This is a genomic window from Methylomarinovum caldicuralii (assembly GCF_033126985.1).
In the GTDB taxonomy this organism is placed as follows: Bacteria; Pseudomonadota; Gammaproteobacteria; order Methylococcales; family Methylothermaceae; genus Methylohalobius; species Methylohalobius caldicuralii.
The window spans coordinates 1,790,108-1,845,159 of the sequence record NZ_AP024714.1 but is presented as its reverse complement, the minus strand read 5'-3'; the positions used below and the strand labels follow the sequence as shown (position 1 = coordinate 1,845,159).

53 protein-coding genes and 1 pseudogene (2 of these 54 running past the window's edge) are annotated in these 55,052 nt (G+C 65.8%); 30 read left to right on the top strand and 24 right to left on the bottom strand.

Annotated features, from left to right (window positions below; all coding sequences use genetic code 11):
- The 4 genes in view from MCIT9_RS09350 to MCIT9_RS09335 are tightly spaced (each overlapping or abutting the next) and all read right to left on the bottom strand, a layout consistent with a single transcriptional unit that may run on beyond the window.
- Window positions 1–1,460, bottom strand: the 5' portion of a protein-coding gene (locus tag MCIT9_RS09350) for a heme lyase CcmF/NrfE family subunit (RefSeq protein ID WP_317704627.1). Its footprint begins 505 nt before the window's first position; the window shows 1,460 of its 1,965 coding nt (coding positions 1–1,460); its start codon is at window positions 1,458–1,460; its stop codon lies off the left edge, out of view.
- Window positions 1,457–1,918: a cytochrome c maturation protein CcmE gene (gene ccmE, locus MCIT9_RS09345; RefSeq protein WP_317704626.1), complete on the bottom strand. Its 462-nt coding sequence runs from the start codon at window positions 1,916–1,918 to the stop codon at window positions 1,457–1,459. The genes MCIT9_RS09350 and ccmE overlap by 4 nt, the downstream gene beginning before the upstream one ends.
- Complete coding sequence (gene ccmD / locus MCIT9_RS09340) at window positions 1,915–2,082, bottom strand: heme exporter protein CcmD (protein ID WP_317704625.1); 168 nt, start codon at window positions 2,080–2,082, stop codon at window positions 1,915–1,917. Before ccmD ends, ccmE begins: the two co-directional genes overlap by 4 nt.
- Window positions 2,079–2,855, bottom strand: coding sequence for a heme ABC transporter permease (locus MCIT9_RS09335; protein ID WP_317704624.1), 777 nt, complete (start codon window positions 2,853–2,855; stop codon window positions 2,079–2,081). The genes ccmD and MCIT9_RS09335 overlap by 4 nt, the downstream gene beginning before the upstream one ends.
- A 195-nt stretch (window positions 2,856–3,050) precedes the next feature.
- On the opposite strand from MCIT9_RS09335, the gene MCIT9_RS09330 reads away from it, so the two are divergent.
- A complete protein-coding gene (locus tag MCIT9_RS09330) occupies window positions 3,051–4,172 on the top strand; it encodes an ISAs1 family transposase (RefSeq protein WP_317704623.1) in 1,122 nt (373 codons plus the stop codon).
- Between the two features lie 415 nt (window positions 4,173–4,587).
- On the opposite strand, the gene MCIT9_RS09325 is transcribed toward MCIT9_RS09330, so the two are convergent.
- Both MCIT9_RS09325 and MCIT9_RS09320 read right to left on the bottom strand, forming a co-directional pair.
- Complete coding sequence (locus MCIT9_RS09325) at window positions 4,588–5,004, bottom strand: hypothetical protein (protein WP_317704622.1); 417 nt, start codon at window positions 5,002–5,004, stop codon at window positions 4,588–4,590.
- Window positions 5,005–5,016: 12 nt separating this feature from the next.
- The gene (locus MCIT9_RS09320) at window positions 5,017–8,181 is read right to left on the bottom strand and encodes a VanZ family protein (RefSeq protein WP_317704621.1); all 3,165 of its coding nucleotides are present in this window, start codon (window positions 8,179–8,181) and stop codon (window positions 5,017–5,019) included.
- A gap of 23 nt (window positions 8,182–8,204) precedes the next feature.
- Here MCIT9_RS09320 and MCIT9_RS09315 point away from each other — a divergent pair, with 23 nt between their 5' ends.
- The 5 genes from MCIT9_RS09315 to MCIT9_RS09295 are packed head-to-tail and all read left to right on the top strand — an operon-like array spanning window position 8,205 to window position 15,234.
- On the top strand, window positions 8,205–10,280 hold the full coding sequence (locus MCIT9_RS09315; protein WP_317704620.1) for a DUF4962 domain-containing protein: 2,076 nt from the start codon (window positions 8,205–8,207) through the stop codon (window positions 10,278–10,280).
- A 48-nt stretch (window positions 10,281–10,328) separates the two neighbouring features.
- Entirely contained in the window at window positions 10,329–11,279 is a 951-nt protein-coding gene (gene ribF / locus MCIT9_RS09310) for a bifunctional riboflavin kinase/FAD synthetase (protein WP_317704619.1), read from the top strand.
- Entirely contained in the window at window positions 11,258–14,086 is a 2,829-nt protein-coding gene (gene ileS / locus MCIT9_RS09305; RefSeq protein ID WP_317704618.1) for an isoleucine--tRNA ligase, read from the top strand. Before ribF ends, ileS begins: the two co-directional genes overlap by 22 nt.
- On the top strand, window positions 14,079–14,579 hold the full coding sequence (gene lspA, locus MCIT9_RS09300; protein ID WP_317704617.1) for a signal peptidase II: 501 nt from the start codon (window positions 14,079–14,081) through the stop codon (window positions 14,577–14,579). Before ileS ends, lspA begins: the two co-directional genes overlap by 8 nt.
- Entirely contained in the window at window positions 14,569–15,234 is a 666-nt protein-coding gene (locus tag MCIT9_RS09295) for a hypothetical protein (protein WP_317704616.1), read from the top strand. Before lspA ends, MCIT9_RS09295 begins: the two co-directional genes overlap by 11 nt.
- On the opposite strand, the gene MCIT9_RS09290 is transcribed toward MCIT9_RS09295, so the two are convergent.
- Together MCIT9_RS09290 and ampD are read right to left on the bottom strand one after the other, a co-directional pair.
- A complete protein-coding gene (locus MCIT9_RS09290; protein WP_317704615.1) occupies window positions 15,235–15,996 on the bottom strand; it encodes a YdcF family protein in 762 nt (253 codons plus the stop codon).
- On the bottom strand, window positions 15,978–16,544 hold the full coding sequence (ampD, locus tag MCIT9_RS09285) for a 1,6-anhydro-N-acetylmuramyl-L-alanine amidase AmpD (RefSeq protein WP_317704614.1): 567 nt from the start codon (window positions 16,542–16,544) through the stop codon (window positions 15,978–15,980). Before ampD ends, MCIT9_RS09290 begins: the two co-directional genes overlap by 19 nt.
- Before the next feature lie 143 nt (window positions 16,545–16,687).
- Between ampD and MCIT9_RS09280 the strand changes: the two genes are divergently transcribed.
- The gene (locus MCIT9_RS09280; protein WP_317704613.1) at window positions 16,688–18,994 is read left to right on the top strand and encodes a DUF1631 family protein; all 2,307 of its coding nucleotides are present in this window, start codon (window positions 16,688–16,690) and stop codon (window positions 18,992–18,994) included.
- On the opposite strand, the gene MCIT9_RS09275 is transcribed toward MCIT9_RS09280, so the two are convergent.
- The gene (locus MCIT9_RS09275) at window positions 18,989–21,004 is read right to left on the bottom strand and encodes a sodium-translocating pyrophosphatase (protein WP_317704612.1); all 2,016 of its coding nucleotides are present in this window, start codon (window positions 21,002–21,004) and stop codon (window positions 18,989–18,991) included. The genes MCIT9_RS09280 and MCIT9_RS09275 overlap by 6 nt on opposite strands.
- Before the next feature lie 134 nt (window positions 21,005–21,138).
- On the opposite strand from MCIT9_RS09275, the gene MCIT9_RS09270 reads away from it, so the two are divergent.
- The gene (locus MCIT9_RS09270) at window positions 21,139–22,650 is read left to right on the top strand and encodes a R3H domain-containing nucleic acid-binding protein (protein WP_317704611.1); all 1,512 of its coding nucleotides are present in this window, start codon (window positions 21,139–21,141) and stop codon (window positions 22,648–22,650) included.
- Window positions 22,651–22,695: 45 nt separating this feature from the next.
- Here the strand turns inward: MCIT9_RS09270 and MCIT9_RS09265 are convergent, their stop codons facing one another.
- Window positions 22,696–23,385: a 2,3-bisphosphoglycerate-dependent phosphoglycerate mutase gene (locus MCIT9_RS09265; protein ID WP_317704610.1), complete on the bottom strand. Its 690-nt coding sequence runs from the start codon at window positions 23,383–23,385 to the stop codon at window positions 22,696–22,698.
- A gap of 103 nt (window positions 23,386–23,488) precedes the next feature.
- Here MCIT9_RS09265 and MCIT9_RS09260 point away from each other — a divergent pair, with 103 nt between their 5' ends.
- The 3 genes and pseudogenes from MCIT9_RS09260 to MCIT9_RS09250 form a co-directional block, all read left to right on the top strand.
- Window positions 23,489–24,466, top strand: a complete 978-nt coding sequence (locus MCIT9_RS09260) for an LOG family protein (protein ID WP_317704609.1) — start codon at window positions 23,489–23,491, stop codon at window positions 24,464–24,466.
- Window positions 24,467–25,867 (top strand): MBL fold metallo-hydrolase, encoded by a 1,401-nt coding sequence (locus MCIT9_RS09255; protein WP_317704608.1) that lies wholly within the window; start codon window positions 24,467–24,469, stop codon window positions 25,865–25,867.
- 78 nt (window positions 25,868–25,945) lie between these two features.
- Window positions 25,946–26,194 (top strand): annotated as a pseudogene (locus tag MCIT9_RS09250) (hydantoinase B/oxoprolinase family protein); the annotation flags it as partial.
- A 13-nt stretch (window positions 26,195–26,207) separates the two neighbouring features.
- On the opposite strand, the gene MCIT9_RS09245 reads toward MCIT9_RS09250, so the two are convergent.
- From MCIT9_RS09245 to MCIT9_RS09235, 3 genes are read right to left on the bottom strand one after another with little or no spacing between them, the layout of a single operon-like run.
- Window positions 26,208–27,077, bottom strand: a complete 870-nt coding sequence (locus MCIT9_RS09245) for an alpha/beta fold hydrolase (RefSeq protein WP_317704607.1) — start codon at window positions 27,075–27,077, stop codon at window positions 26,208–26,210.
- A complete protein-coding gene (locus tag MCIT9_RS09240; RefSeq protein ID WP_479724320.1) occupies window positions 27,074–29,074 on the bottom strand; it encodes a UvrD-helicase domain-containing protein in 2,001 nt (666 codons plus the stop codon). Before MCIT9_RS09240 ends, MCIT9_RS09245 begins: the two co-directional genes overlap by 4 nt.
- A complete protein-coding gene (locus tag MCIT9_RS09235; protein ID WP_317704606.1) occupies window positions 29,061–30,467 on the bottom strand; it encodes a M20/M25/M40 family metallo-hydrolase in 1,407 nt (468 codons plus the stop codon). Before MCIT9_RS09235 ends, MCIT9_RS09240 begins: the two co-directional genes overlap by 14 nt.
- 123 nt (window positions 30,468–30,590) lie before the next feature.
- On the opposite strand from MCIT9_RS09235, the gene MCIT9_RS09230 reads away from it, so the two are divergent.
- Complete coding sequence (locus MCIT9_RS09230; RefSeq protein WP_317704605.1) at window positions 30,591–32,600, top strand: sodium-translocating pyrophosphatase; 2,010 nt, start codon at window positions 30,591–30,593, stop codon at window positions 32,598–32,600.
- A gap of 48 nt (window positions 32,601–32,648) precedes the next feature.
- Here MCIT9_RS09230 and MCIT9_RS09225 read toward each other — a convergent pair whose 3' ends face one another.
- Entirely contained in the window at window positions 32,649–33,266 is a 618-nt protein-coding gene (locus MCIT9_RS09225) for a MarC family protein (protein ID WP_317704604.1), read from the bottom strand.
- Between the two features lies 1 nt (window position 33,267).
- Window positions 33,268–33,912, bottom strand: a complete 645-nt coding sequence (ccmA, locus tag MCIT9_RS09220) for a cytochrome c biogenesis heme-transporting ATPase CcmA (protein WP_317704603.1) — start codon at window positions 33,910–33,912, stop codon at window positions 33,268–33,270.
- A gap of 46 nt (window positions 33,913–33,958) precedes the next feature.
- Here ccmA and MCIT9_RS09215 point away from each other — a divergent pair, with 46 nt between their 5' ends.
- Window positions 33,959–36,658 (top strand): EAL domain-containing protein, encoded by a 2,700-nt coding sequence (locus tag MCIT9_RS09215; RefSeq protein ID WP_317704602.1) that lies wholly within the window; start codon window positions 33,959–33,961, stop codon window positions 36,656–36,658.
- On the opposite strand, the gene MCIT9_RS09210 is transcribed toward MCIT9_RS09215, so the two are convergent.
- From MCIT9_RS09210 to MCIT9_RS09195, 4 genes are read right to left on the bottom strand one after another with little or no spacing between them, the layout of a single operon-like run.
- Window positions 36,636–37,664, bottom strand: a complete 1,029-nt coding sequence (locus MCIT9_RS09210; protein ID WP_317706727.1) for a quinone-dependent dihydroorotate dehydrogenase — start codon at window positions 37,662–37,664, stop codon at window positions 36,636–36,638. The two genes, MCIT9_RS09215 and MCIT9_RS09210, sit on opposite strands and share 23 nt — an antisense overlap.
- On the bottom strand, window positions 37,664–38,341 hold the full coding sequence (locus tag MCIT9_RS09205; RefSeq protein WP_317704601.1) for a (5-formylfuran-3-yl)methyl phosphate synthase: 678 nt from the start codon (window positions 38,339–38,341) through the stop codon (window positions 37,664–37,666). The genes MCIT9_RS09210 and MCIT9_RS09205 overlap by 1 nt, the downstream gene beginning before the upstream one ends.
- Window positions 38,338–38,901, bottom strand: a complete 564-nt coding sequence (locus tag MCIT9_RS09200) for a DUF447 domain-containing protein (RefSeq protein ID WP_317704600.1) — start codon at window positions 38,899–38,901, stop codon at window positions 38,338–38,340. Before MCIT9_RS09200 ends, MCIT9_RS09205 begins: the two co-directional genes overlap by 4 nt.
- A complete protein-coding gene (locus MCIT9_RS09195; protein ID WP_317704599.1) occupies window positions 38,898–40,298 on the bottom strand; it encodes a DUF6513 domain-containing protein in 1,401 nt (466 codons plus the stop codon). Before MCIT9_RS09195 ends, MCIT9_RS09200 begins: the two co-directional genes overlap by 4 nt.
- Window positions 40,299–40,340: 42 nt before the next feature.
- Between MCIT9_RS09195 and MCIT9_RS09190 the strand changes: the two genes are divergently transcribed.
- The 4 genes from MCIT9_RS09190 (at window position 40,341) to MCIT9_RS09175 (ending at window position 42,269) form a co-directional block, all read left to right on the top strand.
- Window positions 40,341–40,766 carry a putative toxin-antitoxin system toxin component, PIN family gene (locus MCIT9_RS09190; protein ID WP_317704598.1) on the top strand — a complete coding sequence of 142 codons (426 nt, stop codon included), beginning with the start codon at window positions 40,341–40,343 and terminating at the stop codon, window positions 40,764–40,766.
- A gap of 4 nt (window positions 40,767–40,770) precedes the next feature.
- On the top strand, window positions 40,771–40,992 hold the full coding sequence (locus MCIT9_RS09185; RefSeq protein ID WP_317704597.1) for a toxin-antitoxin system HicB family antitoxin: 222 nt from the start codon (window positions 40,771–40,773) through the stop codon (window positions 40,990–40,992).
- The gene (gene folP / locus MCIT9_RS09180; protein WP_317704596.1) at window positions 40,989–41,822 is read left to right on the top strand and encodes a dihydropteroate synthase; all 834 of its coding nucleotides are present in this window, start codon (window positions 40,989–40,991) and stop codon (window positions 41,820–41,822) included. Before MCIT9_RS09185 ends, folP begins: the two co-directional genes overlap by 4 nt.
- A 66-nt stretch (window positions 41,823–41,888) precedes the next feature.
- On the top strand, window positions 41,889–42,269 hold the full coding sequence (locus MCIT9_RS09175; protein ID WP_317704595.1) for a 4a-hydroxytetrahydrobiopterin dehydratase: 381 nt from the start codon (window positions 41,889–41,891) through the stop codon (window positions 42,267–42,269).
- Window positions 42,270–42,300: 31 nt separating this feature from the next.
- On the opposite strand, the gene MCIT9_RS09170 is transcribed toward MCIT9_RS09175, so the two are convergent.
- Complete coding sequence (locus tag MCIT9_RS09170) at window positions 42,301–42,861, bottom strand: formaldehyde-activating enzyme (RefSeq protein WP_317704594.1); 561 nt, start codon at window positions 42,859–42,861, stop codon at window positions 42,301–42,303.
- A gap of 117 nt (window positions 42,862–42,978) precedes the next feature.
- On the opposite strand from MCIT9_RS09170, the gene folE reads away from it, so the two are divergent.
- From folE to MCIT9_RS09155, 3 genes are read left to right on the top strand one after another with little or no spacing between them, the layout of a single operon-like run.
- Window positions 42,979–43,539: a GTP cyclohydrolase I FolE gene (folE, locus tag MCIT9_RS09165; RefSeq protein WP_422880176.1), complete on the top strand. Its 561-nt coding sequence runs from the start codon at window positions 42,979–42,981 to the stop codon at window positions 43,537–43,539.
- A complete protein-coding gene (gene hemH / locus MCIT9_RS09160) occupies window positions 43,536–44,498 on the top strand; it encodes a ferrochelatase (RefSeq protein ID WP_317704593.1) in 963 nt (320 codons plus the stop codon). The genes folE and hemH overlap by 4 nt, the downstream gene beginning before the upstream one ends.
- Entirely contained in the window at window positions 44,482–44,676 is a 195-nt protein-coding gene (locus MCIT9_RS09155; RefSeq protein WP_317704592.1) for a hypothetical protein, read from the top strand. The genes hemH and MCIT9_RS09155 overlap by 17 nt, the downstream gene beginning before the upstream one ends.
- Here MCIT9_RS09155 and mrcB read toward each other — a convergent pair.
- Complete coding sequence (gene mrcB / locus MCIT9_RS09150) at window positions 44,673–47,006, bottom strand: penicillin-binding protein 1B (protein WP_317704591.1); 2,334 nt, start codon at window positions 47,004–47,006, stop codon at window positions 44,673–44,675. The genes MCIT9_RS09155 and mrcB overlap by 4 nt on opposite strands.
- Window positions 47,007–47,009: 3 nt before the next feature.
- Window positions 47,010–48,845: an EAL domain-containing response regulator gene (locus MCIT9_RS09145; protein WP_317704590.1), complete on the bottom strand. Its 1,836-nt coding sequence runs from the start codon at window positions 48,843–48,845 to the stop codon at window positions 47,010–47,012.
- Window positions 48,846–48,948: 103 nt separating this feature from the next.
- Here MCIT9_RS09145 and MCIT9_RS09140 point away from each other — a divergent pair, with 103 nt between their 5' ends.
- From MCIT9_RS09140 to MCIT9_RS09115, 6 genes are all read left to right on the top strand, one after another.
- Window positions 48,949–49,827: an HDOD domain-containing protein gene (locus tag MCIT9_RS09140; protein ID WP_317704589.1), complete on the top strand. Its 879-nt coding sequence runs from the start codon at window positions 48,949–48,951 to the stop codon at window positions 49,825–49,827.
- An 82-nt stretch (window positions 49,828–49,909) separates the two neighbouring features.
- A complete protein-coding gene (locus tag MCIT9_RS09135; protein ID WP_317704588.1) occupies window positions 49,910–50,581 on the top strand; it encodes a class I SAM-dependent methyltransferase in 672 nt (223 codons plus the stop codon).
- Window positions 50,581–51,042: an NUDIX domain-containing protein gene (locus tag MCIT9_RS09130; RefSeq protein ID WP_317704587.1), complete on the top strand. Its 462-nt coding sequence runs from the start codon at window positions 50,581–50,583 to the stop codon at window positions 51,040–51,042. The genes MCIT9_RS09135 and MCIT9_RS09130 overlap by 1 nt, the downstream gene beginning before the upstream one ends.
- Window positions 51,030–51,425: a MerR family transcriptional regulator gene (locus MCIT9_RS09125; protein WP_317704586.1), complete on the top strand. Its 396-nt coding sequence runs from the start codon at window positions 51,030–51,032 to the stop codon at window positions 51,423–51,425. Before MCIT9_RS09130 ends, MCIT9_RS09125 begins: the two co-directional genes overlap by 13 nt.
- Before the next feature lie 53 nt (window positions 51,426–51,478).
- Complete coding sequence (locus tag MCIT9_RS09120; RefSeq protein WP_340681276.1) at window positions 51,479–51,859, top strand: mercuric transporter MerT family protein; 381 nt, start codon at window positions 51,479–51,481, stop codon at window positions 51,857–51,859.
- A 16-nt stretch (window positions 51,860–51,875) separates the two neighbouring features.
- Window positions 51,876–52,178 carry a heavy-metal-associated domain-containing protein gene (locus tag MCIT9_RS09115; RefSeq protein WP_317704585.1) on the top strand — a complete coding sequence of 101 codons (303 nt, stop codon included), beginning with the start codon at window positions 51,876–51,878 and terminating at the stop codon, window positions 52,176–52,178.
- A 57-nt stretch (window positions 52,179–52,235) separates the two neighbouring features.
- Here the strand turns inward: MCIT9_RS09115 and smpB are convergent, their stop codons facing one another.
- On the bottom strand, window positions 52,236–52,715 hold the full coding sequence (smpB, locus tag MCIT9_RS09110) for an SsrA-binding protein SmpB (RefSeq protein WP_317704584.1): 480 nt from the start codon (window positions 52,713–52,715) through the stop codon (window positions 52,236–52,238).
- Window positions 52,716–52,774: 59 nt separating this feature from the next.
- Between smpB and MCIT9_RS09105 the strand changes: the two genes are divergently transcribed.
- The gene (locus tag MCIT9_RS09105; RefSeq protein ID WP_317704583.1) at window positions 52,775–53,206 is read left to right on the top strand and encodes a type II toxin-antitoxin system RatA family toxin; all 432 of its coding nucleotides are present in this window, start codon (window positions 52,775–52,777) and stop codon (window positions 53,204–53,206) included.
- Window positions 53,199–53,501 (top strand): RnfH family protein, encoded by a 303-nt coding sequence (locus MCIT9_RS09100; protein WP_317704582.1) that lies wholly within the window; start codon window positions 53,199–53,201, stop codon window positions 53,499–53,501. Before MCIT9_RS09105 ends, MCIT9_RS09100 begins: the two co-directional genes overlap by 8 nt.
- Here MCIT9_RS09100 and MCIT9_RS09095 read toward each other — a convergent pair.
- A complete protein-coding gene (locus MCIT9_RS09095; protein WP_317704581.1) occupies window positions 53,470–53,889 on the bottom strand; it encodes an outer membrane protein assembly factor BamE in 420 nt (139 codons plus the stop codon). The two genes, MCIT9_RS09100 and MCIT9_RS09095, sit on opposite strands and share 32 nt — an antisense overlap.
- 81 nt (window positions 53,890–53,970) lie before the next feature.
- On the opposite strand from MCIT9_RS09095, the gene fur reads away from it, so the two are divergent.
- Together fur and MCIT9_RS09085 are read left to right on the top strand one after the other, a co-directional pair.
- Window positions 53,971–54,390: a ferric iron uptake transcriptional regulator gene (gene fur / locus MCIT9_RS09090; RefSeq protein WP_479724319.1), complete on the top strand. Its 420-nt coding sequence runs from the start codon at window positions 53,971–53,973 to the stop codon at window positions 54,388–54,390.
- Window positions 54,390–55,052, top strand: partial view of a lipoprotein-releasing ABC transporter permease subunit gene (locus MCIT9_RS09085; RefSeq protein WP_317704579.1) — the 5' portion only. It continues 585 nt past the right edge of the window; 663 of the gene's 1,248 nt are visible here — the first part of the coding sequence; the start codon lies at window positions 54,390–54,392; the stop codon falls past the right edge of the window. Before fur ends, MCIT9_RS09085 begins: the two co-directional genes overlap by 1 nt.

Below are 55,052 nucleotides of genomic sequence, written 5' to 3'. Positions count from 1 at the left end.
CCGGCAGGCTGGCGCAGCCCCCGCAGCCCCTCACGGCGACGCAGCCGCTGCCACAGAGGCAGCAGCGAGGTGGCGCCGAGCCAGAAGGCGGTGGCGAGGAAGGCGAGCGTGACGATGTCCTTGGGGTTGAACCACAGGGCGCTGATGACGACGGCTGCGATCAGGCTGACCGGGATCAGCCAGCGCACCTGCCGCCACAGCTTGCCGGGATCGCCCCGGCGCCAGGCCACCAGGGGACCGATGCCGGCGAGCAGGAACAGCGGCGCGGTCACCGGCGTGAACACGCTGCTGAAATAAGGGGGGCCGACGGAAATCTTGCCCAGCCCCAGGGCGTCGAGCACCAGGGGATAGAGCGTGCCCAGCAGCACGCTGGCGGCGGCCACCACCAGTAGCACGTTGTTGACCAGCAGCAGGGCCTCGCGTGAGAACCAGTGGAAGCGGGCGTGGTCCTTCACCGCCGGGGCCCTGAGGGCGTAAAGCAGCAGGGAGCTGCCGATCACCAGCCCAAGGAACACCAGGATAAACAGGCCGCGCTCGGGATCGTTGGCGAAGGCGTGCACCGACACCAGCACCCCGGAGCGCACCAGGAACATCCCCAGGAGGCTCAGGGAAAAGGCGAAGATCGCCAGCAGCACGGTCCAGGCCTTGAAGGCCCCGCGTTTTTCCGTCACCGCCAGGGAATGGATCAGGGCGGTGGCCATGAGCCAGGGCATGAAGGAGGCGTTTTCCACCGGATCCCAGAACCACCAGCCGCCCCAGCCCAGCTCGTAGTAGGCCCACCACGAGCCCAGGGTGATGCCCAGGGTCAGGAAGGCCCAGGCCACCAGGGTCCAGGGACGGGACCAGCGGGCCCAGGCAATGTCCAGGGAGCCGGACAGCAGGGCGGCGATGGCGAAGGCGAACGGCACCGCCAGGCCGACGTAGCCCATGTACAGCATCGGCGGATGGACCGCGAGGCCGAAGTCCTGCAGCAGCGGGTTGAGGTCGTTGCCGTCCAGGGGTGCCGGGGTCAGCCGTTCGAAGGGATTGGAGGTGAACAGGATGAAGGCCAGGATGCCGACGCTGATCAGCCCCAGGACGCCGAGGACCCGGGCCACGAACAGATCCGACAGGCCGCGGTTGAAAATGCTGACCGCGAAAGTCCACAGCCCCAGAATCAGGGCCAACAGCAGCACCGAGCCTTCGTGGGCGCCCCAGGCGGCGGCGATGCGGTAGAACAGCGGCAGGGCGGAGTTGGAATGCTCGGCCACGTAGCGGACCGAGAAGTCATTGACCACGAAGCTCTGCTCCAGACAATAGAACGACACCGCCAGAAACAGCGCCTGGGCGCGGGCAGCCGGTTTGGCCACCGCCACCCAGGCCGGCAGCCGCAGAGCGGTTCCAGCGAGGGGGAAGGCCGCCTGCACGGCGGCCATCAGCAGGGCGAAGATCAGGGCCAGTTGACCCAATTCTGCAGTCATCGGCTCGCTCCCTTGAAATCGTCCACCGGCGGCAGTTTGCCGGATTTCTTCAGGGCATCGGCCACCTCCGGGGGCATGTAGTTCTCGTCATGCTTGGCCAGCACCTGGGTGGCCTTGAACAGGCCGTCCGGCTGCAGCTGGCCGATGGCGATGATACCCTGGCCCTCGCGGAACAGGTCCGGCAGGATGCCCTCGTAGAACACCGTCACCTCGTTGGCGCCGTCGGTGAGGGTGAAGCGCACCGCCAGGCTGTCCGGTTCCCGTTTCACGCTGCCTTCCTTCACCAGGCCGCCGACCCGGAAGGCGTAGTTCGTCGGCGCCTCGCCGGCGGCGATCTGCGAAGGGGTGTAGAAGTAAAGCAGGTTCTTCTGAAATGCCGCCAGGGTCAGAAAGGTGGCGATGCTGACGCCGATCACGATGACCGTGACCCAGAGCATGCGGCGCTGGCGCGGAGTCATCGGCCGGCCTCCTGGTCGTACCAGCGCCGAAGCCGCGCCAGCACTTCCCGGCGGCGGCGCAAAGGTGCGACGAGGTTCCAGATCAGCACCACGGCGGTCAGGCCATAGGCGCTCCAGACGTAGGCGCCGTAACCGCCCATGTGGATGAATTCCTGCCAGGTCATGAGGCGATCTCCTCGGAGTCGGATGCCGGTTCGATGCGTTCGTCTGTCAACAGTTCCCGCACCCAGCGGCTGCGGCGCTCGCGCCAGAGGATTTCGCTGCGGGCCCGCAGCAGCAGTACGGTGAAGAAATACAGCTGGAAGGCGACGGCCATCAGCAACAGTGGCCACAGCATGCTGGGGTGGATCGCCGGCTTGTCGAAGCGGGTCACCGTCGGCCCCTGGTGCAGGGTGTTCCACCATTCCACCGAGTAATGGATGATCGGGATGTTGACGCTGCCGACGATGGCCAGGATCGCTCCGGCGCGGGCGGCGGTGCGCGGATCCTCGATGGCGTTCTGGAGGGCGATGTAGCCCAGATACAGGAACAGCAGGATCAGCTCGGAGGTCAGGCGCGCGTCCCACACCCACCAGGTGCCCCACATGGGCTTGCCCCAGATGGAGCCGGTGGCCAGCGCCAGAAAGGTGAAGGAAGCGCCGACGGGGGCCGAGCACGCCGCCATCACGTCAGCCATCTTCATGTTCCAGATCAAGCCGATGCCGCCGGCCACCGCCATGAAGACGTAGACGAACAGCGACAGCCAGGCCGCCGGCACGTGCACGTACATGATGCGGAAGCTGTCCCCCTGCTGGTAGTCGGGCGGGGCGACCCACAGGCCCAGGTACAGGCCGGCCGCCATGCAAAGGAGCGTGGCCCCGCCGAGCCAGGGAATCCAGCGGCCGGTCAGATGATAGAAGTGCCGGGGTGAGGCGAGTCGGTGCAGAAAGGCCCACATGAGATTCGTGTCCGCAAATAAATATGAATGATACCAGATTCTGCTAATCCGCCCACAGAGGCAGGGCAATCGCACAGGGCAATCGCATGAATATACCCCACGAAGATGATGGTTTAAGATTCGATGACTTGCAGCAGATTACTTGCAGATTAGAGACTTCTTCTCTGAGGAGCATGCTTTTTGTGGGAGGCACAGATGCTGGAAAAGCCCCTGGCGCTGAGCGAGGTGTTCGTATCGATTCCGGACCCGCGACAATCATCGAAGGTAACTTACGATCTGGTGGAAGTGCTGGTGGTTGTGGTGTGCGCGGTGATCTGCGGTGCCGATACGTTGGTGGAGGTTGAACTTTGGGCCAGGGAGAAGCTGGATTGGCTGCGTCGATACATGCCCTTGCCGCATGGGATTCCGTCCCACGACACCCTGGGGCGGATTTTGGCGATGATCGATCCGGAAGCGTTCGGATCGGCCTTTCAGCGCTGGGCGGTGAGCGTGGTTCCGGCATTGGAAGGTCAGGTGATCGCCATCGACGGCAAGACCAGTCGGCGTAGCCGGTCCAAGGGGCAGGATCCCCTGCATCTGGTCAGTGCCTTTGCGGCTCAGTACCGGTTGGTGGTCGGTCAAGAGGCGGTGGCCGACAAATCCAACGAGAAGACGGCCATTCCCGCCCTGCTGGAAACCCTGGCCTTGAAAGGATGCGTGGTGACCCTCGATGCCATGGGGACCGATCCCAAGATTGCCAAGGCCATCCGTGACCGGGGGGCCGACTATGTACTGGCGGTCAAGGACAACCAGCAAGGTCTGGCCGAATCGATCCGGGATTTCTTCCAGGCCTTCCAGGACGCGCCGGACAAAACCCCGCATCAGCAATGCGAGACGGTCGACAAGGCGCATGGTCGCCTGGAAGTGCGCCGCTGCTATGTGTTCGACCAGCTCGACGGCCTGGACCGGCCCCAGCGCTGGCCGGATCTGGCCTGCTTTGCCGTGGTCGAGTCCGAACGCACCGTCGCCGGCAAAACCACCCGGGAACGGCGTTTCTACATCAGCAGCCTGCCGGCCGATGCCGAACGGCTGGCCTCGGTGGTGCGCCAGCATTGGGCGGTGGAGAACCCGCTTCACTGGTGTATGGATGTCGTATTCAACGATGATCAGGTGCGCCTTCGAACCCGACATGCGGCTCATAACCTGGCGCTGCTCAAACAGATGGTGCTCAATCTCTTTCGCCTCGACTCCACCAAACGCCGCGGGGGTATCAAGGCAAGACGGCTCCTGGCCGCCTCCAGTGACCACTATCGGGCTCAGGTGCTTGGATGGACGTAGCGTTCATGCGATTGCCCTGCCCACAGAGGCGTTGTTGCACAAGTCAGGGAGATCGTATTGAACTTGAGTCTGATCGGCTGGTTATCGCTGGCGGCTTATGTCAACGAGGGTTGTTGTCGATGCGGCTGAAGCGGCCGGCGTTTATCGGTTGGGGCCGGGGCATACGCGCCAACTTAAGCCATAATAGATTGATTTCTCACGCATTACTCAATCCCGATGTTCTACAACGCGCCACCAAATCGATCACTGGCACCAGCCGGCATGGTTCATAGCGTTCGCTCAGCCATCTACAACAAAAAAACGCAGGTGAGCTGCATTCAATCAATATGCGCTTAAGTTGGCGCGTATGGGGAAAGCGCTCGGCCTCCAGATAAAAAGGTGAAGGCCGAGCGGCGGAAACCCTCATGGTGGACCATTATGGACAGGGAACTTGGCCTGATAGGAGGGTAACATTGATGAAATTTTTTGTCCCGCAGAGGCTATAGCCGGTCGTTGCATCGCCTTTGACGGTATAGGTGTAAGAAACAGCCGGGCCAAAGGCATCGTATGTGTATGTTACGTTTCCACCGGATGTGCTCCAGCTTCCTACCCGTTTGGAAGGATCCACAGGATCGGAAGGCCCTTTTTTATAATCGATCAAAGCACCGCTGGGATCATGATATTCCTGCCATTTTTCCCCGGTGCTGCTATCCGTCACACAGATCGTTTTGCCGCTAAGCACGGCGGCAGCATCGCTTACTGGCGGAGAGGAGCAATCGGCGGATGCAGTAAAGGACAGCCCGACCAGAGCCAAAGCGGTGAACAGAGGAGCTATGCGCGTGGAAAATTTCATTGGACCTCCTTCTTACTCGAGATTTGATGGACTAGTCCTGAAAACCATGGCACAAAGTGCCGTGAAGTAAAACAACATCATCCCCCGCGCCACATCCATCGTACTGCCCGTCAGGCTGACCGTCACGAAGCCCGCCAGTCCTCCCAGACACGCCAGTTCCCAGGACCGACCCTCGCGCCAGCCGGGCCACAGCCGCCGGGTGGCCGCATACAGCAGCAGTCCGACCCCCAGCAGTCCCAGCCAGCCCTGGGCGAAGTATACCTCGATGCCGGCCTGGTCGATGTGCCAGGCCAGGTTGCGGTCGGTGACGAGCAGCCAGAAGGCGTCGCCGTGTTCGAAGCCGCCGTTGCGGAGCAGATCGGTGCCGTCGGGGGCCAGAAGATGGAGGTCGTCCACGTCGAGGGGGCGGTCGCCGGCGTTGTACAGGGAAAGCTTGACCGGTCGCCGGCTGTCCCCCAGTTCGCCGCTGTGGAGGACGCGGCTTACCGGTTCCCAGCGGGATGACCGCTCTGGCTGCAGCCGCTGCCAGTGGCAGCGGAAGGAATACAGCAATGCCTTCTCGCACAGAGGCACGGTCAGGGCATCCCCGGCGGCGGAGACGCGCAGACGGGCCTGCAGGCGGTAAGGAGTGTGGGGGGCGAGTGCGACCCGTTGGTCCAGATAGACCGACTCGCCCGGCAGCAGCCGGAGAAAATGCTGCCGTCCTTCACGGCGGACGAGATAACCGCCCGGCGGGCGGTCGTAATCATTGTAGAGCAGATAGTTGAGCGGATAGCGGCCGAAGCCGTTGCCGGCGAGGCGGGCAGGCCAGCCTGCGTCCATCAGGGCCAGCGCCCGCTGCCAGTGCTGCCAGCGGATCGTCAGGTCCTGGCCGGAACGTTGCAGGCGATAGCGGGCGAAGCCGTCGCTCAGAATCGGGGCGGCGATCAGAACGAGCAGCGCCGCCAGAGCGATCGCCACTGGCCAGCGCCGCCGTGCGCCGAGCGCCACCGTCAAGAAGCCTGCGGCCATGCCGGCATAGCCGCCGCGGGAGAAGGTGACCAGCATGGCATAGGCACTCAGCCCTGCCAGTCCCGCGCCCGCCAGACGGATCCAAGGGGAAGGATGGCGCAGGATCCCCACCAGCAGAAACGGAAAGGCGAACGCCAAAAACGCCTCGAGATAGGCGCCTCCGGTCTGCATGCTGGCGAAGGTGCCGGTGACGCGGAAGACGTGGTCGAAGTCTGTCAGACCGACGAAAAGGACGCGTTCCCGGATCACCACCAGTACTTCGACCGCCAGGGCGGCGACGACCGCCCGAAAGACGAGGCGGCGGGCCGATCCGCTCCGGGATTCGGGAACGCGCCGCAACAACGGGAGCAGCAGCAGCGACCACAGCAGCCCCTTGCCCACCAGCCAGGCATTCAGGGGCGAATGGGAGCCGAGCGGTTCATGAAAATCCAGCCCCCGCAGTCCCCGGGCGGTGGCGACCAGCCAGCTCAGCCACAGCAACGTCACGGCCCACTTTGCGGCGGCGCCGGGCCAGGGGCGTGGTGGCTGCCTGAGACGCAGGGGGACCACCGCCAGGGTGGCGAGCACCAGAAGGTCGAATTCGTCCAGCGGCAGCCGGCCCTCTAAAGGAGCCAGATCCAGCAGCGGCAGGCAGAAGGGCAGCACGAACAGCCAGGCAAGGGGCTGGAACCACAGGAGCAGGGCGTAACCCGCCACGATTCCCGGCCAGATGCCGGCATGGGGAATCCCGGCCAGTCCTGTCAGCAGTATCGCGGTGGTGACGGCCGTGGCCGCCAGGCTCTTGCCCGGGAGCGACATCGTCGGGGCCGGGGTGGCTACGGACGGGGGAGGTGATGGAATACTCTGAGAGCTGCCGTCGACGGTGCGGGCGAGCCAGGCGGTCGCGCCATAGGCCAGGGCGGCGGCTGCGGCGGCGATCAGCAGGTTGGTCGGATCGGGGTGATGGCCGGCAAGCCAGAGCTTGCCCGTTTCCACCGGCAGGGCCAGCAGCGCGGCGAGCCAGGCGGCGGTCCCGGCACCACCGGCCTCGGGAAACCGGCGCGCCCGCCGCCGGCACCAGACGGCGATGCCGATCGGGACGTACAGGGCCAGATTGGCCAGCAGGCTGGCCATGGCCACCGGCTCGGAGCTGTAATAGTGATAATAAAACGGCGTGAAGTGCAGGTCGGTGAGGCGTGCCAGACCGGCGCGGAAAGGGATCCGGCCGGCGGTGAACCAGGCGTTGACCAGCAACAGGGTGAACAGGTAGGGGAACGCCAGGAACGGCAGCGCGCGGTTCAGCATGTGGGCGAGGACATCCACGCTCTGGCGGCGCAGCCAGCTGGCCAGCATTCCGCCGGTCGCCACTCCGAGAACGCGGGTCACCAGGGAAATGCCCTGGGCGCTGGCGGAAAGGATGAACAGCTGCAGCAGCTCCAGGCCGGCTCCCAGCAGCAGACCCGCTACGGCCAGGCGGCGCAGGCCGAAGGCAGGCCACAGCAGTCCCAGCAGCAGGCCCAAGGGTACGACCGCCACTATCTCCACCCCCAGGCGGGCGCCGCAGCGGATCGGGCCGCCGCAGCCCGGCGCCACCAGCCAGCCTACGTTGGCGGAGGTAAGGTGGGCCCCCAGCTCGGCCGGGGAAAGGGCGATGTCGTAGGGGAACAGGGCCAGGGCGACATAGGCCAGCAGGTAGGCAATGGCGGCGGCCTGCAGCGATTCCCGGCCGCCGCGGGTGAATGCGTCACCGAGGCGGACAAGGAAGGACCGTCCCCGCCACCACAGCAGGATGCCACCGAGGCTGCCGAGGCCCTCGGCGATCAGATCGTTGAGGGACACCGTGCGCGGGGCGAAGAACTGCTGGACAAATTCCACCGCAACCGCCACCGCGAGACAGCCGCCGAAGATCAGGACCAAAGCCGGCAATGGACGGGGGCGTACCTGCCGAAGCCCCAGGAAGGCACCACAGGCGAGGAAGGCGAGCGGAAGGTAGAGTACGATGTTGGCGATCCAGTCCGCGCGCGAACCCGGCCCCAGTTGCAGATAGGCGATGTGCTGGAAATTTTCCAGTGCCTGGGCCAGACTCAGGGGGCGGAGCCGGAAGGGAATCAGGCTGCCGTAAACGACAAAGCCAAGGTAGAGGCAGAGATAGCGCAGCAGGCGGCGGCGTTCGGTACTGGGACGCATGACGGCTTCCGGAGATCGATGGGATGATTATAGCGGCTCTCAGGGCACGATACCTTTTCCTCCCCGCCGTTTTCTCCCTGCTGGCGGTGTTGCCGGCCGCCGAAGGCGATCTGGCGGGATTCCGTTTCTCCCATCCGCGCCTGCCGGTGCCGACGGCAGGGGAGAGGCGGCGCCTAAAGGAAGCGCTGCCGCCCATCGATCAGCACGCACTGGTAGGGGTGGTGGATTTCTATCCTGCCATTCTGAAAGTCTATCTGCATCCCGATGCGGAGAAGATCGATACCCTCGTCGGCCGGTTGTCCGGCCTGGCCTACCAGGGGCGCGGCCACCGCCAGGCGATGCGGCTTGCTCTGGCCTACGATTGGCTCTACCCGCAACTTTCCCCAACTCAACGCGCCGCCCTGCAGGGGAAACTCGCCGAAGGTTGCCGCTATCTGAGGGACTACATCGAAAGTGCTGCCCTGTCGCCTTACAACGTCTATCTCTACAACGCCCCGTTCCAGGCGCTGATGGCGGTGGCCATCGCCCTCTACGGCGATCATCCCCGGGGCGCCGGCTGCATGGCCTATGCCCGCGATCTGTGGAAGCACCGGGTCCTGCCGGTCTGGCGTCAGGTGATGGGCCAAACCGGCGGCTGGCACGAAGGCGGGGAATACGTGGGAATCGGCATCGGCCGGGCGGTGTACAGCGTGCCGGCGATGTGGCGCCGGGCCACGGGGGAGGACCTGTTCCGGGAGCCTGGGATCCGGGGATTTCTGGATTTTCTCGTTTATCGCCACCGTCCCGACCGGACCCACATGCGCTGGGGCGATGCCGGCTACTTCGACCGCCGGGTGCCGGAGCGCTATGCCCTGGCGCTGGAGTACCGCAACGCCGCTGCCTACACCTTCTTCGGGTGTCCCCGCCGGCTCCGCCCGACCGCCTGGCCCTGGGGGCCGCTGCCGGACGATTCCCTGTGCCGCCCGGAGGTGGTCGAAACCCTGCCGCTGCAGAAACACTTCGACGGTATCGGTATGGTCATCGCCCGCAGCGACTGGCGCAAGGATGCCACCTACGTCACCTTCAAGGCCGGCGACAACTACTGGTCCCACACTCACCTGGACCAGGGCAGCTTCACCCTCTACAAGGGCGGGCCGCTGGTCATCGACAGCGGCCTCTACGGACCGAGATACGGTTCCGACCACCACATGAACTACAGCTACCAGACCATCGCCCACAACGTCGTCACCGTGACCGATCCGGACGACACCGCACCGATGCCGGGCAAGGACAAGAAACCGCCGCGTCCCATCGCCAACGACGGCGGCCAGCGCCGGGTCGGCTCCGGGTGGGGGAAGCGGGCGCCTATCGATTTGGACGAATGGCTGGAGAACTACGACACTTACCACACCGGCCGCATCGCCCGTTATCACGCTGGCGACGATCTGGTAGTGGCGGTGGCGGAACTGACCCCCGCCTATACCAACAGCCGTTGTCGGGAAGGCAATTTCTTCGATCGCACCTGCCGGGTCGAACGCTACTGGCGCACTTTCCTCTACGACCGCCGCAACGACGTGGTGGTGATCCACGACGACGTGACCGCCACCAACCCCGCTTTCATCAAGCGCCTTCTGATTCACACCCTCGAACGACCGAGTCTCGGTGAGGGCGGTTTTCAGGTCAAGGTGCCGCCGAAGCCGCAACTGCATCGCCGCGGCGGGCACCTGGAGGCGAAGGTGTTGTTTCCCAAGCAGGCCTATCTGAATCCCATTGGCGGGTCCGGCTTCGAATTCTGGGTGGATGGCAGAAATTATGATGAAGGCGGTGAGGTCTGGCGCAAGGTGGCGGCCCACCGGGAGCCCAGACCGGAGCCGGGGCGCTGGCGGGTGGAGGTGGTGCCGCCGGCGGCCCGCAAGCGCGACCGTTTCCTGCTGGTGCTGAAGCCCGCGTTGCGGGGGGAGGTCAATCCGGCCACAGTGATCCCGTGGCAGGAAGGCGAAGCCATCGGTTTCCGCCTGCAGGGAAAACGCCCGCTCCGGTTGCGGTTCCCGGCCGACCGTCCCGGCGTCCTCGTCGATCTGCCGGGCGAATCTCTCGATCTGACCCTCAGGGCCCGTTGACGGCGGCGAATTTGCTAAAATGCCCTGCTTTGTTCGATCATTGATGCGATGCGCCTGATCCGCGGCCTCCACAACCTGCCGGCGCCCGGGACGGTGGCGACCATCGGCAATTTCGACGGCGTCCACCTGGGGCACCGCTACGTCATCCACCGCCTGGCGGAGGTGGGGGCGCGGATGGGGCTGCCGGTGACGGTGGTGCTGTTCGAACCCCAGCCGCAGGAGTATTTCCGAGGTGCCGCGGCGCCGGCGCGGTTGACCCGTCTGCGGGAGAAGATCGCCCGGCTGGCCGAGCTGCCGGTGGACCGGGTCCTGGTGCTGCGCTTCGACCGGCATCTGGCGCAGATGCCGGCCGCGGCGTTCATCGAGCGGGTGCTGGTTCAGGGGCTGGGGGTGAAGTATCTGGTGGTGGGGGATGATTTCCGTTTCGGCCGGGGGCGGGAGGGGGATTTCACCCTGCTGCGCCGGGCCGGCAGGATCCGAGGTTTCGAGGTGGTTCAGGCTCCCTCGTTCACCCTGGAAGGCGTGCGCGTGAGCAGCACCCGGGTGCGCGAGGCGCTGGAGCGGGGAGACATGGAGACCGCGGCGGAATTCCTCGGCCGGCCCTATTCCATGTGCGGCCGGGTGGCCGCCGGGCGTCAGCGGGGCCGGGACCTGGGGTTTCCCACCGCCAACATCGACCCGTTCCGCCGCAAGAGCCCGGTCAGCGGGGTGTTCGCCGTTACCGTCGCCGGGGTGGCCGAACGCCCTTGGCCGGGGATGGCCAACGTCGGCATCCGTCCCACGGTCGCCGGCACCCGGGTGTGGCTCGAGGTGCATCTGTTCGATTTTCACGGCGATCTGTACGGTCGCCAGCTGGAAGTGTTCTTCCGGCACAAATTGCGCGAGGAGCGCCGCTTTCCCTCGTTGGAGGCGTTGCGCGCCCAGATTCAACAGGACGCGGCCCAAGCCCGCCAGTGGCTCGAAGACAAGGAACCCACATGGACTACAAACACACGCTGAACCTGCCCAAGACCGATTTCCCCATGCGCGCCAACCTGGCCAAGCGCGAACCCGAGCGCCTGGCCCGCTGGCAGAAAATGAACCTGTACCAAAAGGTGCGCGAGCGTTTCGCCGGCAGCCCCAAGTTCGTGCTCCACGACGGCCCTCCCTACGCCAACGGTCCCATCCACATCGGCCACGCGGTCAACAAGATCCTCAAGGATTTCATCGTCAAGTCAAAGGCCCTGAGCGGCTTCGACGCCCCCTACGTGCCCGGCTGGGACTGCCACGGCCTGCCCATCGAGCAGCAGGTGGAGAAAAAGGTGGGCAAGGCCGGGGTCAAGGTCAGCCCCGCCCAGTTCCGCGCCGCCTGCCGCGACTACGCCCGTTCCCAGGTGGAGCTGCAGCGCAAGGATTTTGTCCGCCTCGGCGGGCTGGCGGACTGGGAGCATCCTTATCTCACCATGGCGCCGGAGTTCGAGGCCAACATTCTGCGCGCCTTCGGCAAGATCCTCGCCCACGGCCATGTCACCCGCGGCGCCAAGCCGGTGTACTGGTGCACCGACTGTGGCTCGGCGCTGGCGGAAGCCGAGGTGGAATACGAGAACAAGCGCTCGCCGGCCATCGACGTGCGTTTCCGGGTGGTGGACGAGGCCGATTTTCTGGCCCGCTGCCACCGGGTGCCCGACCACGAAGGGGAAGGCCCGATCTCGGTGGTGATCTGGACCACCACGCCCTGGACCCTGCCCGCCAACCAGGCGGTCGCCGTCCATCCGGAGCTGGAATACGCCGTGGTCCAGTGCCGCACCGATAAGGGGCCGGAACGTCTGGTGGTGGCCGAAGGGCTGCTCAAGGACGTCATGGCCCGTTACGGCATCGACGACTACCGCGTCGTGGCTTACTGCCGCGGCCGGGATCTGGAGGGCGTCAAGCTCCGGCATCCCTTCTACGACCGCCAGGTGCCGGTCATCCTGGGCGAGCACGTCACCCTGGAGGCCGGCACCGGCGCGGTCCACACCGCCCCCGGCCACGGTGAGGACGATTATCTGGTGGGGCGCAAATACGACCTGCCGGTGGACAATCCTGTCGGCGGCGACGGCCGTTTCCTGCCCAACACCCCGCTGTTTGCGGGCGAGCACGTGTTCACCGCCAACGACAAGGTCATCGAGGTGCTGCGCGAGCGCGGCGCCCTGCTGCACGCCGAGGTGATCGAGCACAGCTATCCCCACTGCTGGCGCCACAAGACTCCGATCATCTTCCGCGCCACGCCGCAGTGGTTCATCGCCATGGACAAACAGGGGCTGAGGCAAAAGGCGCTGGAGGAAATCAAAAAGGTGCGCTGGATCCCCGACTGGGGCCAGGCCCGCATCGAGGCGATGGTGGAAAACCGCCCCGACTGGTGCATCTCGCGCCAGCGCAACTGGGGAGTGCCGATCGCGGTGTTCCTCCACAAGGAAACCGGCGAGCTGCATCCGCGCACCCAGGAATTCATCGAGGAAGTCGCCCGGCGCATGGAGGAAAAGGGGATCGACGCCTGGTTCGAGCTCGACCCCGAGGCGCTGCTGGGCGAGGAAGCCGGGCAGTACGACAAGGTGACCGACATCCTCGATGTCTGGTTCGACTCCGGCGTCACCCACGAATGCGTATTGCGCCGCCGCCAGGAACTGGGCTTTCCCGCCGACATGTACCTGGAGGGCTCCGACCAGCACCGGGGCTGGTTCCAGTCCTCGCTGCTGACCTCGGTGGCCATCAACGACGCCGCTCCCTACCGCCAGGTGCTGACCCACGGTTTTACCGTGGACGAGAAGGGCTACAAGATGTCCAAGTCCCGCGGCAACGTGGTGGCCCCCCAGCAGGTGATGGACAGGCTCGGCGCCGACGTGCTGCGCCTGTGGGTGTCGGCCACCGACTACCGCGGCGAGATGGCGGTTTCCGACGAGATCCTTGGCCGCACCGCCGACGTTTACCGCCGCCTGCGCAACACTGCCCGTTATCTGCTGGCCAACATGGTCGGTTTCGACCCGGCCGCGCACAAAGTGCCCTATGAGGACATGCTGCCCTTGGACCACTGGGCGGTGGACCGGGCCCTGCAGTTGCAGCGGGAGGTGATCGCCGCCTACGAGGACTACCAGTTCCACCGCGTCTATCAAAAGGTCCACAATTTCTGCGCCGTGGACATGGGCGGTTTCTATCTCGACGTCATCAAGGACCGCCAGTACACCTGCCAGGCCGACAGCCTGGCGCGGCGTTCGGCCCAGACCGCCATGTACCATATCGCCGAGGCGCTGGTGCGCTGGCTGGCGCCGATCCTGAGCTTCACCGCCGACGAGATCTGGGAGTTCATGCCCGGCGAGCGGGAGGAATCGGTGTTCCTCACCACCTGGTACGAGGGGCTGCAGGCGCTGCCGGAGGACCAGCCCATGAACCGCGCCTTCTGGGAGCGGGTGCTGGCGGTGCGCGAGGCGGTGTCCAAGGAGTTGGAGAAGCTGCGCGAGCGCGGCGGCATCGGTTCCTCGCTGGAAGCGGAGGTCACCCTCTATGCCGATGAGGCGTTGCAGGAGATCCTCGGGCGGCTGGCCGACGAGCTGCGCTTCGTCCTCATCACCTCCAGCGCCGAGGTCAGGACCCTGGCGGAGGCGCCTGCGGCTGCCGAACCGGCCGAGGAGTTGGCAGGGCTGAAGATCCTGGTCGAGCCTTCGCTCCATCCCAAGTGCGTGCGCTGCTGGCACCGGCGCGAGGACGTGGGCAGCCACCCGGAGCATCCGCAGTTGTGCGGTCGTTGCGTGGAAAACGTGGCCGGTTCTGGCGAAGTGCGCCGGTATGCGTGACCGCCTCGGCTGGCTGGCGCTGGCGGCGGCTGTGATGATCCTCGATCAACTCACCAAGGCGTGGGTGGTAGCAGGATTGCCGTACCGCCACGCCGTCGAACTGCTGCCGTTCTTCCGCCTGGTCCACGTCCACAACGCCGGGGCGGCGTTCAGCTTTCTCGCCGGCGCCGGCGGCTGGCAGCGCTGGTTCTTTGTCGCCCTGGCCCTGGGAGCCAGCGTGATCCTGACGGTGTGGCTCTGGCGCCTGCCCAGGGGGCGGTGGCTGGAGGCCGCCGGCATCAGCCTGATCCTCGGCGGGGCCTTGGGCAACTTCATCGACCGCATCCGCTACGGTTTCGTGGTCGATTTTCTCGATTTCCACCTGGGCGGCTGGCACTGGCCGGCCTTCAATCTTGCCGACACGGCGATCACCGTAGGGGTGGGGCTGTTGTTATGGCAGAGTTTCTTTTCCTCCGAATCAACCCGAGAACCTGAGGAGCGACATGGCGGTTGACCCCAAAAAGCGGCAGAAGAAGCTGCAGAAAAAGGCGCAGAAGCGCAAGCAGAAGACGGTCGTCAAGAAGCAGGCCAAGGGCCTGCGGCCGGAGAAGTACCTGGAACATCCCATCATCGACTGTCTGGTGGGCGCAAGCGTTGACAAGGTCGGCATGGGCAGCGTGCTGCTGGCGCGGGAAACCCCGTATGCCGAAGTCGCCGTCAGTGCCTTCGTGGTGGACACCTACTGCCTGGGGGTGCGCGAGGCTTTCTTCACCGTGATGCGCAAGGCCGATTATCTGAGCAAGCTCAAGCCCATGCTCACCAAGACCCACGCCGAGGGCGTCAATCCGGTGGAACCGTGCTGCGCCCGCAAGCTGCTGCAGGGGGCGGCCGCCTACGCCAAGGAACTGGGTTTCGACCCGGCGGAGGAATACTGGCGGGTGGAGAAGCTCTTCGGCGACGCCGACCCGGCCCGGTGCGAGACGGAATACACCTACGGCCATGAAGGCAAGCCCTGTTACGTCCAGGGCCCCAACGACGACATGAAGACCGTCCGCTACGTGCTCGAACGTCTGACCGAGCGTGTGGGGGAGGGCAACTTCGACTACGTGGTCGAAATCGACGGCGAGCAGCAAGCCAGCCGGCCGGAATTGCTGGAGATGCTGGAATAATCAAAAATACCGCCACCGGTACCACCAGCGCCCAACGATCTCGTGCACCAGCAGGCGGTTGCGGCGCAGGGCCCGCATTTCCGGCAGCCAGTCGAAAACGGCGTATTCGCTGAAGGTCTGGAAATAGACCGTCGGCGCCGGAACCACCGTCAGTCCCATGGCCTCGAAGGCCTCGCGGGCGCGGGGCATGTGGTAGGCGTGGGTGACCAGGAGAATGCGGCCGATTCCCAATTGCCGCAACAGCCGGCTGCTGTAGCGGGCGTTTTCGTAAGTGGAGCGGCTCTGTTCCTCCTCCCAGGCCACCGGGACGTGGAATTCGTGCTCCAGGATATCGGCCATGATGGCCGCTTCCGAGCGTTCGCCGGGGGCGCGCCAGCCCCGTCCGCTCACCAGAATCGGCAGGCCGGTGCGGCGCTGCAGCCAGGCGCCGTAACGCACCCGTTCCAGACCCAGCCCCGCCAAGTTGTCGCGGCCGCCGTATTCCGGGGCGCGCGAGTAACGGGTCGCCCCGAGGATGACGATGGCCTCGGCCCGGTTCCGGGCGCTCTTTGGGTCTGCCGGCGGGGGAACGGCCATCCAGGCCCACAGCAACCGGGTCGTCGCCGGCAGCGAAGCCAGATAGAGCAGCCCCAGTCCCAGCAGCGCCACCCAGGCGACTCCGCGGCTGCGCCACAGGATCAGACCGGCGGCGATCAGCAGGATCGGCCCGCCCGGCAACAGCAGCAGGCGTTCCAGCAGATGGCTCAGGACGGCTTTCGGCACGGTTCCAGACAGCGGCGGAAACGGGCCCAGTCGAAGGCGGGGCCGGGATCGGTCTTGCGTCCCGGGGCGATGTCACTGTGGCCGGTGATCCGCTCCGGGGTCAGGCCGGGATAGCGTTCCAGGAGCAGGCGCACGATTTCGGCCAGGCGCCGGTATTGCGCTTCCTCGTAGGGAATGTCGTCGCACCCCTCCAGTTCGATGCCGATGGAAAAGTCGTTGCAGCGTTCCCGTCCCTGGAAGCAGGAGCGGCCGGCGTGCCAGGCGCGGCGGTGGAAGGGGACGTACTGGGTCGTTTTTCCCGCGCGGTCGATGAGCACGTGGGCGGAAACCTTTAAATCGGCGATGGCGGCGAAGTAGGGGTCGGCGGCCGGGTCGAGGCGGTTGGTGAACAGGGCGTCGATGTGGCCGCCGCCGAACCGCCCGGGCGGCAGGCTGATGTTGTGAACCACCACCAGGGAGATCTCCCCGGCGGGGCGGGCGTCCTGGTTGGGACTGGGACAGCGCCGGACCGGAGTCAGCCAGCCGTCTTCGATGGACAGTTTTGTCATGGATGTAACGATCTTGTACGCCGGAATTGTCGTTTTGGGAAGCCGGTCACGGCATTTTTACGCACCCCTGATTATGCTTGGTACAAAGCCTGAGATCACCCGTGTCAGTGGTCGTCGCCCGTTCGATTCCCGGAGTGCAGCCCATGAATGCCAAAAAAGTCGTCGAAATCCATTCCGCCGGCCGGATGTCCAAAGCCCAGGCCGGGCCGATAATCGCCGAATGCCGGTCGTATTTCCACAAGGAATACCAACCGCTTCTGGAGCGCTTCTTCGCCAGGCTGGACGATGAGCTGTTCGCCCTGTCCGACAAGGCGGTCAGCAGCACCCTGCAGGAATTATACTTCGAAGCGATGCGCTATCTGCGCCGGAATCGGGAAAACATCCAGAAAAGCTATCTGAACGCCCTGCTGCGCGGTTACGACGAATTCTGGAATGCACCGCAGCCGGCGCAGGCCAGACCGGCCGCCTCGCTGGAACTGGACGAGGACGATTTCTCGCTGGTGGAGGAGGAGAACCTGGAGGAGGAACTGGCGGTCTCCACCCTGGCGAACAAAGGCAACACCCTCTACCACCGGGAACTGTTCGCCCTCAACCAGCGTTTCGCCAAACTGGCCGGCCGCGCCGAGATCGGCAACGAGGACAGTCCCCTAGGCCCCCAGCAGCTGGGACAGCGTTTCGCCGAGGTGCTAAGACCCCTGACCCTGGAACTCAAGGTCCGTCTTGTCATTTTCAAGTTCTACGAACAGACGGTCCTTCCCGAACTGGAGGACATCTACGACGGCCTGAACGAGCTTCTCGCCGCCAAGGGGGTGCTGCCGGAGATCTCCAGGAAGGTGAAGAAAAAGAAGGCGGCCGCCCCGGCTGCCGCCAAGGCCGGGGAGCCGGCTGCCGGCGGCGTGCCCGCCGAGGATCAGGCCGTCTATGTCCAGGCGGTGCAGGCGATGCACTCGCTGCTGGCGGCCTGGCGTTCCCAGGTGGGCCTGCCGTCCCTGTCGGCCAGCGTCCATCCGGACGCCACCGTCAGCGACAGCGGCGAGGTGGTCGGCGCGCTGTCGGCGCTCCAGGACCCGGAACAGGTGGCCAAGCTCACCGAGGCGCTGGCCAGCGGCGGGGATGTCAACCTCAAGCTGGTGCTGGCAGAGCGGCTGAGTGAGCTCCACGGCGACAAACGGGCCCTGGCCCAGGTGGACGAGGACATCATCGACATGATCGGGATGATCTTCGACTTCATCCTCGAAGACCGCAACCTGCCGGATACGGTCAAGGCACTGATCGGCCGCCTGCAGATCCCCATTGTCAAGGTGGCGATCCTGGACAAGTCCTTCTTCTCCAAGAAGAACCATCCGGCGCGGGTGCTGCTGAACCGCCTCGCCCATGCCGGTATCGGCCTGTCGGGGGACGAGAATCTGGAGGCCAATCCGGTGTTCCGGCAGATTTCCGCCTCGGTCAACCGGATTCTGGAGGAATTCACCCAGAACGTCGATCTGTTCCAGGAGATTCTGACGGACTTCGAGCGCTTCATGGAGGAGGAAGGCCGGCGCAGCCAGTTGCTGGAGGAGCGCACCCGCCAGGCGACCCAGAGCAAGGAGCATCTGACCCTGGCCAAGAAGGAGGTGGCCGAGGAAATCCGCCGCCGTCTCCAGGGGCGGGAATTGCCTGCGTACCTGCGCCACTTCCTCACCCACACCTGGAAGGACATCCTCCTGGTGGCCTGCCTGCGGCGCGACAAGGAACCGGAACTGTGGGAGGCCAAGCTGGCCCTGACCGACACTTTGCTGGCGAGTCTGCAGCCGCCTGCGGATGACGGCAAGCGCAAGCGAATGCTGAAACGCCTGCCAGGTCTGCTGCGGGCCCTGCGCCAGGAGCTGGAGGCGGTTTCCCTGGATCCAAAACAGATCGCCCTGTTCTTCCGGGAACTGGAGCAGGCCCATCGTCCCCTTCTCGATCCCGCCGGGGATGCGGCCGTCGATCCCCGGCTGGCGAAGGAACTGGACGCCATTGCCACCAATCTGCCGGAAGTGGACGACATCGAGGTCAGCGAATTGACTGATTTCGACGAGTCTGACATCGAGGAAGAGATCGTCATGCTGGAGGAGGGGGTTGAAGAAGAGGAAGGTGACGAGTTCCTCGCCCAGGCCCGCGGCCTGGAAGTGGGGGACTGGATCGAACTCAAAGACCCGCGCGGCAGGACCGTCCGGGCCAAACTGTCCTGGGTCAGCAAGGTGACCGGCGTCAGGATCTTCGTCAACCGCCGCGGCGTCAAGGTGGCCGAATACACCCTGCCGGGGCTGGCGGCGGTGTTCCGCCGCGGCGAGGCCAAGCGCATCGACGGCAAGGTGCCGCTCATGGACCGGGCGCTGGCGGCGATGATGGCGACCCTCCAACAGCACCCGGCCAAGCAGGAGGGCGGGGACGAGCCCCCCGCTTCCCAGGCTTCGCTCGCGCTATAGCAGGAAAGGGGCCAGCAGCACCGCCATCAGACTCAGCACCTTGGCCATCGGGTTGATGGCGGGCCCGGCGGTGTCCTTGTAGGGATCGCCGACGGTGTCGCCGGTGACCGCGGCATGGTGGGCCGGCGAACCCTTGCCGCCGTAGTGGCCCGCTTCGATGTACTTCTTGGCGTTGTCCCAGGCGCCGCCGCCGATGCTCATGGCCAGGGCCAGCAGCAGTCCCGAAGCCACCGCCCCCATCAGCATCCCCCCCACCAACAGCGCCATGCTTCCAGGCGGCAGCCAGGGAGCCAGCAGGGCTGCCGTCAGGGGGGCTGCCACCGGCAGCAGCCCCGGCGCCAGCATGTTGGAGATGGCGGCCCGGGTGAGCATGGCGACGGCATGGGCATAGTCGGGCGCTTCCCGGCCTGCAAGGATGCCGGGGCGCTCCCGGAACTGGCGCCGCGCTTCCTCGACCACGCGGCCGGCGGCTTTTCCCACGGCTTCCAACGCCAGACCGCTGAACAGGAAAGGCAACAGGCTGCCGCAGAAAACGCCGCCGAGGACGAAGGGGTCGTCGAGGGAGAAGACCAGTCCCTGTCCCCGCACCCCGAATTCCAGCCGGTAGGCGGCAAACAGCGCCAGGGCGGCCAGTCCCGCTGAACCGATGGCGAAGGTCTTGGTCAGGGCCTTGGTCATGTTGCCGGCGGCATCCAGGGCGTCGGTGCCGCCGCGCACCGATTCCGGCAGGCCCGCCATTTCCACGATGCCGCCGGCGTTGTCTGCCACCGGGCCGTAGGCATCCATGGAGATGATGGTGGGCGTGAGCGCCAGCAGGGCGGTGGTGGCGACGGCGATGCCGTAGATGCCGGCCAGCTGATGAGCGGTGATGACGCCGCCCGCCACCAGCAGGGCCGGAAACGCGGCCGATTTCATTCCCACCGCCAGGCCGGTGATGATGTTGGTGGCGTGGCCCTGGCAGGAAGCCTGGGCGATGCGCCGCACTGGCGGGAAGCGCAGGGCGGTGAAATAGGCGGTGTCGATCACCAGCCCCAGGCCGACGCCCAAGCCGACCAGGGCGGCTTCGAACAAGGCTAGTGGCATCTCCAATGCCCGGGTCAGCCACCAGAAGCCGGCGGCGCTGAGAATCAGGCTGATCACCACGGTGCGCAGCAGGGCGGCTCCGACCTGCCGCGATCTTCCCGGCCAGAGAAATTGGCCACCGACGAGGCCGGCCAGCAGCGCCGTGCCGCCCAGGGCCAGCGGATAGGTCTGGAGCAGCGGCGTCTCCGGGGTGCGCCAGGCGGCCACCAGAATCGCCGCCACCAGGGTGACGGCATAGCTTTCGAACACATCCGCCGCCATGCCGGCGCAGTCCCCCACGTTGTCGCCGACGTTGTCGGCGATCACCGCCGGATTGCGCGGATCGTCCTCGGGGATGTTCTGCTCGATCTTGCCGGCCAGATCGGCGCCCACGTCCGCTGCCTTGGTGAAGATGCCGCCGCCGAGCCGGCTGAAGATGCTGATGAGCGAGGCGCCGAATCCCAGGCCCGCCAGCGGCGCCAGGCTTTCCCCCCGGGCCTGCAGCCACAGGTGGAATCCCAGGACCGCAGCCAAGGCCAGGCTGCCGAGGAGGAAGCCGGTCACCGCGCCGCTGCGGTAGGCGATCTGCAGGGCCCGGCCCAGATGGGTTTGGGCGGCGGCCGCGGTGCGGACGTTGGCGCGTACCGCCACCGTCATGCCGATCAGCCCCGCCAGGGCCGAACCGATGCCGCCCAGCGCAAAGCCCCAGGCGGTGACCGGCCCGAAGCGGGGAATCCACCACAGCAGGGCGAAGATGACCGCCCCCACCGCGGCGATGGTGCCGTACTGGATGCGCATGAAAGCGGCCGCCCCCTCACGGATGGCCAGATAGGGCCGCTGCAGGGCCGTATCGCCTTCCGGCTGGCGCAGGATCCACAGCGCGCAGCCCAGGGCGTAGAGACAGCCCAGGGCGGTGGCGATCAGCGTCAGTTGCAACGACCAGTGCATTTCTTTACCCCCTTGCCAGGAACCCGGCGCCAAGTCCATCGTCTTATGTGCGACCACAGTTTACACGGCCTTTGGCCCCTGAAATAATGCAACACGCAACTTCGATCCTGCCAACCCACGCACGCGAGACTTCCATGACCACGCCCTTCAGCGAAGAATTGGCGCTGCTCGTCGACGTTCTGCCTCTGGCGCTGCGCGAGAGGCTGACGACCCTGCCGGAAGACGGCCTGCTGGAGATCGTCATGGATCTGGGGCGCCCGCCCCAGGCCCGTTATGCCGATCGTGTGGAGGCTCTGGACGACCGGCCGGTGAGCCGCGACGACATTGCCCACGTGGTCACCCAGGTGGGGGAATTCGGGGCCGACAACCGCGCCGGCATCGAGGGCACCCTGCACCGCATCTCGGCGATCCGCAACCGCAAGGGGGACGTTATCGGCCTGACCCTGCGCGTCGGCCGCGCCGTCAGCGGCACCATCGAGCTGATCCGCGACCTGGTCGCCTCCGGCCGCAGCCTGCTGCTGTTGGGCCGTCCCGGAATCGGCAAGACCACCAAGCTGCGCGAAGTGGCGCGGGTGCTGGCCGACGATTACGGCAAGCGGGTGGTGGTGATCGACACTTCCAACGAGATCGGCGGCGACGGCGACATTCCCCATCCGGCCATCGGCGGCGCCCGGCGCATGCAGGTGCCGCGGCCGGAGAAGCAGCACGCGGTGATGATCGAGGCGGTGGAGAACCACATGCCGGAGGTGATCGTCATCGACGAGATCGGCACCGAGGCCGAGGCGCTGGCCGCCCGCACCATCGCCGAGCGCGGCGTCCAGCTCATCGGCACCGCCCACGGCAACACCCTGGAGAACTTGGTCCAGAACCCGACCCTGTCGGACCTGGTGGGCGGGGTGCAGACCGTGACCCTGGGGGACGAGGAGGCCCGCTTCCGCGGCACCCAGAAGACCGTCGCCGAACGCAAGGCCCCGCCCACCTTCGAACAGGTGGTGGAGCTGGTGGACCGGGAGGAGCTGATCGTCCACACCGACACCGCGGCGGCGGTGGACAGCATCCTCCGCGGCGAGGATGCCGGCGGCATCCGCCGTACCCCCGACGGCGAAAGCCGGGTGAAAGTGCCGGCGCCGGAAACCAGCGGCAAACCGCGGTCGTCCGAGGCGCTCAAAGGGGAGGTTCGCATCTACCCCTATGCGGTCAGCCGCGACCTGGTGGAGCGGGTCATCCGCAGCTTCCGCTTCGACGCCCGCACCGTCTCCAGCCCGGAACGGGCCGACATGATTTTGGCACTGCGTTCCCGCGCCGATGACGGCCGCCTGCGCCGTATCCTGGGCGCCACCGGCCTGCCGCTGCACACGGTGAAGAAAAGCAGCACCGCCCAGATCCGCCGCCTGCTCAACCATGTCTTCAGCCAGGCCGAGGAGGTGGCCGAGGCCGACATCGACGCGGCGGTGAAGGAGACGGAGGCGGCGGTGCAGAAGGTTCTGGAGGAAGCGGTGGAAGTGGCCCTGGCGCCACAGCCCAAGGAAGTGCGCAAGATCCAGCACCATATCGTCAACCGCTACCACCTGGTGGCCGAAAGCGTCGGCTCCGACCCGCTGCGGCATCTGGTGATCTATCCCGACTGGACCGAGGCCCGGTCGTGATGAAAAGGCCCCTCGGTTCGAGGGGCTTTTTCGTAGCGGTTTGCCTCAGTCGAGAACCTTCTTTTCCAGGATGTTCAGCGCACCGTCGAGGCGGTACTGAATCGGAACGCCGGTGGCCAGCTCGTAGGCGAGGATCTGCTCCGGGGTCATGTTCTCCAGATGCATGATCAGCGCCCGCAGGGAATTGCCGTGGGCGGCGATGAGCAGATTCCGCCCTTCCTGCAGGATCGGCACCAGGCGGTCCTTGAAGAAGGGGATCACCCGGGCGGCGGTCGCCGCCAGGCTTTCGCCGTTGGGCGGCGGGGTATCGTAGCTGCGCCGCCAGATGTGCACCTGCTCGGCGCCGAACTCCTGGCGCGCCTGGTCCTTGTTGAGCCCCTGGAGGTCGCCGTAGAAGCGCTCGTTGAGCTCCTCGGCGAAGTGGATCAAAAGGGTATCCTGGTCCTCGGGGCCGGGTTTGAAGTGCTCGTACCAGGCGCTGTCTCCCTCGTGGATCCGGCGGTAGCCGCTGCAGCGCCGGTTGAGCCGCAGGATTTCGTACAGGGTCTCCTGGGAGCGGATCAGGGTGGAGGCGTAGGCGACGTCGAAGCGCTGGTCGGCGAGGCGTTCGCCGGCCTGGCGGGCTTCCTGCAGTCCCTGGGGGCTGAGGCTGACGTCGATCCAGCCGGTGAAGCGGTTTTGCAGATTCCAGATCGACTGACCGTGACGGATCAGGGTGAGGGTCGATTGACGCATTGAGTGACTCCGTTGTCGTTTTAAGGGGAATTAAACCGGCTTATTCTATCGCACCCGCTTGGTTATACTGGCACGAGTCTTTGCCAGAAACCGAACGAGCGCCATGAGCGATAGCGACGACAAAGCGATTCCCTCCCCGCCGGGGCCGCGCCACCGCGAGCCGCTTCCCTGGCAGGTCCCCAAGCCTCCGGAAGAGGACCCGGACGCCCCGGCGCGGGTGCAGCAGATCCTCGCCAGCCCCAGCTACCGGCCGGCGATCGCCGACCTGACGTTCCTCAACAGTTACGAAACCCGCCCGGTCCGCCTCCAGCTCGACTATCTCAAGCCGGAACTGGGGCTGCAGCAGGCCGGGGTGCGCAATACCATCGTGGTCTTCGGCAGCACCCGCATCCCCGAACCGCTGGCGGCCCGGCGCAAGCTGGCGGTGCTCAGGGAGGCGCTGGCGCGGCGCCCGGACAACGCCGAACTCAAGCGGCGGGTCAGAGTGGCCGAGCGCATCGAGGCCAAATCCAAGTATTACGAGGTGGCGCGGGAATTCGGCCGCCTGGTGGGAAAATCCGGTCACGGCCCGATGGACTGCCGCCTGGTGGTGATGACCGGCGGAGGTCCCGGGATCATGGAGGCGGCCAACCGCGGCGCCTTCGACGTGGGAGCCAAAAGCGTCGGCCTCAACATCACCCTGCCCCACGAGCAGTTCCCCAATCCTTACATCACCCCGGAATTGTGCTTCCAGTTCCACTACTTCGCCCTGCGCAAAATGCACTTTCTGCTGCGGGCCAAGGCGCTGGTGGTGTTTCCCGGCGGTTTCGGCACCCTGGACGAGCTGTTCGAGACCCTGACCCTGATCCAGACCCGCAAGATCAAGCCGGTTCCGGTGGTGCTGGTGGGGCGCGAGTACTGGCAGCGGGTGATCGATTTCGACTTTCTGGTGGAAGAGGGGACCATCGATCCCGAGGACCGGGAGCTGTTCTGGTATGCCGAAACCGCTCAGGAAATCTGGGACGGCATCACCTGGTGGTACGAGAGCAGCGGCGAGCCTTTGATCAACGGGGAAATCTATCCGCTCAAACCGGAGGATTGAGTGCACATCGAATTCCACGGCGCCGCCGGCGGCGTCACCGGTTCCTGCCACCTCATCGAGGCGGCCGGCAAGCGGCTTTTGATCGACTGCGGCATGTACCAGGGCGGGCGCGAACTGGAGGCCCAGAACGCCGAGCCTTTCGGCTTCGATCCGGCCGGAATCGATTACGTCCTCCTGACCCACGCCCATCTGGACCACTGCGGCCGCCTGCCGCTGCTGACCAAGCGGGGCTTCCAGGGTGAGATCATCACCACCGGCGCCAGCCGCGATCTGGCCAAGATCGTGATGATGGACGCCGCCCATCTGGCCGAGGAGGAGGCCCGGCGTCTGACCCACAAGGCGCGGCTGCGGGGGGAGAAGGAACGGATCGAGCCGGTCTATGACGTCCTCGACGTGTTCGACACCCTGGATCTGTTCGGCCGGCGCATCGACTACAACAAACCGACCCGTATCGCCCCCGGAATCCGCGCCACCTTCGTCGATGCCGGCCACATCCTCGGTTCCGCCTTCATCCTGCTGCAGCTGCGCGAGGGCGACAGGCGGCTGAGGGTTTTGTTCTCCGGCGACCTGGGCAACAAGGGGCGGCCCATCCTGCGCGATCCTGCCAGACCGCCGAAAGCGGACGTGGTGGTGATGGAAACCACCTACGGCAACCGCTGCCACAAGCCGCTGCCGCCGTCGGTGGAAGAGCTGTACCAGGCGATCCTCGATACCCTCGACCGCGGCGGCAACGTCATCATCCCCACCTTCGCCCTGGAGCGGGCCCAGGAGATTCTCTACTTCCTGCGCGAGGGCGTGGAGCGGAAAATCCTGCCCCGTTACCTGCCGGTGTTCCTCGATTCCCCCATGGCGATCTCGGCGACCGGGGTTTTCCGCCGTCATCCGGAATGCTTCGATCCGGAAACCTGCGCCATCTTTCAGGAGGGCCGCGATCCCTTTGCCCTGCCCAACCTGCATTTCGTCCGCGAAACCGCCGAATCGATGCGCCTCAACCAGATCCAGAGCGGGGCGGTCATCATGGCCGGTTCCGGCATGTGCACCGGCGGCCGGGTGCGCCACCACCTGCGCCACAACCTGTGGCGTCCCGAGTGCAGCGTCGTCTTCGTCGGCTACGCCGCCCGCGGTACCCCGGCCCGGGCTATCATCGACGGGGCCGAGACCGTGCATCTGCTGGGCAAGGAAATTCCGGTGCGGGCCCGCATCTACACCATCGGCGGCTTTTCCGCCCACGCCGACCGCGACGAACTGCTCGCATGGCACCGCCGGACCGGCAACCCCGCCTGCACCTTTCTGGTCCACGGGGAAACCGAAGCCCTGAGCGCCATGTACCAACGGCTGCAGCCGGCGCGGGTGGAGATTCCCGAGCTGCACCAGCGCTACGATCTGACCCACTATCGATGAACACGGTGACGCAGCGCTGGCAATTCTGGATCGACCGCGGCGGCACCTTTCCCGACATCGTCGCCTGCCGTCGCCGATGTGGGCGGGACGACGCCGGGGTCCATGCCCACCGACAGCCGCACCATCGACGAAGAAGGGGTGTGGACGCCGGGATTGCGGATCGTAGCCGCCGGTCACCTGCAGGAAGCGGTGATCCGCCGCTGGCTCCGAGACGCCCCGTTCCCGGCCCGCAATCCGGCGCAGAATCTGGCCGATCTGCAGCCCCGGATCGCCGCCAACAACCAGGGGATGCAGGCGCTGGGGCGGCTGCTCGACGCCTGGGGACGCGACACCGTGGCGGTCAGCCCAGCACCAGATGGTACAGAATGCTCTCCGCGTGGCGGCAGGGCAGGGAATAATGGCCCTCGCCCGCCAGAAAGCGGGTCTCGCAGCGGGGCAACCGGCCGGCCAGAATCCGGCTCTGGGTGACGGGGACGACCCGGTCGGCCTCGCCGTGCCACAGGGTGACCTTCTGTCCCACAGCCGCCGGCTCGAATCCCCAGCGGCGCACGTAGTGGACGAAGTCCCGCCGGGCGCCGCGGCCGCCCTGGCGCAGCCCTTCGCGGATACCGGCCTCGAACAGATTGCGGATGCGGCGGTCGGCGAGGGTGCGGCGGTCGCTCTCCGGCAGCTGGCTCTCCAGCAGGGCGAAGGTCAGGCGCGGGAAGCGCCGCAGCAGGGCGGCGGTGGCCGGGCCGAAGAAGAGCGGCAGCGCCCAGGGTGCCTTCTCGGCCAGGAAGAAAGCCAGCCGCGCCGCCGGGCTCATGGTGCGGCGCAGCGCCGGGTCCTGGATCGGTCCCAGGGGGCAGACCAGGGCCACGCCCCGCACCCGTTCCCCCAGGCGGGCGGCGCAGGCCAGGGCGTAGGGGCCGCCGCCGGAGACGCCGACGATATGGAAGCGGGGGATTCCCAGATGATCGGCCACCGCGGCCAGATCGCCGCTCCAGGCGGCGACGTTCGCGGGCGGCAGGGGGTCGGAACGGCCGTAGCCGGGGCGGTCGGGGGCGAACAGGCAAAGGCCGAGCTTCTTTGCCGCCGCCTCGGCGACCGCGGCTTCGAGGCGCGAGGAGGGGGTGCCGTGGCAGTAGGCCACCGGAAGGCCGTCGGGATCGCCGTAGCGGGCAAAGGCGATGCGGCGGCCGCCTGCGGTGGTGCAAATCTGCGGCTTCACCCGGCTTCCTGCAGAATCGTCTTCAATTGCTGCAGGGCGGCCTGGCCGCGGGCCTTCTTTTCCGCTTCCGGCAGCGCGCTTTTGCCCACCCATTCCAGGTCCTCCTGGGGCAGCTCCTCCAGGAAACGGCTGGGATTGCAGTCCACCATCTCGCCGTAGCGGCGGCGCTTCCGGCAGTAGCTCAGGGTCAGGGTCTTCTGCGCCCGGGTGATGCCCACGTAACACAGGCGCCGCTCCTCCTCGATGTCGTCCAGGTCGATGCTAGTCTGGTGCGGCAGCAATCCTTCCTCCATCCCCACCAGATAGACGTGGGGGAATTCCAGCCCCTTGGCGGCGTGCAGGGTCATGAGGGCGACCCGGTCGCCGGCCTCCTCGTCGCGGGTGCGGTCGAGGATGTCCAGCAGCATCAGCTTGGTGATCGCCGCATTCAATGGATCGTCACCGTCCTCGGCCTCCTCCAGCAGGCGGGCGAGCCAGTCGAGCAGATCGCGCACGTTCTCCCAGCGGCGCTCGAACTGTTTGGGATTGGCGGCGGCGTCGCGCAGGTGGTCGCGATAGCCGATGGTTTCCAGCATTTCCTCGATCACCGCCAAGGTGTCGCCGCGTTTGGCGCGGTCGGCCACATCGCCCAGGAAATCGCAGAAGTGCTGCAGGCGGTCGATGGTCTTGTCACCGAGAATCTGGGTCAGGCCCATTTCGTAGCAGGCGGCGAACAGGGAGACGTGGCGCTTCTGGGCATAGCTGCCGAGTTTTTCCAGGGTGGCCGGGCCGATCTCGCGCTTGGGGGTGTTGGCCACCCGCAGGAAGGCGATGTCGTCGTCGGGATTGACCAGCAGGCGCAGGTAGGCCACCACGTCCTTGACCTCGGCGTGGTTGAAGAACGACTGGCCGCCGCTGAGGAAGTAGGGAATCCGCTGTTCCCGGAGGGCCCGCTCGAACAGACGGGCCTGGTGATTGCTGCGGTAGAGGATGGCGTAGTCGGAAAAGCGCCCTCCGTTGCGGAACTTGTGATGCAGCAGGTCGGCGGCGGTCTGGCGCGCCTCGGCGAATTCGTCCTCGTGGGCCAGCACCCGGATCGGATCGCCGAAGCCGTACTGGCTCCACAGCTTCTTTTCGAACACGTGGGGGTTGTTGGCGATCAGTCGGTTGGCGGCCTTGAGGATGCGGCCGGTGGAGCGGTAGTTCTGTTCCAGCTTGATGATCTTGAGGCGCGGAAAGTCCCGGTGCAGCTGCACCAGGTTCTCCGGCTGGGCCCCGCGCCAGGCGTAGATGGACTGGTCGTCGTCGCCGACCACGGTGAAGCGTCCCAGCTTGCCGGTCAACAGGCACAGCAGGCGGTACTGGGTGCGGTTGGTGTCCTGGTACTCGTCCACCAGAAGATAGCGCAGCCGGGCCTGCCACTTTTCCAGGACTTCCGGCCGGTTCTGGAACAGCAGCACCGGCAGCAGGATCAGGTCGTCGAAATCCACCGCGTTGTAGGCCTTGAGGCAGCGCTGGTAGTCGCGGTAGAGCAGGGCGGCCGGGTCGTCGCCGGCCTGCTCCGGGAGGATCAGATCGTTCTTCCAGCCGCTGATCTTTTGGGCGTGACCGGGCAGGTCGTCGGGGTGGAAGTGCTGCTCGTGGTGGGCGGCGATCTCCTTGAGGAGATTGAGGCGGTCGTGGCCGTCGAGGATCGACAGCCCCGGCTTGAACCCCAACGCCTTGTGCTCGCGGCGCAGGATGTCCAGCCCCAGGGAATGGAAGGTGGAGACGGTCAGCCCCTTGGCACGGTTGCCGTCGATGAGCTGGCCGACGCGCTGCTTCATCTCCCGGGCGGCCTTGTTGGTAAAGGTGAGGGCAGCGATGTGGCGCGCCGCCAGTCCCTGGTCGATCAGATAGGCAATCTTGTGAGTGATGACCCGGGTCTTGCCGCTGCCGGCGCCGGCGATCACCAGCACCGGGGTGTCGACGGCCTTGACCGCGGCGCGCTGCTGGGGGTTGAGCTCAGCCAGCTTCATGGGCGGCGAGGATGTCGGCGACGCAGGCGGTCAGCTTCTTGGCGTAGGGGATATGGAGGAACTCGTTGGGGCCGTGGGCGTTGCTGCCCGGTCCCAGCACCCCGGTGATGAGGAACTGGGCCTGGGGATAGGCATCGCCCAGCATCTTCATGAAGGGGATCGAGGCCCCCAGCCCCAGATAGGCGGCCCTGTGGCCGTAGTGCTTCAGGGAGGCGCGGTCGCAGGCCTCCAGCAGCCACTTCGCCGGCGGCGGTGCCTCCCAGCCGTCGCCGCCCTGATCGAAGCGGATTTCCACCTGGGCGTTGAACGGCGGGTCGCGCAGCACCGCCGCCTCGATGGCCTTTTTGGCCTCCTCGCAGCGCAGCGGCGGCGGCAGGCGGAAGGACAGCTTCAGGGCAGTGTAGGCGCGCATAACGTTGCCGGCACGGTCGGCGGGCGGCAGGCCGTCCTGGCCCGTCACGCACAGGCTCGGTCGCCAGGTGTTGTTGAGGATCAGCTCGTAAGGATCGTCGCTCAGGGGCTTGAGGTCGGGAAGGGGGTGCAGCCCCGCCAGCGGCGCCAGCCCGAGGATTTCCGCCGCGTCTTTGGCCTGTCGGCGGCGGATTTCCGGAATCTCCACGTGCAGCGCCTCCAGCCGTACCCGCCCGGTGGCCGGATCCTCCAGACGATCGAGAATCCGGCGCATGATGGCGAAGGATTCGGGCACGATGCCGGAGGCGATGCCGGAGTGGGCCGCCTCCTTGAGGGTGCGGACGGTGACGGTGCAGCCCTGCATGCCCCGCAGGGAGGTGGTGGACCACAGCCGTTCGTAGTCGCCGGTGCCCGAGTCCAGAGCGATCACCAGATCCGGGGTGCCGACGAGATGGCCGTACTTTTCTAGATACGGGGGTAGGTGGGGCGAGCCGCTTTCCTCGGAGAACTCGATCAGGATCAGGCAACGGGGGTGGGGACGGCCCTGGCGGCGCAGGGCCTTGAGGGCGGCGACGGCGGCGAACAGCGCGTAGCCGTCGTCGGCCCCGCCGCGGCCGTAGAGTCTGCCGTCCTCGAGCACCGGTTTCCAGGGGCCCAGGTCCTCGCGCCAGCCCTCCATTTCCGGCTGCTTGTCCAGGTGGCCGTAGAGCAGCACGTTGCCTTCCCTTTGCCCCGGGACTTCCACCCCGATCAGGGGCGTCAGCCCCGGCAGCTGCAGGTCGTGGACGGTCCAGTCGTCTTCCCGGTGGCGTGCGAGCCAGTCCAGCGCCAGGCGGCGGGCCCGCTCCAGATGGCCGTGTGCAGCCCAGTCGGCGTCGAAATCCGGCGACAGGGCGGGGATACGGATGTAGTCGGTGAGGGTGGGGAGGATGTCCCGGTCCCAGAAGTCGGTGAGGGTGTCCAGCAGCGGGTTGGTGGTCATGGCGGTGCTTTTCCGGAAAGGGAGGTTAGTTTAACCGAATTGCGGAAACGGTTGACGCCTTGCGCCAAAGGCGGTATCTCAGGAAACGCAGAATTTCAATAAATAACAGGGGGAGAACTTCTCATGCAATATCTGCTTTATCTGATACCGCCGCTTCTGGGGGCGGGCGGGCTGTTTGCCGCTTACAAAATTTACCAGATCGTCCAGGCCACGCCGGCAGGCGAGGGCAGGGTCGCCAAGATCGCCGAGCAGATCCATCTGGGGGCGATGGTGTTCATCCGCCGCGAGTATCAGATCCTGGGGGCGTTCGTGGCGGTGCTGTTGCTGCTGCTGTGGAAGTTCCTGGGCTGGCAGACGGCGCTGTGTTTCCTGGTGGGGGCGGCGGCCTCGGCCACCGCCGGCTACATCGGTATGAACACCGCCACCCGCGCCAACGTTCGCACCACCGTGGCCGCCGCTTCCGGAGATCCCGCCAAGGCGCTGGAGGTGGCCTTCTTCGGCGGTTCCATCATGGGGCTGGCGGTGGCCTCCCTGGGGCTGCTGGGCCTGGGGCTGATGTACCTGTTCTTCGGCGGCGATCCCGAAACCGCCCACGCCCTCCACGGCTTCGGCATGGGGGCGTCGGTGGTGGCGCTGTTCTCCCGCGTCGGCGGCGGCATCTACACCAAGAGCGCCGACGTGGGCGCCGACCTGGTGGGCAAGGTGGAGGCCGGCATCCCCGAGGACGATCCCAGAAATCCCGGGGTGATCGCCGACAACGTGGGCGACAACGTCGGCGACGTGGCCGGGATGGGATCGGACATCTTCGAGTCCTACTGCGGCGCCATGATCGCCACCATCGCCATGGCCTCCACCATGGCCGCCGACGTGCTCGCCCCCATCGGCTCGCGTCCGGCGCTGATGTTCCTGCCCTTGGGATTGGCCTCGGCCGGGCTGCTGTCGTCCATCGCCGGCATCCGGCTGGTGCAGAAGAACGCCGACAAACCGGCCGACAAGGCGCTGCGCATCGGCACCCTGGGAGCGGCCGGGATCTTCATGGGTCTGGCCCTGGTGGTGATCCTGATCGCCGGGATCAGCGTCAAAGCCTGGCTGGCGGTGTTGGCCGGTTCCCTGGGCGGTATCGTCATCGGCCTGGTGACCGAGTACTACACCGGTGGCAGGCCGGTGGAAAAGATCGCATCCTCCGGCGAGACGGGACCGGCGACGGTGATCATCTCCGGTCTGGCCACCGGGATGCAGTCGGTGGTGGTGCCGATTCTGACCATCAGCGCCATCATCTTCCTGGCCGACCGTTTGGTGGGGCTGTACGGAGTCGGTATCGCCGCCGTGGGGATGCTGGCCACCGTGGGCATCACCATGGCCATCGACGCCTACGGCCCGGTGGCGGACAACGCCGGCGGCATCGCCGAGATGGGCGGTCTGGGAGAGGAAACCCGCAGGATCACCGATTCCCTCGACGAGTTGGGCAACACCACCGCCGCCATCGGCAAGGGCTTCGCCATCGGCGCCGCCGCCCTGGCGGCCCTGGCGATCATCACCGCCTACGGTGAGACCATCGCCAGCAGGATGCCGGACTTCACCCTGCATCTGGGGGACGCCGACGTGCTGGCCGGTCTCTTCATCGGCGGCACCATTCCGCTGCTGATCGCCTCGGTGACCATGACCGCCGTGGGGGATGCCGCCTTCGAGATGATCCAGGAGATCCGCCGCCAGTTCCGTGAGATTCCGGGCCTGCTGGAAGGCAAGGCGGAGCCCGACACCGCCCGCTGTGTGGACATCGCCACCCAGGCGGCGTTGAAGAAGATGGTGCTGCCGGGAGTGATCGCCGTGGCCGCGCCGGTGATCGTCGGCTTCTGGCTCGGGCCCCAGGCCCTGGGGGGGATGCTCGGCGGGGCGCTGCTGGCCTGCGTGCTCATGGCGCTGATGATGGCCAATGCCGGCGGCGCCTGGGACAACGCCAAGAAATACGTGGAGAAGGGCAATCTCGGCGGCAAGGGCTCCGACGTCCACAAGGCCGCCGTGGTGGGCGATACCGTGGGCGACCCTTTCAAGGACACCTCGGGACCTTCGATGAACATCCTCATCAACGTGATGGCCATCGTCAGCCTGGTGATCGCCCCGCTCCTGGTCTGAGAATCCCAGGGCAGCGGATGCCGGCGGTCTGCGGATCGCCGGTTTTTCCTACCGTAGCACCGCCACCAGCCCGTCCACCACGAACTGGGTCGCCAGCACCGCCAGCAACAGCCCGGTGAGGCGGGTGACCACACCGATACCCCCCAGCCCCAGCACCCGCCGCAGCCAGCGGCCGCTGCAGAAGGCGAGGAACACGACCGCACAGGCGGCCACGATCACCAGTGTCAGCTCCGGCAACGGTATCCGCCGCGCCGGATCCTGCTGCCACACCAGGATCGCGGTGACCGCTCCGGGACCGGCCAGCAGGGGGGTGGCCAGCGGCACCAGGGCGATGTGCTCGCTGCGCAGGCTTTCCTCCTCCTCGGCTTCCGAGCTCTTCAGGGACGCCGGAACCAGGTTGAGCATCTGCAGGGCGTAGATGAAGAAGATCAGGCCGCCGGCGATCTGGAATGCCGGCAGGGTGATGCCGAAGAAGCGCAGGATGGCATCCCCGGTGAGGCCGAACAGCAGCAGGATGGCCGCGGCCGAACCACAGGCGATGGCCGCCGTCCGCAGTTGCTGGCGGACGTCGAACGAAGCGGTGAGGGCCAGAAACAGCGGCAGGTTGCCCACCGGATCCATGATGATAAGCAGGGGAACGAACAGGGACAGGAACTGCTGCAGCATTTCACGTTCCCAGAGTCAGGGTGCGGACGTTGGCCACCCGCTGCAGGGACTGGTGGGAGGTCAGCACCGCCAGACCACCGGCCTGCAAATGGGCCTCGAGCAGTGCCTCCACCCAGGCGACCCCGGCCACGTCCAGGGAAGTGAACGGTTCGTCGAGGATCCACAGCCGGGCCTGCTGCAGCCGCAGGCGGGTGAGGCCGATGCGCTGGCGCTGGCCGGCGGACAGGGTGCGGGCGGGGACGTCCAGGTGCCGTCCCAGACCGGCCTCGGCGAGCAGGGCCGCCGGGTCGGCGTCCGGGCGGATGCGGTACAGCCGGCGGAGCAGGTGGAGGTTCTCCAGCGGCGTCAGCTCCCCCTTGATGCCGGGGTGGTGGCCCAGGTAGGCCAGATCCTGGAGATAGGCGGAGCGCTGTTCCGCCACCGGCCGGCCGCACCAGCGGATCTCGCCGTTTTCCGCTGGCAGCAGGCCGCAGAGAATGCGCAGCAGGCTGGTCTTGCCGCTGCCGTTGGTGCCGAGGACGTGCAGCAGCTCGCCGGCGTTGAGTTCGAAATCCAGGCCGCTGAAAAGCAGGCGGTCGCCGCGGATGCATTCCAGGCCGTGGACGCTCAGACAAGATTCGGAGGGGGGATGAAGTGGCTTTGGCATGGGTCAGATTATAATTTTTGGAATAACCATTTTAGCGGGGTTTCAGGTGAACCTGGACGCGAAGGGCCTGCGAGCCCTGTACGATACGCTGGCGGCGGTCAACCGGGCCTTGGTCCGCGTCACTGACGAGCGGACGCTTCTGACCGGTCTTTGCCGGGCGGTGGTGGAACGGGCCGGCTTCCGGCTCGCCTGGGTGGGACGGGTGGAAGGCGGGCGCATCACCCCGGATTTTCGCGCCGCGGCCGAGGAAGCCGTGCTCGGTTACCTGGACGATCTCACCATCCCCCTCGATCCCGACCTTCCTGCCGGCCGCGGGCCGGTAGCTACGGCGGCGCGGGAGGGGCGCGCCGTGGTGGTGAACGATTGCCAGGCCAGTCCCATCATGGCACCCTGGAAACGTCAGGCGGCCCGTTACGGGCTTGGGGCGGTGGCGAGCTTCCCGTTGTATCGGGAGGGACAGGTGGTCGCGGTACTCGCCGTCTATGCCGGCAAAGCGGGTTACTTCACGGAAGATCTGATCGAAATGTTGGAAGACCTGGCCTGCGGTATTTCCTATGCCCTCAACCATTTTGCCGCCGAACGGCGCAGAGCCGCCGCCGAAAAAAAGCTCGAGGAGAGTGAGGCCCGCTACCGCCAGTTGTTCAAGGGTTGCGGGCTGGCCAAGCTGCTGGTGGATCCTGAAACCGCCACTATCGTTGCCGCCAATCCCAAGGCCTATGCATTCTACCACTATCCCGAGAAAGCACTGGTGGGCCGGTCCCTTGCCATCATCGATCCAGAAGGGGCCGGACGGTTGCCGGAAATCCACCGTCGCGTCCAAGATCAGGGTTGGACGGTGCGCTATGCCCGCCACCGGTTGGGGAACGGACAGATCCGGGAGGTGGAAATCCACCATGGCCTGAGTGGCGTGGCGGACAAGCCTTTGCTGTACAAAGTCGTCCTCGATGTCAGCTTTCAACGGTGCATGGCGCGTTTTATCCACCTGCTGGCGGTGGAGACGGCGGACAAGATCGGTTCCGACTTCTTCACCACCACCGTGCATCTCCTGGGAGAGGAACTGCAGGTGGCCTACGCCCTGGTGAGCCGCCTCGATGAAGGAGGTAAGACCGCCACCGCCCTGGCCTTTTACGACCGGGGTAGAATGGAGGAAAACTTCCACTATCCCCTGGCCGGATCCCCCTGTGAGGGGGCCAGCGGCCCCATTTACCTCCGTTCCGGGGTCAAGGAGCGCTATCCCACCGCCGCCAAATGGGGGGTGGAAGGGTATGCTGGCGTACCTTTGCGGGGTGCCGGGGGCAGGATCCTGGGGTATCTGGTGGTAGCCGATACCGCCCCCTTGCAGTTGGAAAGGGAGGAAGTGCTGCCACTGCTGGAGTTGTATGCGCTACGGGCTGCGGCGGAGTTGCGGCGCATCGAGTCGGCGCGGGAGATCGAACGGCTGGCCTTCTACGATCCCTTGACCGGCCTGCCCAACCGCCGCTTCTTTTGTGAGCAAGCCGCGCGGATGTTGGCCGCCGCCGCCCGCCAGCAGGGCTGGGGGGCGTTGTTGTTTCTGGACTTGGATAACTTCAAGGTTCTCAACGACGCCCGTGGTCATGAAGCCGGCGACCGCCTTCTGATCCAGGTGGCCGGGCGGTTGCGGTCACAATTGCGGCAGGAGGATCTGGTGGCGCGCCTGGGGGGTGATGAGTTCGTGATCCTGCTGCCGGCGCTGGGAGGAGACGAAACAACCGCCGCCCAGCACGCCGAGGCAGTGGCTGAGAAGATTTTGGATAGTTTGGCGGTGGAATTCCAGGCCGGTGGCTATACCTACCGGACCTCCGCCAGCATCGGCGTGACCCTGTTCGCGGGGGAAAAGTCTCTGGAAGAACTGCTCAAGCAGGCGGATGCGGCGATGTACCGGGCCAAGGCGGCGGGGCGCAACGCCATCCGTTTCTATCATCCGGAGATGCAGCGCAGCGTCGATGCCCGCCTGGAGCTGGAAAAGGCATTGCGCCGGGCACTGGAGCAGGGGGACCTGGAGCTGCACTATCAGCCCCAGCACTGCGCCGCCGGACGCCTGGCGGGTGCCGAGGCCCTGCTGCGCTGGCCGCATTCGCAGCGTGATTTCGTGCCCCCCAACGCGTTCATCCCCGTCGCCGAGGAGAGCGGTCTGATCCTGCCGCTGGGACGTTGGGTGCTGGAAACCGCCTGCCGTCAGATCAGCCGTTGGCACCGGGAAGGGCTTTTGGCCGGCATCGACCACATCGCGGTCAACATCAGCCCGCGCCAGTTCCACCAGCCCGGGTTCGTCGCCGAGGTCGAGGCGGTGCTGGCCGCCAGCGGCGCCCCGCCGCAGAAGCTGATGCTGGAGCTGACCGAGGGCATCCTCATCGAGGACGTCACCGACACCATCGCCAAGATGGAGGCCCTGCGGAAGGCGGGCGTGCGCTTTTCCATCGACGATTTCGGCACCGGCTATTCCTCGCTGCTGTATCTCAAGCGCCTGCCCCTGGATGAGCTCAAAATCGACCGCTCCTTCGTCAGCGATCTGGAAACCGATTCCAACGACCGCGCCATCGTCGAAACCATTCTTGCCATGGCGCGCCATCTGAAACTGGCGGTGGTGGCGGAAGGGGTGGAAACCGAGTTCCAGCGTGACTTTCTCCAGCGCCACGGCTGCCGTTTCTATCAGGGCTGGTTCTACGGCAAGCCCCTACCGGCGGCCGAATTCCGCGCGCATCTCAGGCGGCGGCTTTCAGCGTGAGCAGGATCTCCCGCACCAGCGCCGGGCCCCGGTAGATCAGCCCGGTATAGAGCTGGATCAGGCTCGCCCCGGCCTCGAACTTTTCCAGGGCATCCCGGGGGCTGAGGATGCCGCCGCAGGCGATGATGGGAATCCCGTCGCCCAGATGGCGGTGCAGCCGGCGCACGACTTCGGTCGCCTTCTCCTTGAGGGGGCGGCCGCTGAGGCCGCCGTTTTCCCGGCCGTGGGGCAGATGGGCCACCGGGCTGTGGTCCAGGGTGGTGTTGGTGGCGATCACCGCATCCATGCGGTAGCGCCGCAGCAGTTCCGCCTGGGCGGCCAGTTGGGCCTCGCTCAGGTCCGGAGCGATCTTGACCGCGATCGGCAGACGCCTGCCGTGACGCCGGCTCAGGCGTTCCCGCTGGCGGTCGAGCGCCGCCAGCAGCCCTTCCAGGGCCCGGCCATGCTGCAGGTCGCGCAGACCGGGTGTGTTGGGGGAGGAGATGTTGATGGTGACGTAGTCGGCCAGACAGTAGACTTTTTCCAGGCCGATGCGGTAGTCGTCGGCGGCCTGTTCCTGGGGGGTGTCCTTGTTTTTGCCGAGGTTGACCCCGAGGACGAAATCCCGCGGCCCCAGGCGCTGCAGGTTGGCCACCAGGTGATCCACCCCCAGATTGTTGAAGCCCATGCGGTTGATGAGGGCCTCGGCCTCGGGGAGGCGGAACAGCCGCGGCGGCGGATTGCCGGGCTGGGGCCGCGGGGTGACGGTGCCCACCTCGATGAAGCCGAACCCGAGGCTCGCCAGGCCGCGGATATGGTCGCCGTTCTTGTCCAGCCCCGCCGCCAGCCCCACCGGGTTGGGGAAGCGCAGCCCCATGACCTCGACCGGCAGTTCGATCCGCGGCTGGCGCAGGGGATTGAGCGGTCCCAGGGCGGCGAGCCGGTCGAGGGCGGCCAAAGTGAGGCGGTGGGCGGTTTCCGGGTTGAGGCGGAATAAAAGCGGGCGGAGGATGGGATAGAGGTCGATCACTGGATTTCCTGATTCAGTCTCTCACGGATGCGCGTCAAACGTGTCGGATCCAGCCGGCCGGTGCGTCCCTTCTGGCACAGCGCGCCGCGGAAACCCAGGTAGTCCGGCGCCAGCGGCAACAGCTGATCGATGTCCTCCAGCCGCAGGGAGCCGGCCAGGCCGGTGAGCAGGCCCCGCTCCTTGGCTTGGTTGACGAAACGTTCGAGGAAGGGGCGGGGACGGATGGCCGTCAGCGGGCCCTTGGCCTTGTCGGCAGTGTCCAGCATCACGCCGGCAAAGCCGCATTCGGCGATGGCGTCCAGTAGGGGCAGGGCGATCAGATAGTCGGCCAGCAGCACCGCGATCAGGCGGCAGTCGGCCGTCAGCGGTCGCAGGGCGGCAAGGGTGGCGTCGAGATCGCCGCCGGGAAAGAAGCCGATCTTGACGTAATCCACCCCGCAGGCAGCGGTGCGGCGGACTGCCTCCGACACCGGGCCGGGTTGCGGCGGCAGGTCGCCGATGGTGGCGCTCAGGGCGGCCTTGGGCAGAATGGCGCGGATTTTACGGATCGCGGCGGCCGGCAGGGCCCCCAGGGCGCCTTCGGCCGGGTTCTTGAGATCGATGATGTCGGCCCCGCCTGCGGCGGCGAGGCGGGCCTCGTCGGGATCGGTGACGCTGGCGAGCAGACGGGTCACAGGCCGCGCTCCCTGCGGTACTGGTGCAATCTCTCCTCCAGCCATTCCCAGGCTTCCCGTTCCCGGGGACCGGCGGTCTTTTCCAGGGCGCGCTTGTGGACGGCCCATTCGGCCGCGATTTTGTCCCAGGGCAGGCGGTCGAGGCGGCTGACCAGGATCGCCGCCTCCAGCACCGCGTGCTGGGCGCGGTTGAAGCCGCGGAAGGGGCGGTGCATGGCGGTGTGCAGCGGCCGGCAGGTCAGACGCGGGCGCACCGGGTCGTCCTCCACTTGCGTCAAAACCACTTCGATGTGGCTTAGACACTCGGCCAGCCGGGGGCAGTCGATGCGTTCCGCCCGGGTCAGTGGCCAGTCGTGCCGCCCGGTGAGGCAGCCGGCGAAGACGCGCACATCGTCGCTGGCGTTGACGACCGCCACCTCGGTGGCCAGAAGGTTGTCGAGGGTGCGCGAGGGGCGGAAGGGGAGGATGACCAGATTCTCTCCTTCCGTGTGAACGCCCATGGGAGCGATGTGCGGGTTGCCCGCCCGGTCGCGGGTGGTGACGAGGGTTTCCAGAATCATTTGCGTTTCAGGGTGGTGCCGGCCGGTTTGTAGGCGTGGGGATCGACCGTCCCGTCTTCAGAAGTTTCGACGGCCACGCCCCAGTCCAAAGGTTCGTCCTGGGCGTAGCGTTTTCCCAGCTGCCAGGCAATCTGGGCCCGCGCCAGCTCCACGCCCAGATAGAAGGCGTGGCCGCCGTCGTTTTCCACCCCCAGTTTGGGGAACAGTTCGAACGGGTCGGTGGCGCTGTGGAGGCCGTCGCGGTTGAAGATGTGGATGCCTTCCCGGGTGATCTGGATGCGGTAGCTGGGATCGCGGATCATCGCCGCCAGTTCCTGGACTTCGGCGAAATTATACGGGAACGGCTTGGGATCGTGGAGACACATCAGCCCCGGATGGACGTGCTTGGGCAGCATGTTGTGCTCGCGGGCGTAAAACAGGATCCGCCGGGCCAGGTCGGCCTCGGGGACGGCGCGGCAGGCGTGGCCGCTCACCTGGGTGGCGAGGATGTGACGAATGCGCAGTTCGGAGCAGATTCCCAGCAGTAGGGTGTTGATGCCAACGGTGTCGGCATGGGTCAGTTCGGTGAGGTTTCCCACGCCCATCAGCATCTCCGCCTCCGGGTAGCGGCGGCGCACTTCGTGATAGCGGACGATGGAGGCGGTGAGGCCGAAATGGATCGGCTCCAGAATGGGATCGAGGATGTAGGGGCGGCCGAGCCGTTCCATGCCTTCGATGGCGGCATCCAGGGTGGTCAGGTCGGTGGGGGGCTGGGGGATGAGGACGGGGACGGTGTCCACCTCCTCGGCGATCCACAGGGTGTCCTGGTGGAGGCTGAGCATGAAATCGGCGCCGGCCTTGCCGCCACGCAGCAGGTCGTCGGGATCGAGGGAATCGATGCTGGTGACGAAGCCTTCCGCCTTCAGGGCCTGGAAGGTTTCCTCCAGATGGGGGAAGGCGGTGTCCGGCAGGCAGCCGACATCGATGACGTCGGCGCCGTGGTCCCGGTACCAGCGCGCCTGGGACAGGATTTCCGCCACCGACATCCGCGGGGCGTCGGTGATTTCGGCGAAGATGCGGATGTCGTAGCGCGACAGATCCGGCTTTACCTGTTCGTGGCCGAAGAAGGCCGGCAGGTCCTTGAGCTCGTCCGGTCCCCGCTGCACCGGGACGCCCAGCGCCTGCGACAGGGCGTCCAGATCGCCGCGGCAGCGCCCCGGCACCAGGATGCGGTCGGCGCCGAAGGTGTCCTTGAGGCGGCGGCGGATCATGTCGGCGGTCATCAGCGCCGCCACCGTCAGCCCCAGCTGGTGGACGGTGTAGTCGAAGTCCGGCCGCATCGCCTCGAGAATCTGCCTGAGCTGCTTTTCCGCCAGCTTGCCGGTGAGGAAGAGGATGTGTTCGCGTTTGTCAGACATGGCGAGATCGGAATGACTGCGTATATGCTATCATTCTTCCCCATGATTCGGGCAGTTGTGGATACTTCCGTCATCGTTGCCGCCTTGCTTGGCCCCAAGGGGGCCAGCAGAGCCGTGTTGCGGGCGTGTCTGCAGCGGACGCTCACACCGCTCATGGGTACAGCGCTGTTTTTGGAGTACGAATCCTTGTTGCAGCGGGAGGATGTTTTTGCCGCCTGCCCGCTGGAGCCAGGTGAACGGGAAGCGCTGATCGATGCATTTCTGAGCGTGTGCGAATGGGTGGATGTCTATTATTTGTGGCGTCACAACCTGGTCGATGAGGCCGACAACCACGTGCTGGAATTGGCGGTGGCGGGACAGGCGGATGTGATCGTCACCAAAAACAGCCGTGACTTCCGGGGAGAGTTGCGTTTCCCGAGTCTGTCCATTATGACACCGGATGCGTTTTTGTTGGATCGTTTGAGGTAGCTTTATGGGAACTTTGACATTGCGATTGCCGGACGACAAACACGAACGCTTGCGCCGTTTGGCAAGACAGCGCGGCATCAGCCTGAATCGCTTGATTGACGAGTTGACGACAGCTGTCTTGATGGAGGCCGATGCCGAATTCCGATTCCGGATGCGGGCCGCCAGAGGCCGTCCGGAGGAGGGGTTGCGCCTTCTCGACAAACTGGACGCCCTGGAGCAGCGATGAGTCTGCTCGAGCGTCTGCACCGCCCCGAGCCCATGATCATGGGCATCCTCAACGTCACCCCCGACAGTTTCTCCGACGGTGGCCGCTATACCGCGGTGGAGGCCGCTGTCAGGCGGGGGCTGGAAATGGCCGGGGCGGGGGCCGAAATCATCGACGTCGGCGGCGAGTCCACCCGTCCCGGTTCCGAACCGGTGCCGGCGGCGGAGCAGATCCGCCGGGTGGTGCCGGTGATCGAGGCGCTGCGCTCCCGCCTGCCCCAGGGGGTCTTCATCAGCATCGACACCACGCGGGCGGAGGTGGCCGAGGCCGCCCTCGATGCGGGGGCCGGGCTGGTCAACGACGTCTCCGCCGGCCGCGACGACCCGAAGATGTTCGCGCTGGTGGCCAAGCGCCGGGTGCCCATCGTCCTCATGCACATGCAGGGCACCCCCAAGACCATGCAGGACAATCCCTGTTACGCCGACGTGGTGGCCGAAGTGCGGCAATTTTTGTGGCAACGGGCCGAGGCCGCCCGGGCCGCCGGCATCGACGCCAAGGCCATCGTTCTCGATCCGGGCATCGGCTTCGGCAAGCGCCGCCGCGACAACCTGGAGTTGATGGCCCATCTGGAGACGTTCACCGCCAGCGGTTTCCCGGTGCTGCTCGGGGCCAGCCGCAAGCGTTTCATGGGTTCGATTCTGGATGTGAGCGAGCCGACCGAACTGGTGGCTGCCACCGTGGCCACCACCGCCATCGGGGTGATGGCGGGGGTGCGGATCTTCCGGGTTCACGACGTGGCCGAAAATTTCCAGGCCATGCAGGTGGCCTGGGCGATCTGCCAGGCTCGGTAAGACTTCCCCATTGTTGACGAAAGTGGTAGGTTTTAGCCGTGTTCAAGGCAATCGGGGAGGTATGTCATGGGCTGGCGCAAACGCGGACCGGAACAAACCTATTCTGAGGCGGAGATCGAGGCGCGGCTCGCCGAGGAGCTGCCTCACTGGTACTACGAGAAGGGCTGGATCCGGCGCAAGTACAAAACCGCCGGCTGGAAGGCGACCCTGATGGTGGTCAACACCATCGGCCATCTGGCCGAGGCGGCCTTCCACCACCCGGACCTGACGGTGTCCTACGCCTTCGTCATCGTCAAACTGATGACCCACTCGGCCAAAGGCATCACCGACAAGGACTTCGAGCTGGCGCGGAAGATCGAGGAAGTGGTGATGTGGCGTCCGGGTGAGGACAGCGCCCTGGAGGGAACGCCGGACGACCCGCGCTTCAAGTATATCAAGTACGATTGAAAAAGGGGCCGGACGGCCCCTTTGTCTGCAATCAGATCTTGCCTTCCAGGCCCATCTGATAGTACTTGTGGACGATCTTGTCCTGGTTTTCCAGCAGCCAGTCGATGTCCGGCTGGTTGTGCATGGCCTTGTGGATCGCTTGCGCCGTGGCCTTGCGGTGGATTTCGAACAGGGCCTTGTGGTCGCACTCGTAGTCGGGATCGCCGACCATGGGGTTCAGCCACACCGAGACGATGATTCCCAGGTCGTTGACCCGGTCCTTGGGGATGTCGCCGGCGCGCACGGCGTCGAGCACGCCGTTGGCGATGGCGCCCTGGACCGTGCCCATCAGAATGTTGGTGTATTTCTTGGCCATCTTGCCCTTGACGGTGACCTTGCTCACCATCAGGGTCAGGGGCCGGACCTGGATGTCGGTGTTGAGAATGGCGAAGACCCGGCTGTGGCCCGGTACCTGATCGCCGGTGAGGGTGGCCAGGGCGGTGCCGACGGGGCCGTCCAGTTCGCCGATGATGACTTCCGGTTCCGCGGCGGTTCCCGGCGGGCCGCCGGCCACCAGGGCTTCGCCGCTGCGAAGGACGATACGTTCGCTCATGGGTTTTTCTCCTTGGATTCGAGTCGCGAAGTCCGTTAGCTTACGGCTTGAAGCGCGAATGTCAAATGGCGGAACCGGGTTATACTAAACCGCTTTTTTCAGCTTGCAGGCAGACCCATGAAAGAAATGGAAAAGATCTTTACCGAGCTCATCCAGGCCATCGGCGAGGACGTTAACCGCGAGGGCCTGGTGGACACCCCTAAGCGGGCGGCGGCGGCGTTCCGTTACCTCAACAGCGGTTATCACCAGTCGCTGGAGAACGTCCTCAACAACGCCATCTTCGAGGCCGATACCGAGGACATGGTCATCGTCCGCAACATCGAGCTCTATTCCCTGTGCGAGCATCACCTGCTGCCCTTCATCGGCAAGTGCCATGTGGGTTATCTTCCCAGCGGCAAGGTGATCGGCCTGTCCAAGGTGGCCCGCATCGTCGAGATGTACTCGCGCCGGCTGCAGATCCAGGAACGCCTGACCAAGCAGATCGCCGACGCCATCCAGACTGCCATCGAGCCCCGGGGCGTGGCGGTGGTGGTCGAGGCCAAGCATTTGTGCATGATGATGCGTGGGGTGGAAAAGCAGAATTCGGTGATGACCACCTCGGCGATGCTTGGCCTGTTCCGCGAGCGCATCAGCACCCGTTCCGAATTTCTCAACCTCATCAACCGCCAGGTCCAGTGAGCCGCGCCGTTCTGCTGGTCAACCTGGGAACGCCGACGGCGCCGACGCCGAGGGCGGTGCGCCGCTATCTGAGGGAATTTTTGGGCGACAGGCGGGTGGTGCCGCTGCCGCGGGCGCTCTGGTTGCCGCTGCTGTATGGGGTCATCACCCCGCTGCGGTCACCACGGGTCGCCAAAGCCTACCGCGGCATCTGGATGGCGGAAGGCTCCCCGCTGGCGGTGTACTCCCGCCGGTTGGCCGAGTCGCTGGCGCGGGAGGCCGGTTTGCCGGTGGCGCTGGCGATGCGTTACGGGGAGCCGGACATGGAAACGGCGGTCAAGGAATTGCTGCGTCAGGGCGTGCGGAAGCTGACCGTCATCCCCCTGTATCCCCAGTATTCCCAGACCACCACCGCCTCGGTGTTCGACCGCCTGGCGGAGATTCTCGCCCGGCTGCCGGCTCAGCCCGGTTTCTGCTTCCGCAGCGACTATCACGACCATCCCGCCTACATCGAAGCGGTGGCCGGCAGCATCCGCGACTTCTGGCAGCGTCAGGGCAGGCCGGAGAAGCTGCTGCTGTCGTTCCACGGCCTGCCGGAAAAAAGCCGCCGCCAGGGGGATCCCTATTACGACCAGTGCGTCACCAGCGCCCGTCTGATCGCCGCAGCTTTGGGGCTCGGCGCCGATGACTGGATGCTGGTGTTCCAGTCCCGCTTCGGTCCGGCCCGCTGGCTGGGGCCCTATTGTGTCGAGGTCCTGAAACGCCTGCCGCAGGAGGGGGTCTGGTCCGTGGACGTGGTCTGTCCCGGGTTCGCGGTGGACTGCCTGGAGACGCTGGAGGAGATCGCCGGCACCAACCGGGAAGTTTTCCTCCAGGCGGGAGGCAGGCAGTACCGCTATATCCCCGCCCTCAACGATTCCCCGCGTCATCTGACCTTGATGCGGGCTTTGGTCGAGGAGAACGATGAAAGATCTACATGATTGCGCCTTCTGCCGGATGATGCGCGCCCTGGCCTTCAGCGGTCTGGGGGCGGCCGTCGGCGGTTACGGCGCGCTGTACCTGTTCGGAGCCAGCCGCGAAAACGCCCTGATGGCGGCGGTTGCCGGGGCCGTGATTCTGGTTATGGGGATGAACCTGCGGGAAAGGCGGCGGCGTTAGAACCAGCGTCGCAGCCAGCCGGGCAGCGGTACGGGTTCCGGGCGGCGCTGCAGACAGGGGGCGGGTGCCTCGGGGGCCGAGCCTGCGATGAAGGGGAAACGCTGCGCCCCCGGGCACTGTTCGTCGGCCCGTCCCCCCGTCTGCGGATCGATCCAGACCCACTCCACCGTCTCGGGAACCGGCAGCTGCAGCGGTTTGCGGGCGATACGGGCGAACAGCCTGGCCCAGATCTGCAAGGCCCCGCGGGCGCCGGTCAGGCGGGTGGGGCGGTTGTCGTCGCGGCCGATCCAGGTGACCGCCAGGTAATCGCCGCTGAAGCCCGCGAACCAGCTGTCGCGCAGGTCGTTGGTGGTGCCGGTCTTGCCGGCCACCGTCAGCGTCTTCGGCAGGATGCGGTAGGCGCTGCTGCCGGTGCCCGCGGTCATCACCTCCTCCAGCACGGTGTCGAGTAGATAGACGGGACCGCTGTCGAGGGTTTGCTTCAGGGCCAGGGGGTAGCGTTGCAGCGGCGTGCCGTCGTTGGCCAGGATCGCCTGAATGGCCCGGAGCGGCATGGCGAAGCCCTGGTTGGCCAGGGTCTGGTACATCTGGGCCACTTCCAGCGGGGTCAGCGACGCCGCCCCCAGCAGCATCGAGGGATAAAGCTTGAGCGGGCGGCTGACTCCCAGCCGGCGCACCGTGCGGGCCACGTGGGAGAGACCCACCTCCATCCCCAGATGCACCGTGGCCAGGTTGTAGGAATGGGCCAGGGCGGTATGCAGGGGGACCTGGCCGTGGACCTTGCGGTCGTAGTTGTGGGGCCGCCAAAAGGTGCCGTCGGGATTTCTGAGCCGTAGCGGGGTGTCTGGGACCGGGGTGATCAGGGTGTAGCGTTCGGGTTGCATCAGGGCGGTCAGATAGACGGCCGGTTTGATGAGGGAGCCGACCGGCCGCACGCTGTCGATGGCCCGGTTGAAGCCGGCCTGGCGTGGATCGCGGCCGCCGAGGAAGGCGACGATTTCACCGCTGCCGCGGCGGGTGACCACGGCGGCGGTCTGCAGCCCTTTGATGCGGTAGCCCTTCTCCAGCCGCGGCAGCACCTCGCCGACGGTCCGTTCCAGGGTGTCCTGGACGCGGATGTCGAGGGTGGTGAAGATTTTGAGCCCCTCCGAGGTCAAGGCTTCCTCGGGGTATTCCAGCCGCAACTGGCGTTTCACCAGGTCGAGGAAGGCGGGATAGCGGGCGCTGGGACGGTGGAAATACGGGGTGACGTCCAGGGGCTGGCGTTTGGCCCGTTTCCAGCGCCGGTCGTCGATGATGCCTTGGCGGTGCAGGATGTCGAGGACCAAGTTGCGCCGTTTCAAAGCCCTTTCGGGGTGACGGCGCGGGTCGTAGTAGGCCGGGCCCCGCACCAGAGCGACGAGCAGGGCGATGTGATGCAGCTGCAGTTCACCGAGGCTGCGGCTGAAGTAGTATTCGCTCGCCAGGCCGAAGCCGTGGATCGCCCGGGCGCCGTCCTGACCCAGGTAGATTTCGTTCAGATAGGCTTCAAGGATCTCGTCCTTGTCGTAGCGGGCCTCCAGAATCAGCGCCATCAGCGCCTCGTTGAGCTTGCGGGTCAGGCGCCGCTCCGAGGACAGGAAGAAATTCTTCACCAGCTGCTGGGTCAGGGTGCTGCCGCCCTGGACGATGCGGCCCGCGCGCAGGTCGGCCCACAGGGCCCGGGCGATGGCGCGGGGGGAAAGGCCGTGGTGCCGATAGAAGTCCCGGTCTTCCACCGCCAGCAATGTCTGGATCAGCAGCGGCGGCACCTGATCCAGCTTGACCAGAATCCGGTCTTCCTTGTGGGCGGGATAGAAGCTGCCGATCTGGACCGGTTCCAGTCGCAGCAGCGGCAGCCTGCCGCCGTGGTCCAGATCCTCGATGGCGGCGATGCGGCGGCCGCGAAAGCGCAGCCGGACCCGCTGGCTGTCCTCGGGGCCGTCGGGGAAACGAAAAGCCCGGGTCCGCAGGGTCAGCGTCTGGCGCCGCCGGTAGTAGCTGCCCTGGCTGCCCAGGTGGCGGTCGCGGCGATAGTTCAGCAGGGTCAGCAGGTGCTCGGTTTCCGCCGGTGACGAGGCGGCCCCCGGGTAGAGCTCGACCGGAACGGCGTACACGCTGGCCGGCAGCGTCCAGCGCCGGCCTTCGAATTGATGCCGGACCCGGTAGTCCAGATAGGCCAGATACAGAGCGCCGGCAAGGGCGGCGCAGGCCAGCGATCCCCAAAGCAGTTTCCGCAGCCAGCGTCGCCAAAGGGGGATCTGCGGGCGGCGTTCTCTCACGGCGCGCCGACGCCGGGGGGGCTTGGCCATGGATCAGTGGTTGAGCTGGTGTTGCCGGGGATTTGAATCCAGAAAGGGCTGCAAGGGGATGGAACTACCGGGGAGCAGTTGCGGTTCCGGTTTCCCCATCAGGAAGCCCTGAGCGTAATCGACCCCCAGCCGGTGGAGAAGTTGCAACATTTCTGGGGTTTCGACGAATTCGGCGATCACCTGTTTGCCCAGGTTGTGGGCGATTTTCACCATCGCCTCCACCAGCATGCGGTCGGTGGGGTCGTGGGGGGGGTTGAGAACGAACTGGCCGTCGATCTTGATGTAGTGGACCGGAATGTTCTTCAGGTGCTCGAAGGAATTGAAGCCGGTACCGAAATCGTCCAGGGCGAAGCGGCAGCCGAGGGCGCCGAGTTTGGCGATCATTTCCCGGGTGCGCTCGAAATTGGTGATGGTGGCGGTTTCGGTGATTTCGAAGATCAGCCGTTTGGCCGGCACCCAGGTGGCCTTGAGCTTTTCCTCCAGCAGCGGCAGCAGTTGGCGGTTCTGAAACGCGTGGCCGGACAGATTGACCGTCAGGGCCAGATGCGACTGGGTGTTGGGCAGGCCGGCGAGAAAGTCGATGGCGTGCTCGACCACCCACAGGTCGATGGCGTGGATCAGCCCCATGCGTTCGGCCACCGGGATGAAGCGGTCCGGTGTCAGGATTTCGCCGTCTTCCCGGCGCAGGCGCAGCAGCACCTCGTAATGGCTGACGAGTCCGTCGCTGAGGCGGATCACCGGCTGAAACACCAGGAAGAAACGGTCGTTGCGCAGCGCTTCGCGGATCAGGGGCACCCACTGGACGTCGTGGAAGTGGGTGGCGGTCATGTCCTCGGGATCGTACAGGTTGACCAGGTTGCGCCCCCGGGTCTTGGCGATGTAACAGGCCTGGTGGGCCTGGGCCAGCAGTTCGTTGGGGTGCTTGGCCGGGCCGCCGGGTTCGAGCAGGGCGATGCCGACGCTGATGGAAATGTGATAGCAGTCGTTGGAAGTCAGGAAGCGGAAGGATTCCACCGCGCGGCGGATCTTTTCCCCGGTGGCCAGGGCCTGGCTGCGGTCACAGTTGGGCAGATACAGGCAGAATTCGTCCGCGCCGATGCGGGCCAGTTCGTATTTCCCCGTCAACTGCTGGCGGATGACGTTGACCAGCTCGACCAGAAGGCGGTCGCCGCTGTCGTGACCTTCCAGGTCGTTGATGACGTTGAAGCGGTCGATGTCCAGATACAGGAGGGCGGCCGGTTGCTTGTAGGCCTGGCAGCGATGCAGCGCCAGCTGCAGGGTCTGCTCCAGCTGGCGGCGGTTGCCCACTCCGGTGAGTTCGTCATGCAGGATCAGGTATTTGAGGCGGGCCTCGAGAATTTTGTGTTCCGCCAGTTCGGTGAGGATTTTCTCCTGCTGGGCCAGGGTGCGGTCGCGCTCGTGCTTGAGGATCAGCGACAGCTGCACCAGGGGCAAAAATTCCTGAGCCCGGATCGGTTTCTCCACCAGGATGACGCCGGCGCCCTGGAGCGCCGTCAGGTCTTTGATGTGCGGTGCCTCGATGCGTTTGGGATCGAAGAGGACGATGACGGGGATCCGGTATTCGCTCTCCTCGTCGGCCAGGGAACGGCACAGTGCCACGATGTCGCAGTCTTCCAGTTCTAGGCTGAGGATGAGAAGGCCGATGTCGCAGGGTTCAGCCTGTTGCAGCAGCTTTGTCAACGCTTTGCCGTCGCCCGCGCTTTCCAGGCGGGAAAAGCCGTGCTGGGACAGAATCTGATGGATTTGCCGGGCATGGTGTTCATTGGCTTCCGCGATCAGAATCCGTTTGTTGAAGGCGAGGGCGGCAGGCGATGGCATGAACCGGGTCCAGCAATTCCTTTGTTGTGAGTGTACTTATAGCCTATTTTTAACAGGCAGGCCACAAACTGTGACCGCTTGCACACAACGACCGGGTGAAAGCATGAATCATACGCCACCGAATCCCTGGAAGGCGGATCTCGACATCGACAGCCTGCTTCGCGGGGACGTGCAACTGGCCTCGCCGCCGGAGATCTACCGCAAACTCTGCCAGATCATCGAGGATCCCCGCAAGACGGTACGGGACGCCGAGCAGGTGATCGAACACGATCCCGGCGTGAGCGCCAGGCTGCTGCGCCTGGTCAACAGTGCCTTCTACGGGTTTCCGCGGCAGATCGTTTCCATCGCCCACGCCATTTCCCTCATCGGCATGGAGGAGTTGCGCCAGTTGGTGCTGGCGACCACCGTCATCGAGCGTTTCGGCCGCTACGCCAATCCGCTGATGAAGATGCGGGTTTTCTGGCGCATGAGCGTCTGGGGCGCCCTGCTGGCGCGGGAACTGGGGCGTCACAGCAGGATGGAACCGGATCCTGAGCTGCTGTTCGTCTGTGGACTGCTGCACGAGATCGGCCGTCTGGTGATCTATGCCAAGATTCCCGAACTGGCCCGGGCCGCGTTGCTGCTGTTCGAAGGCGGCGCGTTCGACGAAACCGAGGCAGAGCGCCGGACCTATGGCTTCGACCATTATCAGCTGGCCGCAGAACTGGCGCGGCGCTGGCAACTGCCCCAGGTGATCGTCACCACCCTGGCCTGGCATGGACGTCCTGAGGAGGCGGAGGACTTCCGGGAGCAGACCGCCATCGTCACCGCGTCCCTGGTCCTGAGCCGGAACAGGGTATTGGGTCTGGGCATCGAGAAACTCCCTCAAAGTTATAAAGAATGGCTCGCCTTGGCGGCGCTTTCCGATACGGCTCTGGAACAGGCGCAAGCCCAGGCGGACGAACAGTTCGACCAGGTTTTCAAGCTACTGCTGGGAAGCTGAACCGGCCCTGAAGGTTTTGCCGCCGCGCCGGAACCAGTATACTTCGACGGATGCATAACCATAACGATAATGAGAAAAGGCCATGAACGCCAATACCCAGCAAGCCGAAGCCCGCATGCCGCGTCGTTCCCTCGTCAGCCATCTGCGCGGTTTGATTTACGATCACACGTTCGCCAAGCTGACCATTGACTGGTACCGGGCGGTCCTGGAACGGCTGCCGGCCGGGGCGGTGGTGCTCGACGTCGGTATCGGCACCGGCGGGGCAGTGGCGGCCAACGCCGCGCTGATCCGCCGCAAGGCATTGCAAATCCTCGGTATCGATATCGACCCGGACTACGTGACCCGCTGCCGCCAGGCCCTCGAGCGCGCCGGTCTGAGCGAGCAGGTCGAAGTGCGGCTGGAGTCGGTTTACGATCACCAGGGCGGCCCCTACGATGCGGTCTACTTCAGCGGCAGCTTCATGCTGCTGCCGGATCCGGTCACCGCGCTCGCGCACGTGCTTTCCCTGCTCAAACCGGAAGGGCGGGTCTATTTCACCCAGACCTTCCACGAGCGGCGTTCGCCGCTGGCGGAAAAGATCAAACCGATGCTGCACAAGGTGACCACCATCCATTTCGGCCAGGTCACCTATTGGGATGATTTCCGCCGGGTCGCCGAAGCGGCCGGCGCCGAGGTGGTCGATAACGTGGTGCTCGGGCGGATGCGCAATGCGACCTTCCGCCTGATCGAGGTCAAACCCCGCGGTAGCGCCTGATGCCAAGGCCGCACACGCCCCTGCTCGCCGCCGACGTGATCATCGAGCTGGCCGACCGCCCAGGGCGGCCGATCGTCCTCATAGAGCGCAAGTATCCGCCGGCAGGGTGGGCTATCCCGGGCGGTTTTGTCGAGATCGGTGAAACCGTGGAGCGGGCGGCTGTGCGGGAGATGGCCGAGGAGACCGGCCTGACGGTGCGGCTGTTGGCGTTGCTCGGGGTGTATTCCGATCCCCGCCGTGATCCCCGCGGCCATACCGTGACCGTGGTCTACGTCGGCGAGGCCGCCGGCACGCCGCAGGCGGCCGACGATGCCCGCACGGTGGCCGTGGTCGATCCCGAGCGGCCGCCCCGGCCGCTGGCCTTCGACCATGCCGGGGTGCTGGCTGACTACCGCCGTTTCCGCGCAAGCGGCCGGCCGGCGCCGCTGCGTCCCGACGGCTGGGAGCGATGGCCGCTCTGACCATCGGCGCGCTGGCGCGTCGCGCCGGCGTTCACGTGGAAACCATCCGTTATTATCAGCGCCTGGGACTGCTGCCCGTCCCGGACAAGCCCCCGTCCGGCTTCCGCCGTTACCGGGAGGCGGACTTGCAGCGCCTGCACTTCATCAAGCGGGCCCAGCGCATGGGTTTCAGCCTGCGGGAAATCGGCGAACTGCTCCGCCTGGAACAGGCCGACTGCCGTCAGGTCCAACAAGTGGCGGAGCAAAAGCTGGCCCAGGTGGAGGCCAAGCTGGCGGGGCTGGAGCGGCTGCGGACGCTGCTGGCCGAGGCGATTGACACCTGTCGGCAGCAACCGACTTCCGGCTGCGAGCTGTTGCGGCGTTTGCTGGAGGACGAGGCTTGACTCCGTAGCCCGCTCCGGGCGTAGGATGAAACTTTCCCGACGGAGGAGACGAGATGGCGACCGAGATGCAAACCGGAACGACCGATGCGGAGAAGACCGCTGCACCCAAATGGTTCGGCGTCGGCGCGGTGCTGGCGGCCGTAGGCGCCTCCCTTTGCTGCGTGGGGCCGTTTGTCCTGGTGCTGCTGGGCGTGGGAGGCAGTTGGATGAGTTCCCTGGTGGCGCTGTCGCCTTACCGGCCGTTGTTCATTGTCCTGACCCTGGTGCTGCTCGGCGGCGCCTTTTACAGGCTCTATCTGCAACCCTGCGGGGAAGGGGCCGCCTGTGCTTCGGCGCAGGTTCGGCGGCGGCAGCGCTGGATCTTCTGGATCCTGAGCGTGGCGATCCTGGCCCTGATCGCCTTTCCCTGGTATGCCCCTTGGTTTCTCGACTGATTGAGGTGAAGCGATTTTGCGAGGTGCGATTCTGGTAGCAATTCTGGCTCTGGGATGGGGCCAGCCTTCTCCTGCGGCTGCAGCGCCGGACGCCGCCCGCTCGCTGCAGCAGGTGACCCTGACGGTGAAGAACATGAGCTGCGCCATGTGCAAATACACGGTGGAGAACGCCCTCAAGCAGGTGGAAGGGGTGCAGTCTGCCAAGGTGGACATGGCACCGGGAACCGCGGAGGTGATATTCGACCCGGCCAAGGTGTCGCCGCAGCAGCTGGCCCGGGCGGTCAGCGATGCCGGCTATCCGGCGGTGGTGAAGCGGTAGGCGTTGCTTTTGGCTGGACACGCATGACCGCCATCCGCGCTCGGGAAGAGTTGGCCGTCACCGAGTCTGCTTGACGAGGCGCTGCTTCTCCCGCTGCCAGTCGCGTTCGCGCTCGACGGCGCGCTTGTCGTAAAGCTTCTTGCCCTTGGCGAGGCCGATTTCCAGCTTGACCAGATTCTTTTTCCAGTACAGCTTCAGCGGCACCAGCGTGTAGCCGCGCCGTTCCACCAGGCCGATGAGCTTGTGCAGCTCCTGCTTGTGCAGCAACAGCTTGCGGGTGCGGGTGGGATCCGCCTGCACGTGGGTCGAGGCCGAGGGCAGCGGGGTGATGTGAGCGCCGAACAGCCAGGCCTCGCCGTCCTTGATGAGGACGTAGCTTTCCGCCAGGCTGGCGCGGCCGGCGCGCAGGCTCTTGACCTCCCAGCCCTCCAGGGCCAATCCGGCCTCGTAGGTTTCCTCGATGAAATAGTCGTGCCGCGCGCGCCGGTTGAGGGCGATGACGTTGCCGGAATCCTTGTTTTTTTTCTTGCTGGCCATAATTTTGCTATTTTATCCGAATTTGGCTTGCAAGCGCTGAATTTTGCCGATCCGGAATCATGAAGACCATTCACCGCAGTGCCCTGGTCCGCTATCCGGCCATGAAGATGTTCGAGCTGGTGGACGACATCGAAGCCTATCCCGAATTTCTGCCCTGGTGCCGCCGCAGCCGCATCCTCCGCCGCGAAGGCGATGTAGTGGAGGCGGAGCTGGAAATCTCCCGCGGCGCCTTCCAGCAGTCTTTCGCCACCCGCAACGTCAACGTGCCCGGACGGGAGATCCGCATGACCCTGCTGCACGGCCCCTTCAGTCATCTGGAGGGAATGTGGCGGTTCCAGCCGCTGAGCGAGGATGCCAGCAAGATCAGCCTAGAACTGAGCTTCGAGATGAATTCGCGCCTGGGGGCGCTGGCCTTCGGCGCGGTGTTCAATCAGATCTGCGAGACCCTGGTGGGGGCCTTCACCCAACGGGCCAGACAGCGCTATGGCTGACTGGGTCGAAGTGGTCTACGCCCTGCCGGAGATCCAGGTGGTGCGCCGTCTGCCCTGGCGCGAGAGGATGACAGTGGCCGAAGCGATCGAAGCCTGCGGCCTGACGGCCCGCTTCCCCGAGATCGACCTGGAGCGCCAGGCGGTCGGCGTTTTCGGCCGGATCTGCGGGCTGGACCGGGTGCTGAAGGCGGGAGAACGGGTGGAGATCTACCGGCCGCTGCGGGGCGACCCCAAGGAGGCCCGGCGCCTGCGGGCGCGGCAGCCTAGAGCAGGTGGCGGAAGAAGTCGCCGATGATCTCGAAGATGCCCCGCCGGCGCTGCCGCGGCGGCACCTCCACGGTAACGATCTCCGGTTTGGCCAGTCCCTTGCTGGGGTGGGGACGGAAATCGCCCTGCAGGCCTGCGAGGCGCTGGTCCTTGAAAAACACCGTCAGGCGTTGCAGCGCCATCGCCCCGCCGCCTTTGCGGAAGCTGTAGACGTAGTCCCAGCGCTGGGGAAAGAAGACATCGTCCAGCAGGGGACTGCCGAGGACGTAGCGGACCTGGTTGGGGGTCATGCCCGGACGCAGCTGGTCGACCTGCTTCTGGGTGACGATGTTTCCCTGCTGCACGTCGATTTTGTAAACGCAACCGGTGACCTGGGTTGCCAAACAGGCGATAATAATGAGATGTTTTTTCATCATGTGCCAAGGCAGCCTTTCCACAGGCCGGCCATGATACCTGAACCGCCGTCCAGCGGCGAATCCCGAATCGACAGGAGTACCGTGGAATCCCAAGATCTGCGCAATGCCGGCCTGAAGGTGACCCTGCCGCGCATGAAAATCCTCGAAATCCTCGAGCTCCAGCAGGGCGCCCGCCATCTCAGCGCCGAGGACGTTTACCGGATTCTTATCGACGAGGGGGAGAAGATCGGACTGGCCACCGTTTACCGGGTATTGACCCAGTTCGAGGCCGCAGGTCTGGTGCGCCGGCATCACTTCGAGGGCGGCAATTCGGTCTTCGAGCTCAACCGCGGCGGGCATCACGATCATCTGGTGTGCCTGCACTGCGGCCGGATCGACGAATTCACCGACGAGGAAATCGAAGCCCGCCAGCGCCGGATCGCAGAAAAACTGGGCTACGCGCTCCAGGACCACAGCCTGATTCTCTACGGCATCTGCCCCGCCTGTCGAAAGGACGCCTGATGTTCAGACCCCTGGTTCTGTTTCTCGCCCTGCGTTACACCCGGGCGAAGAAACGCACCCACTTCATTTCCTTCATCACCCTGACCTCCATTCTGGGGATCGCCCTCGGGGTGACGGCGCTGATCACGGTACTGTCGGTGATGAACGGCTTTCAGTCGGAGCTGCGCGAGCGCATTCTGGGGATGACGTCCCACGTCACCATTACCGGTTACGACGGGAAACTGTCCGACTGGCGGTCCCTGGTCGCCCGCCTCGAAGGCCGGCCCCACATCGTCGGCAGTGCGCCCTACGTCGAAGCCCAGGTGATGGTGAGCGCCGGGCGGCGGGCTTCCGGCGGCATGCTGCGCGGGATTCTGCCGCAGCGGGAGGGGCAGGTGTCGGCGGTGGTGGACAAGCTCGTCGCCGGCAGCCTCGGAGGGCTCGAGCCCGGCCGTTTCGGCATCGTCCTGGGATCGGAGCTGGCCCACTACCTGGGGGTCTGGATCGGCGACAAGGTCACCGTCATCACGCCGCAGATGACCACCACGCCGGCGGGCATCCTGCCGCGCCTCAAGCGTTTCACCGTGGTCGGCGTCTTCGATGTGGGCATGTACGAATACGACCGCAACATGGCCCTGGTGCACCTGGAAGACGCCGCCCGCTTGCTGCGCTTGGGAAGGGCC

Excerpts from the sequence above, each read along its gene's own strand:
- ccmE (WP_317704626.1), bottom strand. The coding sequence starts at position 1,918 with ATGACTCCGCGCCAGCGCCGCATGCTCTGGGTCACGGTCATCGTGATC.
- ccmD (WP_317704625.1), bottom strand. The coding sequence starts at position 2,082 with ATGACCTGGCAGGAATTCATCCACATGGGCGGTTACGGCGCCTACGTC.
- MCIT9_RS09335 (WP_317704624.1), bottom strand. The coding sequence starts at position 2,855 with ATGTGGGCCTTTCTGCACCGACTCGCCTCACCCCGGCACTTCTATCAT.
- MCIT9_RS09330 (WP_317704623.1), top strand. The coding sequence starts at position 3,051 with ATGCTGGAAAAGCCCCTGGCGCTGAGCGAGGTGTTCGTATCGATTCCG.
- MCIT9_RS09325 (WP_317704622.1), bottom strand. The coding sequence starts at position 5,004 with ATGAAATTTTCCACGCGCATAGCTCCTCTGTTCACCGCTTTGGCTCTG.
- MCIT9_RS09320 (WP_317704621.1), bottom strand. The coding sequence starts at position 8,181 with ATGCGTCCCAGTACCGAACGCCGCCGCCTGCTGCGCTATCTCTGCCTC.
- MCIT9_RS09315 (WP_317704620.1), top strand. The coding sequence starts at position 8,205 with ATGATTATAGCGGCTCTCAGGGCACGATACCTTTTCCTCCCCGCCGTT.
- ribF (WP_317704619.1), top strand. The coding sequence starts at position 10,329 with ATGCGCCTGATCCGCGGCCTCCACAACCTGCCGGCGCCCGGGACGGTG.
- ileS (WP_317704618.1), top strand. The coding sequence starts at position 11,258 with ATGGACTACAAACACACGCTGAACCTGCCCAAGACCGATTTCCCCATG.
- lspA (WP_317704617.1), top strand. The coding sequence starts at position 14,079 with ATGCGTGACCGCCTCGGCTGGCTGGCGCTGGCGGCGGCTGTGATGATC.
- MCIT9_RS09295 (WP_317704616.1), top strand. The coding sequence starts at position 14,569 with ATGGCGGTTGACCCCAAAAAGCGGCAGAAGAAGCTGCAGAAAAAGGCG.
- ampD (WP_317704614.1), bottom strand. The coding sequence starts at position 16,544 with ATGACAAAACTGTCCATCGAAGACGGCTGGCTGACTCCGGTCCGGCGC.
- MCIT9_RS09280 (WP_317704613.1), top strand. The coding sequence starts at position 16,688 with ATGAATGCCAAAAAAGTCGTCGAAATCCATTCCGCCGGCCGGATGTCC.
- MCIT9_RS09275 (WP_317704612.1), bottom strand. The coding sequence starts at position 21,004 with ATGCACTGGTCGTTGCAACTGACGCTGATCGCCACCGCCCTGGGCTGT.
- MCIT9_RS09270 (WP_317704611.1), top strand. The coding sequence starts at position 21,139 with ATGACCACGCCCTTCAGCGAAGAATTGGCGCTGCTCGTCGACGTTCTG.
- MCIT9_RS09265 (WP_317704610.1), bottom strand. The coding sequence starts at position 23,385 with ATGCGTCAATCGACCCTCACCCTGATCCGTCACGGTCAGTCGATCTGG.
- MCIT9_RS09260 (WP_317704609.1), top strand. The coding sequence starts at position 23,489 with ATGAGCGATAGCGACGACAAAGCGATTCCCTCCCCGCCGGGGCCGCGC.
- MCIT9_RS09240 (WP_479724320.1), bottom strand. The coding sequence starts at position 29,074 with ATGAAGCTGGCTGAGCTCAACCCCCAGCAGCGCGCCGCGGTCAAGGCC.
- MCIT9_RS09235 (WP_317704606.1), bottom strand. The coding sequence starts at position 30,467 with ATGACCACCAACCCGCTGCTGGACACCCTCACCGACTTCTGGGACCGG.
- MCIT9_RS09230 (WP_317704605.1), top strand. The coding sequence starts at position 30,591 with ATGCAATATCTGCTTTATCTGATACCGCCGCTTCTGGGGGCGGGCGGG.
- MCIT9_RS09225 (WP_317704604.1), bottom strand. The coding sequence starts at position 33,266 with ATGCTGCAGCAGTTCCTGTCCCTGTTCGTTCCCCTGCTTATCATCATG.
- ccmA (WP_317704603.1), bottom strand. The coding sequence starts at position 33,912 with ATGCCAAAGCCACTTCATCCCCCCTCCGAATCTTGTCTGAGCGTCCAC.
- MCIT9_RS09200 (WP_317704600.1), bottom strand. The coding sequence starts at position 38,901 with ATGATTCTGGAAACCCTCGTCACCACCCGCGACCGGGCGGGCAACCCG.
- MCIT9_RS09195 (WP_317704599.1), bottom strand. The coding sequence starts at position 40,298 with ATGTCTGACAAACGCGAACACATCCTCTTCCTCACCGGCAAGCTGGCG.
- MCIT9_RS09190 (WP_317704598.1), top strand. The coding sequence starts at position 40,341 with ATGATTCGGGCAGTTGTGGATACTTCCGTCATCGTTGCCGCCTTGCTT.
- MCIT9_RS09185 (WP_317704597.1), top strand. The coding sequence starts at position 40,771 with ATGGGAACTTTGACATTGCGATTGCCGGACGACAAACACGAACGCTTG.
- folP (WP_317704596.1), top strand. The coding sequence starts at position 40,989 with ATGAGTCTGCTCGAGCGTCTGCACCGCCCCGAGCCCATGATCATGGGC.
- MCIT9_RS09175 (WP_317704595.1), top strand. The coding sequence starts at position 41,889 with ATGGGCTGGCGCAAACGCGGACCGGAACAAACCTATTCTGAGGCGGAG.
- MCIT9_RS09170 (WP_317704594.1), bottom strand. The coding sequence starts at position 42,861 with ATGAGCGAACGTATCGTCCTTCGCAGCGGCGAAGCCCTGGTGGCCGGC.
- folE (WP_422880176.1), top strand. The coding sequence starts at position 42,979 with ATGAAAGAAATGGAAAAGATCTTTACCGAGCTCATCCAGGCCATCGGC.
- MCIT9_RS09155 (WP_317704592.1), top strand. The coding sequence starts at position 44,482 with ATGAAAGATCTACATGATTGCGCCTTCTGCCGGATGATGCGCGCCCTG.
- mrcB (WP_317704591.1), bottom strand. The coding sequence starts at position 47,006 with ATGGCCAAGCCCCCCCGGCGTCGGCGCGCCGTGAGAGAACGCCGCCCG.
- MCIT9_RS09145 (WP_317704590.1), bottom strand. The coding sequence starts at position 48,845 with ATGCCATCGCCTGCCGCCCTCGCCTTCAACAAACGGATTCTGATCGCG.
- MCIT9_RS09140 (WP_317704589.1), top strand. The coding sequence starts at position 48,949 with ATGAATCATACGCCACCGAATCCCTGGAAGGCGGATCTCGACATCGAC.
- MCIT9_RS09135 (WP_317704588.1), top strand. The coding sequence starts at position 49,910 with ATGAACGCCAATACCCAGCAAGCCGAAGCCCGCATGCCGCGTCGTTCC.
- MCIT9_RS09130 (WP_317704587.1), top strand. The coding sequence starts at position 50,581 with ATGCCAAGGCCGCACACGCCCCTGCTCGCCGCCGACGTGATCATCGAG.
- MCIT9_RS09125 (WP_317704586.1), top strand. The coding sequence starts at position 51,030 with ATGGCCGCTCTGACCATCGGCGCGCTGGCGCGTCGCGCCGGCGTTCAC.
- MCIT9_RS09120 (WP_340681276.1), top strand. The coding sequence starts at position 51,479 with ATGGCGACCGAGATGCAAACCGGAACGACCGATGCGGAGAAGACCGCT.
- smpB (WP_317704584.1), bottom strand. The coding sequence starts at position 52,715 with ATGGCCAGCAAGAAAAAAAACAAGGATTCCGGCAACGTCATCGCCCTC.
- MCIT9_RS09105 (WP_317704583.1), top strand. The coding sequence starts at position 52,775 with ATGAAGACCATTCACCGCAGTGCCCTGGTCCGCTATCCGGCCATGAAG.
- MCIT9_RS09100 (WP_317704582.1), top strand. The coding sequence starts at position 53,199 with ATGGCTGACTGGGTCGAAGTGGTCTACGCCCTGCCGGAGATCCAGGTG.
- MCIT9_RS09095 (WP_317704581.1), bottom strand. The coding sequence starts at position 53,889 with ATGATGAAAAAACATCTCATTATTATCGCCTGTTTGGCAACCCAGGTC.